The organism is Promicromonospora sp. NPDC060271 (assembly GCF_042726755.1).
In the GTDB taxonomy this organism is placed as follows: Bacteria; Actinomycetota; Actinomycetes; order Actinomycetales; family Cellulomonadaceae; genus Promicromonospora.
The window spans coordinates 1-52,388 of the sequence record NZ_JBHXBG010000013.1 but is presented as its reverse complement, the minus strand read 5'-3'; the positions used below and the strand labels follow the sequence as shown (position 1 = coordinate 52,388).

The 52,388-nt window shown below is 71.2% G+C and carries 38 protein-coding genes and 1 riboswitch; of the genes, 16 read left to right on the top strand and 22 right to left on the bottom strand.

What is annotated here, in order from left to right; all coding sequences use genetic code 11:
• Both ACFWE2_RS03840 and ACFWE2_RS03835 read left to right on the top strand, forming a co-directional pair.
• The coding region (locus ACFWE2_RS03840; protein WP_377222886.1) for an HNH endonuclease signature motif containing protein at positions 1 to 291 on the top strand (291 nt) is incomplete at its 5' end.
• 298 nt (positions 292 to 589) lie between these two features.
• Positions 590 to 1,324: a lytic transglycosylase domain-containing protein gene (locus tag ACFWE2_RS03835; RefSeq protein WP_377222885.1), complete on the top strand. Its 735-nt coding sequence runs from the start codon at positions 590 to 592 to the stop codon at positions 1,322 to 1,324.
• Here ACFWE2_RS03835 and ACFWE2_RS03830 read toward each other — a convergent pair.
• From ACFWE2_RS03830 to thiO, 6 genes are all read right to left on the bottom strand, one after another.
• On the bottom strand, positions 1,312 to 2,187 hold the full coding sequence (locus tag ACFWE2_RS03830; protein ID WP_377222884.1) for an HAD family hydrolase: 876 nt from the start codon (positions 2,185 to 2,187) through the stop codon (positions 1,312 to 1,314). The two genes, ACFWE2_RS03835 and ACFWE2_RS03830, sit on opposite strands and share 13 nt — an antisense overlap.
• Positions 2,188 to 2,270: 83 nt before the next feature.
• Complete coding sequence (locus tag ACFWE2_RS03825; protein WP_377222883.1) at positions 2,271 to 2,954, bottom strand: hypothetical protein; 684 nt, start codon at positions 2,952 to 2,954, stop codon at positions 2,271 to 2,273.
• 49 nt (positions 2,955 to 3,003) lie between these two features.
• The gene (locus tag ACFWE2_RS03820; protein WP_377222882.1) at positions 3,004 to 4,269 is read right to left on the bottom strand and encodes a ThiF family adenylyltransferase; all 1,266 of its coding nucleotides are present in this window, start codon (positions 4,267 to 4,269) and stop codon (positions 3,004 to 3,006) included.
• Complete coding sequence (locus ACFWE2_RS03815; RefSeq protein WP_377222881.1) at positions 4,266 to 5,114, bottom strand: thiazole synthase; 849 nt, start codon at positions 5,112 to 5,114, stop codon at positions 4,266 to 4,268. Before ACFWE2_RS03815 ends, ACFWE2_RS03820 begins: the two co-directional genes overlap by 4 nt.
• A gap of 2 nt (positions 5,115 to 5,116) precedes the next feature.
• The gene (gene thiS, locus ACFWE2_RS03810; protein ID WP_377222880.1) at positions 5,117 to 5,404 is read right to left on the bottom strand and encodes a sulfur carrier protein ThiS; all 288 of its coding nucleotides are present in this window, start codon (positions 5,402 to 5,404) and stop codon (positions 5,117 to 5,119) included.
• Positions 5,401 to 6,747 carry a glycine oxidase ThiO gene (gene thiO / locus ACFWE2_RS03805; protein WP_377222879.1) on the bottom strand — a complete coding sequence of 449 codons (1,347 nt, stop codon included), beginning with the start codon at positions 6,745 to 6,747 and terminating at the stop codon, positions 5,401 to 5,403. The genes thiS and thiO overlap by 4 nt, the downstream gene beginning before the upstream one ends.
• Positions 6,737 to 6,840: riboswitch (TPP riboswitch) on the bottom strand. It overlaps the preceding gene by 11 nt.
• 101 nt (positions 6,841 to 6,941) lie before the next feature.
• Between thiO and thiE the strand changes: the two genes are divergently transcribed.
• Positions 6,942 to 7,589, top strand: coding sequence for a thiamine phosphate synthase (gene thiE / locus ACFWE2_RS03800; RefSeq protein WP_377222878.1), 648 nt, complete (start codon positions 6,942 to 6,944; stop codon positions 7,587 to 7,589).
• 32 nt (positions 7,590 to 7,621) lie between these two features.
• Here thiE and ACFWE2_RS03795 read toward each other — a convergent pair whose 3' ends face one another.
• From ACFWE2_RS03795 to ACFWE2_RS03775, 5 genes are all read right to left on the bottom strand, one after another.
• Positions 7,622 to 9,862 (bottom strand): RICIN domain-containing protein, encoded by a 2,241-nt coding sequence (locus tag ACFWE2_RS03795; RefSeq protein ID WP_377222877.1) that lies wholly within the window; start codon positions 9,860 to 9,862, stop codon positions 7,622 to 7,624.
• A gap of 131 nt (positions 9,863 to 9,993) precedes the next feature.
• Positions 9,994 to 11,346, bottom strand: a complete 1,353-nt coding sequence (locus ACFWE2_RS03790; protein ID WP_377222876.1) for an ABC transporter substrate-binding protein — start codon at positions 11,344 to 11,346, stop codon at positions 9,994 to 9,996.
• Between the two features lie 82 nt (positions 11,347 to 11,428).
• A complete protein-coding gene (locus ACFWE2_RS03785; protein WP_377222875.1) occupies positions 11,429 to 12,250 on the bottom strand; it encodes a carbohydrate ABC transporter permease in 822 nt (273 codons plus the stop codon).
• A gap of 152 nt (positions 12,251 to 12,402) precedes the next feature.
• A complete protein-coding gene (locus ACFWE2_RS03780; protein WP_377222874.1) occupies positions 12,403 to 13,356 on the bottom strand; it encodes a carbohydrate ABC transporter permease in 954 nt (317 codons plus the stop codon).
• Entirely contained in the window at positions 13,353 to 15,509 is a 2,157-nt protein-coding gene (locus tag ACFWE2_RS03775) for a beta-galactosidase (RefSeq protein WP_377222873.1), read from the bottom strand. The genes ACFWE2_RS03780 and ACFWE2_RS03775 overlap by 4 nt, the downstream gene beginning before the upstream one ends.
• A 164-nt stretch (positions 15,510 to 15,673) precedes the next feature.
• On the opposite strand from ACFWE2_RS03775, the gene ACFWE2_RS03770 reads away from it, so the two are divergent.
• The gene (locus ACFWE2_RS03770; protein WP_377222872.1) at positions 15,674 to 16,855 is read left to right on the top strand and encodes a LacI family DNA-binding transcriptional regulator; all 1,182 of its coding nucleotides are present in this window, start codon (positions 15,674 to 15,676) and stop codon (positions 16,853 to 16,855) included.
• A 241-nt stretch (positions 16,856 to 17,096) separates the two neighbouring features.
• Here the strand turns inward: ACFWE2_RS03770 and ACFWE2_RS03765 are convergent, their stop codons facing one another.
• Entirely contained in the window at positions 17,097 to 17,390 is a 294-nt protein-coding gene (locus ACFWE2_RS03765) for a hypothetical protein (RefSeq protein WP_377222871.1), read from the bottom strand.
• 194 nt (positions 17,391 to 17,584) lie between these two features.
• On the opposite strand from ACFWE2_RS03765, the gene ACFWE2_RS03760 reads away from it, so the two are divergent.
• From ACFWE2_RS03760 to ACFWE2_RS03750, 3 genes are all read left to right on the top strand, one after another.
• The gene (locus ACFWE2_RS03760) at positions 17,585 to 23,635 is read left to right on the top strand and encodes an Ig-like domain-containing protein (protein ID WP_377222870.1); all 6,051 of its coding nucleotides are present in this window, start codon (positions 17,585 to 17,587) and stop codon (positions 23,633 to 23,635) included.
• 190 nt (positions 23,636 to 23,825) lie between these two features.
• Positions 23,826 to 24,047, top strand: coding sequence for a hypothetical protein (locus ACFWE2_RS03755; protein WP_377139468.1), 222 nt, complete (start codon positions 23,826 to 23,828; stop codon positions 24,045 to 24,047).
• A 130-nt stretch (positions 24,048 to 24,177) separates the two neighbouring features.
• Positions 24,178 to 24,612, top strand: coding sequence for a BlaI/MecI/CopY family transcriptional regulator (locus tag ACFWE2_RS03750; protein WP_377222869.1), 435 nt, complete (start codon positions 24,178 to 24,180; stop codon positions 24,610 to 24,612).
• A gap of 52 nt (positions 24,613 to 24,664) precedes the next feature.
• Here the strand turns inward: ACFWE2_RS03750 and ACFWE2_RS03745 are convergent, their stop codons facing one another.
• The 3 genes from ACFWE2_RS03745 to ACFWE2_RS03735 all read right to left on the bottom strand — a co-directional run bounded on the left by ACFWE2_RS03745 (position 24,665) and on the right by ACFWE2_RS03735 (position 28,711).
• Positions 24,665 to 25,351, bottom strand: a complete 687-nt coding sequence (locus ACFWE2_RS03745) for a DUF5134 domain-containing protein (protein ID WP_377222868.1) — start codon at positions 25,349 to 25,351, stop codon at positions 24,665 to 24,667.
• A 241-nt stretch (positions 25,352 to 25,592) separates the two neighbouring features.
• The gene (locus ACFWE2_RS03740; RefSeq protein ID WP_377222867.1) at positions 25,593 to 26,867 is read right to left on the bottom strand and encodes a glucuronoxylanase; all 1,275 of its coding nucleotides are present in this window, start codon (positions 26,865 to 26,867) and stop codon (positions 25,593 to 25,595) included.
• A gap of 266 nt (positions 26,868 to 27,133) precedes the next feature.
• Entirely contained in the window at positions 27,134 to 28,711 is a 1,578-nt protein-coding gene (locus tag ACFWE2_RS03735; RefSeq protein WP_377222866.1) for an alpha-N-arabinofuranosidase, read from the bottom strand.
• Positions 28,712 to 28,882: 171 nt separating this feature from the next.
• On the opposite strand from ACFWE2_RS03735, the gene ACFWE2_RS03730 reads away from it, so the two are divergent.
• Together ACFWE2_RS03730 and ACFWE2_RS03725 are read left to right on the top strand one after the other, a co-directional pair.
• Entirely contained in the window at positions 28,883 to 29,932 is a 1,050-nt protein-coding gene (locus ACFWE2_RS03730) for a LacI family DNA-binding transcriptional regulator (RefSeq protein WP_377222865.1), read from the top strand.
• Between the two features lie 172 nt (positions 29,933 to 30,104).
• Complete coding sequence (locus tag ACFWE2_RS03725; protein ID WP_377222864.1) at positions 30,105 to 30,866, top strand: glycosyltransferase family 2 protein; 762 nt, start codon at positions 30,105 to 30,107, stop codon at positions 30,864 to 30,866.
• Here ACFWE2_RS03725 and ACFWE2_RS03720 read toward each other — a convergent pair.
• Entirely contained in the window at positions 30,848 to 31,357 is a 510-nt protein-coding gene (locus tag ACFWE2_RS03720; RefSeq protein ID WP_377222863.1) for a DUF2231 domain-containing protein, read from the bottom strand. The two genes, ACFWE2_RS03725 and ACFWE2_RS03720, sit on opposite strands and share 19 nt — an antisense overlap.
• Positions 31,358 to 31,604: 247 nt before the next feature.
• Between ACFWE2_RS03720 and ACFWE2_RS03715 the strand changes: the two genes are divergently transcribed.
• Both ACFWE2_RS03715 and ACFWE2_RS03710 read left to right on the top strand, forming a co-directional pair.
• The gene (locus ACFWE2_RS03715) at positions 31,605 to 32,045 is read left to right on the top strand and encodes a ribonuclease domain-containing protein (protein WP_377222862.1); all 441 of its coding nucleotides are present in this window, start codon (positions 31,605 to 31,607) and stop codon (positions 32,043 to 32,045) included.
• Between the two features lie 86 nt (positions 32,046 to 32,131).
• Positions 32,132 to 32,542 (top strand): barstar family protein, encoded by a 411-nt coding sequence (locus ACFWE2_RS03710; RefSeq protein WP_377222861.1) that lies wholly within the window; start codon positions 32,132 to 32,134, stop codon positions 32,540 to 32,542.
• Positions 32,543 to 32,546: 4 nt separating this feature from the next.
• Here the strand turns inward: ACFWE2_RS03710 and ACFWE2_RS03705 are convergent, their stop codons facing one another.
• A complete protein-coding gene (locus tag ACFWE2_RS03705) occupies positions 32,547 to 35,456 on the bottom strand; it encodes a CBM35 domain-containing protein (protein ID WP_377222860.1) in 2,910 nt (969 codons plus the stop codon).
• 148 nt (positions 35,457 to 35,604) lie between these two features.
• On the opposite strand from ACFWE2_RS03705, the gene ACFWE2_RS03700 reads away from it, so the two are divergent.
• On the top strand, positions 35,605 to 36,618 hold the full coding sequence (locus ACFWE2_RS03700; RefSeq protein WP_377222859.1) for a LacI family DNA-binding transcriptional regulator: 1,014 nt from the start codon (positions 35,605 to 35,607) through the stop codon (positions 36,616 to 36,618).
• Positions 36,619 to 36,625: 7 nt separating this feature from the next.
• Here ACFWE2_RS03700 and ACFWE2_RS03695 read toward each other — a convergent pair whose 3' ends face one another.
• A complete protein-coding gene (locus tag ACFWE2_RS03695) occupies positions 36,626 to 37,441 on the bottom strand; it encodes a hydrolase (protein WP_377222858.1) in 816 nt (271 codons plus the stop codon).
• Between the two features lie 21 nt (positions 37,442 to 37,462).
• Positions 37,463 to 38,353, bottom strand: a complete 891-nt coding sequence (locus ACFWE2_RS03690; protein WP_377222857.1) for an SDR family oxidoreductase — start codon at positions 38,351 to 38,353, stop codon at positions 37,463 to 37,465.
• A gap of 269 nt (positions 38,354 to 38,622) precedes the next feature.
• On the opposite strand from ACFWE2_RS03690, the gene ACFWE2_RS03685 reads away from it, so the two are divergent.
• From ACFWE2_RS03685 to ACFWE2_RS03675, 3 genes are all read left to right on the top strand, one after another.
• A complete protein-coding gene (locus ACFWE2_RS03685) occupies positions 38,623 to 39,795 on the top strand; it encodes an SLC13 family permease (RefSeq protein WP_377222856.1) in 1,173 nt (390 codons plus the stop codon).
• Between the two features lie 145 nt (positions 39,796 to 39,940).
• Positions 39,941 to 42,541: a glycoside hydrolase family 9 protein gene (locus ACFWE2_RS03680; RefSeq protein WP_377222855.1), complete on the top strand. Its 2,601-nt coding sequence runs from the start codon at positions 39,941 to 39,943 to the stop codon at positions 42,539 to 42,541.
• 235 nt (positions 42,542 to 42,776) lie between these two features.
• The gene (locus ACFWE2_RS03675; RefSeq protein ID WP_377222854.1) at positions 42,777 to 45,188 is read left to right on the top strand and encodes a ricin-type beta-trefoil lectin domain protein; all 2,412 of its coding nucleotides are present in this window, start codon (positions 42,777 to 42,779) and stop codon (positions 45,186 to 45,188) included.
• A 33-nt stretch (positions 45,189 to 45,221) separates the two neighbouring features.
• Here ACFWE2_RS03675 and pflA read toward each other — a convergent pair whose 3' ends face one another.
• Genes pflA through adhP form a run of 3 tightly spaced genes read right to left on the bottom strand, consistent with a single transcriptional unit; the run spans position 45,222 to position 49,371 of the window.
• Complete coding sequence (gene pflA / locus ACFWE2_RS03670) at positions 45,222 to 46,052, bottom strand: pyruvate formate-lyase-activating protein (protein ID WP_377222853.1); 831 nt, start codon at positions 46,050 to 46,052, stop codon at positions 45,222 to 45,224.
• Complete coding sequence (gene pflB / locus ACFWE2_RS03665) at positions 46,052 to 48,334, bottom strand: formate C-acetyltransferase (RefSeq protein ID WP_377222852.1); 2,283 nt, start codon at positions 48,332 to 48,334, stop codon at positions 46,052 to 46,054. Before pflB ends, pflA begins: the two co-directional genes overlap by 1 nt.
• 26 nt (positions 48,335 to 48,360) lie before the next feature.
• On the bottom strand, positions 48,361 to 49,371 hold the full coding sequence (gene adhP / locus ACFWE2_RS03660) for an alcohol dehydrogenase AdhP (protein ID WP_377222851.1): 1,011 nt from the start codon (positions 49,369 to 49,371) through the stop codon (positions 48,361 to 48,363).
• 423 nt (positions 49,372 to 49,794) lie between these two features.
• On the opposite strand from adhP, the gene ppdK reads away from it, so the two are divergent.
• Positions 49,795 to 52,388, top strand: a 2,594-nt coding sequence (gene ppdK, locus ACFWE2_RS03655; RefSeq protein WP_377222887.1) for a pyruvate, phosphate dikinase, incomplete at its 3' end; no start/stop codon positions are given.

Here is a 52,388-nt window from a genome sequence, read left to right as displayed (position 1 = left end):
TGGCCAGGATGCGACCAACCACCCTCCCGGTGCGAAGTCCACCACGCCATCACCCACTGGGCCGACGGCGGAAACACCTCCGTCACCAACAGTGCACTGCTGTGCTGGCACCACCACCAACTCGTCGACACCAAGGGCATCACCATGCACTGGACCGGCAAAACCACCACCACCAACGCGGCCGACGCCCCGGCCGGTGCCCTGCTGGAGACCGGATGGGCGTTCACCGACGCCCGCGGACACCGCATCCGCCTACCCGAACCCATCCAAGCCCCAACCGAAGCCGCCTGACCGGCCGGCCGGACACGACAACCCGCCGAAGCCGCCTGACCCATGAGACGCCGCCGACGACCGGCACCGCCTGACCCACGGGTCACGTCGGCCGGGTCAGCACACCGCATGCGCTCAGCACCCGGCTGCCGAGTCAGGGGAAGGACGTCCCCGGCTGCGAACGAGCATGTTTGTGGGAGGTCCTGTCGGGGTATGCCGGATCGGCCTCGCCGGGCCTTAGCCTCTGGGAAGGCACGGCGAGCGCCAGGGGGCATCGCCTGCTGACCGGTTCCCCAGACGTCGGAGACGCATCATCACCGTGAGACCAAGAACCCGGACCGTCGCGCTCACGACCGCGCTGCTGCTGACCGGCTGCGGCGCGGGCGGGACGACGTGGCCGCCGGATCTCGCCTACGCGCCCGCGCCGCTCCAGCAGCTCCCCGAGGCGGCCGGCCGGGGTGACGTGGACGAGGTTCCCCTCGCGGAGCTGGCGCACGGGGGCTGGCTCGCGGACGCCGCCGAGCGCACCGAGATCCCGCCACGAGCCCTGGCGGCCTACGCCGGCGCGGCCCTGCGGCTGGCACGGACGCAGCCGGAGTGCGGCATCGGGTGGAACACGCTCGCGGGCATCGGCATGGTCGAGTCGGTGCACGGCACCTACCTCGGCGCTCGCACCGACGACGACGGCACGGTGCGCCCGGCGATCATCGGCATCCCGCTGGACGGCAGCGAGGGCGTCATGGCGATCACCGACACGGACGACGGCGCGCTCGACGAGGACGTCGAGTGGGACCGCGCCGTCGGACCCATGCAGTTCATCCCGGCCACCTGGGCGGACCACGCGGAGGACGGCAACCTCGACGGCAAGGCCGATCCGCACCAGATCGACGACGCGGCGCTGACCGCCGCCCACTACCTCTGCGAGAGCGGCGGCGACGTCACCACCGACGACGGCTGGGCCGCCGCGCTCGCGGCATACAACCGCTCGGTGTCGTACGCGAACGACGTCGCAGACCTCGCCGGGTCGTACGCGGAGCAGCCTCAGGCCTCATGACGCCGGGGCAGCGTACGGAGGACCCTGACGACGCCGTGCTCCGCCAGGGTCCCGGTGACCTCGTCCGCGGCATCGACGACGGCCGCTGGCGCGTGGCCCATCGCGACGCCGCGCGCCGCCCACGCGATCATCTCCAGGTCGTTGACGCCGTCCCCCACGGCCACGGTCCACCCGGGGTCCACGCCGATCCGCTCCCTGATCCGCTCGAGGGCCGTCGCCTTGCTCACGCCGCGCGGCGTGACGTCCAGCCAGTCGGGGCCGGCCGGGGTCGCGGTGACACCCAGCGCGCGCAGCGGCTTGATCAGGTCGAGGACGCCGTCGGCTCGGAGGATGACGCGCGACGCGGACATGTCCCACAGCTCCGTGTCGGGGACGCTGCGCTGCTCCCCGTTCACCAGGTCGGGGTCGAAGAACCGGTCGACCCGGTAGCCCCAGCCGATCTCCTCGACGCCCACCTGGACCGTGGGAAGGGCAGCGCGAGCGAGGCGGATCACCGGCTCGACATCGAAGGCGTGCACCGTCTCGAGCCGGAACCCACCGGACAGGGGCGCACCGACCCGCGCGACCACCGCGCCGTTGGACGCGACGACCCAGCCCGGGTCGATGCCCAGCCGGCGGGCGACAGGCAGCACGCCCACGAGGGACCGACCCGAGGCCAGCACCACGTGGTGCCCCGACCGCCGTACGTCCTCCACTGCTTCGACGGTCACCGCGGGGACGGCCATGCCGCCCGCCGAGAGGGTGCCGTCGATGTCGAGCGCGATCAGGGCGCCGGCCGCGGCGCCATTTCCGGGAAGCGTCTCGGGAAGGGTCCCGGGAATGGGCAGAGCTGCCCGCTGCGGGTCGGTGCTGGACGGCGTCACGGTATCTGTCGTCGGCGTCATGTCTCTCTGACGCACGGGGCGTCCGGATGTCACAGCACTTCCCGGATCGCCTTCCCCGGCGGTCAGACGAAGGTCCAGTTCGGGAGTCTCGAACCCTTCGGGAGCTCGGGTGCGCCTGGGCCGTACACCCAGTTGACGTCGGCGGGCCCGGTGAGCTCGCGCATCCGCAACGGCATCTCGGCCCCCTCCCGGAGGACGGGTTCCAGCCTGGTGATCAGCGCCCTCATGAGGTCGCTCCCGCCGCGCACGACGGCCTCGACCGGCATGGCGTCCGGCTCGACGCTCTCGCCGCCGGCGAACATCCCCGGCGGCGGGGAGACCGGCACGAACCACCCGTTCTCCAGGCCGAGCACCAGCACCCGGTAACCGTGCCGGGTCGCCGCTCTCGTCGCGGAGCCGCCGGAGGTGCGGGTGCCGAACCAGGCGTCGGTCACGTCGCGGAGGTCGACGGCCAGCTTGTCCCGTCGGCCGAGGTACAGGTGGTCGTCCGTCAGGCGAAAGTGCGCCCGGTCGATGAAGCGCACGATCTTCGGATGCCCCCAGCGGACCGCCAGGACCACGGCGGCCACCCAGAGCACGGCACCGAGGACCCCGAGCACGGGCTGTGCGGGAGACTCCCCGAGCGCGACCAGCGGCGGCACGAGCACGACGGTCGCGGCCATGGCGCCGAGATTGCCCGCGGCGGCGTACAGCAACCAGAACGTCGGCCAACCGAAGAGACCTGGCCTCACCTCCGCGTGCGTCATGCGGACAATTATGACCTAGTTTGCTCTCTATTTGCCATATAATCGCCATCTATTTGCTCGCGACATGCTCCCGTGTCCAGGCGTCCATGCCGCCCTCGACCGACCGGGCGTCGAGCCCCGAGTCGCGCAGCTGCCGGGCCACGCGGTCCGACCGGGCACCGGACTTGCACAGCACGTGCACCGAGCGGCCCGCTGCCCAAGCCGTCACGTCGTCGACCACGGCCCCCGCGCGGTCCCCGGCGAAGGCACCCGACGGGACCGGCCGGGCGCCCGGCAGGCCGGCGAGCTCGATCTCCCAGGGCTCGCGCACATCGAGCACGGCGGGCTCCGGACCGTCCGTGCGCAGCGCCGCCAGCTCCCGCACGGTGGTCCGCACAGCGGTCCGCGCCGAAGGCACCGCGCCGTCCGCCGGCACTGCACCATCCGCCGTCACCGCACCGTCCACAGGCGCCAGCCCGCAGAACACCGCGTACGGGTCCGCGTCGCCGGCACCGGTACCCGTGCCGGTGCCGGCCAGCAGCGCCGTGACGGGCTCCCGGTCCGGATCGCGCCGGACGGTCAGGTGCCGCCAGGTCAGGGCCAGGGCGTCGTACGTCGCGAGCCGCCCGAGCAGGGTCTCGCCCAGCCCGGTGAGGAGCTTGATCGCCTCGGTCGCCATGACCGAGCCGAGGGTGCCGCACAGCGCGCCGAGCACACCGCCCGTCGCGCAGTCGGGCGTGGCGCCTGCCGGCGGCGGCTCCGGGAACACGTCCCGGTAGGTCACGCCCTCCACGCCGGCCGGTGGAGCACCCCAGAACGTGGCGACCTGTCCGGTGAACCGGTAGATCGCGCCCCAGACGCACGGGATGCCCAGCACCTCCGCGGCGTCGGAGACGAGGTAGCGGGTGGCGAAGGCGTCGGTCCCGTCGAGCACCAGGTCGTAGTCGGAAAGCACGTCCAGCGCGTTGGCGGCGGTCAGCCGCTCCCGGTGCTCGACCACGCGGACGTGCGGGTTGACCTCCGCGACCGTCGCACGTGCCGACGCGGTCTTCGGCGAGCCCAGGTCCGAGACGCCGTGGATCACCTGACGCTGCAGGTTCGACGTCTCGACGAGGTCGTCGTCCACGATGCCGAGCGTGCCGACGCCCGCCGCGGCGAGGTAGAGCAGGGCGGGGCTGCCGAGGCCGCCCGCACCCACCACGAGCACCCGTGCGCTCGCCAGCCGGCGCTGCCCCTCCGGGCCCATCCCGGGCAGCACCAGGTGGCGCGCGTACCGGGCGAGCTCGTCACGGCTCAGCTCGCGGCCGGGCTCGACGAGCGGCGGCAGCGCGGTCACAGCGCCAGGTCCAGGTTGTCGCCGACCACGTTGTCGCCGACCGCGACCAGGCCGCCGACCGGGGACGACGCCAGCGCCCGCTCCCGCCGCGGCGGCCGGCCCGCACCGGCCGCCGCGTGTCCCGCCTCGACCGCGAGCCGCATCGCGTGCGCCATGCGTACCGGGTCGGCCGCGCGGGTCACCGCGGTCGCGAGCAGGACGCCGTCGCACCCGAGCTCCATCGCGAGCGCCGCGTCCGACGCCGTGCCGATCCCCGCGTCCAGGATCACCGGGACCGTGGCGGCGCCGGCGATCGCCTCGATGTTGCGCGGGTTGGCGATGCCGAGCCCGGAGCCGATCGGCGAGCCCAGCGGCATGACCGCCGCACAGCCGACGTCCTCGAGCCGGCGCGCGGTGATCGGGTCGTCGTTGGTGTACGGCAGCACGGTGAAGCCGTCGTCGACCAGGATCTTGGCTGCCTCGACCAGGCCGATGACGTCGGGCAGCAGCGTCACGTCGTCGGCGATGACCTCCAGCTTGACCCAGTCGGTCGCGCACGCCTCACGGGCGAGCTGCGCGGTGAGCACCGCCTCGCGCACCGAGAAGCAGCCGGCGGTGTTGGGCAGGGCGCGGATGCCCAGGCGTTCGAGCAGCCCCCAGACGGACGGGTCGCCGGGGGCCGCCGGGTCGGCCGACGGCCGGGGCCGGGACACGCGGCGCATCGCGACGGTCGTCAGTTCGGTGCCCGACGCCACGAGGGCATCCTCCAGCGCGAGCAGGCTCGCCGCTCCCCCGGTGCCCATGACCAGGCGAGACCCGAGCGTCGTGCCCGCGATGGTGAACGGTGTGTCGTTGGTGCTCAGCATGCTCAGCCTCCCTGCACGGCGGTGACTACCTCGACGCGGTCGCCCGGCCGGACGTACGTGGTGCTCCAGGCGCTGCGCGGTACGACGGCGTCGTCCAGGGCGACGGCGACCCCGCGCGGTGCGCCGTCGACCACGAGGCCGGGCAGGAGCCGGGCGACCAGGTCGGCGATCGGCAGCGGACCGTCGAGCGGGTACGGCTCGCCGTTGACGACGGCGCCGGGCGCGCTGTCGCCCCGCGCTCCGGCGGCGCCGGACGCCCCGGACGTTGTGGTGGGCGGCGCTGTGGTCATGCCGTGCCTCCTCGTTGGGTCGTGGGTGCGGGTTCGATCGTGGGTGCGGGCCCGGTCATGGGTGCGGGTTCGATCGTGGGTGCGGGTTCGGTCGTGGGTGTGGCGCTGTCTCGGACGGCACCGGCCACGCGGGCGAACCGGCCCGGGTCCGCGTACCGGGCGGCCGCCTCGACGGCGGCCCTGTCCCCCGGCCCGCCGGCCGGCCCGCCGAGCGCTCCGGCCGACGCCCCGCCCAGCGCCTCGTCGACGGCGGCCGCCGTCAGCGGGGTGAGCAGGATGCCGTTGCGGTAGTGCCCCGTGGCCAGGTACAGGCCGTCGGCCGCCCAGCCCAGGAGCGGCGCGTTGTCCGGGCTGCCAGGCCGGGACCGGGTGACGACCTCCAGGAGGACCGCGTCGTCGAGCTCGGGCAGCAGGGCGCGGGCGTCGCGCAGCAGCGCGAAGACGTCGCCGGCGCGGGTCAGGTGGTCGTCGTCGCGCTCGTCCGACGTCGCGCCCACGACCAGCTCACGCCGCCCGTCGGGCCGTACCCGGCGGGGCACCGCGTAGACGGGCCGTCCCTGCACGGCGCCGCGCACCACGACGGCGGGTGACCGGTCGGCGGCGGCGTCCAGGCGCAGGGTCGTTCCGGGCACCGGCCGGGTGGGCGCGCCCGCGAACAGGGCCCCGCTCGCGTGGCCGGCGGCCAGGACCACCGTCCCGGCGAAGTAGGCGGTGCCCGCGTCGTCGAGCGCGCCGATGACCGCGCCGTCCGCCCAGGTCAGCGAGACCGCGGCGCGACGCACGTGGGTCGCGCGCGCGGTGGTCACGGCGAGCGCCGCGTGCACGGCGCGCGGGTCCGCGTGGTGGTCGCCGGGAACCCACGCGGCGCCCGCGACCCGGGGTCCGACGCCGGGCTCGCGCCGCCGCGCCTCGGCGGGCGTGAGCTCCACCGAGCCGAGACCCAGCTCCCGGTGCAGGGCGAGCATGCGGCGCAGCGCGACCAGGTCGTCGCCGTCGTACGCGAGGGCGAGGGTCCCCGCGGTCTCCAGGCCGACGGCGCCCGCCGGCAGCCCCGCGGCTCGTTCGAGCGCGTCGGCGAACGCCGGCCAGAGGGCGAGCGAAGCGGTGCCGAGGCGCGCCTGCCCCTCCTCGCCGAAGCCCACCTCCATGACCGGCGCGAGCATGCCGGCGGCGGCCTGGGTGGCGCCGTCGCCGGGCGAGGGGTCCAGGACGACGACGCTCGCCCCGGCCTCCAGCGCACGCCAGGCCGCGGTCAGGCCGATGACGCCCCCGCCGACGACGAGCACGTCGCACGCGTGACTGCCCGCACGGCTGCCCGCATGACTGCCGGCACGGCTGCTCAAGTGTTCTCCCTTCGCTGGCATGACCCAGATCAGGTTCGACGGTCGGCGCCCTACGCCCTCTCAGCCCCGTGCGGGGCTCCCGTGCACGCGACAACCATAACCCCGCCCGGCAGCCGCTCGAGGACACCTGTGCACAAGGCGACACCTGTGCGCAAGGCGTCGGTCTGTCAGTGCGTCGGCCTAAACTCACGCTCGTGGATCCCCGTACCCGGCTCGCCGACGCCCGCCTGTACCTGTGCACGGACGCGCGTCAGGACACGAACGACCTCGAACCGTTCCTGCACGCGGCGCTGGAGGGTGGCGTCGACGTCGTCCAGCTCCGGGACAAGTCCCTCGAGGCGGCCCGCGAGCTCGAGCTCCAGGCGCTCGTCGCCCGGGTCGCGGCCGAGCACGGCGCCCTGTGGGCGGTCAACGACCGGGCCGACGTCGCGCGGCTCACCGGCGCGCCGGTGGTGCACATGGGCCAGGGCGACCTGCCGTCCGACGCGGTGCGGACCCTGCTCGGCGACGGCCCCGTGCTGGGCCGCTCCACCCACTCCCTCGACCAGGCCCTGGCCGCCGAGGCCGACGCCCGCGTCGACTACTTCTGCGTGGGGCCCGTGTGGGCCACACCGACCAAGCCGGGCCGTGCGGCCGTCGGCCTCGACCTGGTGCGCGACGTCGCCGCCAAGGAGCCGGCCACACCCTGGTTCGCGATCGGCGGCGTCGACGACGCCCGCCTGGACCAGGTGCTCGACGCCGGGGCGCGTCGCGTCGTCGTCGTGCGTGCCATCACGCAGGCGGACGACCCGAGGGCCGCCGCTGCCGGTCTGCGTCGCAGGATCACGGACGCGGACCGGTAGCGGCGCCCCCCTGGCCGTAGGCGGTCAGGCCGTCACGACGTGACGCGCTGCCACGCCTGGTTGGTCCCGCCGGTGCACGTCCACTGCTGCGCCTTCCCGCCGTTCGCGGTGAAGAACTCGGCCATGTCGAGGCACTTGCCGCTGTTGCGGTTGACGAGCTGGACGTGCCCGGCGGCGACCGCCTGGACGCGCCACTGCTGGTTCGCGCCGCCCGTGCACGTCCACTGCTGGACCGTCCCGCCGTCGGCGGTCGAGCTCTGGTGAACGTCGAGGCACTTGTCGCTGTTGACGTTCGTGACCTGGACGTACCCGCCCGAGACCGCCTGGACCTGCCACTGCTGGTTGGTACCGGTGCCGCAGGTCCACTGCTGGACCTTGCCGCCGTCGGCAGTCGAGGACGCGTTCACGTCGAGGCACTTGCCGCTGTTGCGGTTCACCAGACGTTCGGGGCGCTGCTCCACGAGCGTCCAGTCCTGCGAACCGTCGGAGGCGGAGGCCTGGAGCGTGAGCTGGCCGCCCGCGGTCGCCCCGGTCAGGTACAGGCCGGTGCTCGCGGCCGCCTGCAGCCGGGTGTACCCGTCGCTGGTGGTGACGAGCCGCCAGATCCCGGACTCCGTGTTGTCGACCCACTGGCCGATCTTCTGGCCGGCCGACGGCGTCCCGGTCCAGATACCGGCGGCCCGTCCGCCGGACTTGTTGAGCAGGGTCACCGCCCCGCCCGGCTTCGTGACGACGTGCCAGAACTGGGTGTCGCCGTCCGACGCCGACCCGGCCGCCTCCAGGACGACGTCGGGAACGTCGCCGTTGCCGATGTTCGCGTCGTTGCTGTGGTTGCCCGTGCCCATCACCTGGCCGGTCTTGCGGTTGACGAGCTGGTAGTACCTGCCCGCCGAGCGACCGAGATCAACCTCGCCGTACCGGATGACCGCGTTGCTGGTCGCTCCGCCCCAGGTGCCCTGCAGGATGACGACCCGGCCGGTCCGCGTGACGTACTGCAGGGTCCTGCTGTAGCCGGCGCCGACCGTGGTCTGGTACTCGGTCCACGCGCCGGTGCTCGAACCGGTGCGGTTGACCCAGACGTTGCCGCTGCCGCTCGCGTTGTAGACGATCCGGCCGTCCGGCAGCGGGATCAGCACGGGGCTGCCACCCGTGGCGAGGCGCCGCGAGCCACCGGCGACGGCGAGGGTGTCGACCCCCGTGCCGTCGGGGTCGCCGTCGGCGAAGAACCGCAGCGGGTCGGTCGCGGTCTTGAACCGGGTGTTCGTCCCGCCGCCCCAGTACTCGAAGGTGAGCAGCCACTTGCCGTCGGACGTCGGGGCGATCGTCGTCATGCCGGGGCGCCCGCCGCCGATCTGCGACTTCCCGCCGTTGTTCACCGTCGTGCCCGCGACATCGACGATCGGGCCGCTCCACGGCGCGCTCGTCCCGTCCCACGTGCGGTGGGCGAGGATCTGCCCCTCCGAGTCGGGCGCCGTGTCGTTCGCCGGGTCCAGGGTGGGCACGCCGGTGGTGGTGTTGTAGCTGAGGTAGTCGTTCTCGTCCGAGTAGAAGCAGACGAGCTTCCCGCCGCGCACGATGAGGAACGGCTCCCAGACGGGGTCCACCTGCCGGTAGGTGTTGGCCTGGGCGACGTTCGTCCCGGTCGCTCCGGCGCTACCACCCTGCCAGCCACCGGCCGCGACGATGTTGACGACGTTCCACGTCGAGCCCTCGTCGGTGCTCGTGAACAGGGCGATCGCGAGGTCCTTGCGGTCGCCGTCGTTCGTCGGCACCCAGTTCGGGTCGGCGGCCTTGTGCTCGGTGTAGTAGTAGTCCTCACCGGTCACCAGGCTCGCGAGCACCAGCGTGCCAGCGGCGAGGTTGCCGACGGCCTGCGGCAGGACGTACAGGTACGGGCTCCCCCAGTTGCTCGTGTACTTCGCGAACGCGGGGTTGCTGGAGAGCTCAGCCGGCGGCCGCACCGCCGAGAGCGGCTGCCACGAGGTGCCGTCGTCGTCGCTCTTGTAGATCGGCAGGGTGCCGCCGGTCGCGGCACCGCTGGTCGGGTTCACCGTCGCCTTCTCGAACGCGGCGACGAGACGGCCGCTGGGCAGCTCGGTGGACTTCGGGTAGACGGCGCAGTTGCCGCGGCCCTTGAGGCACTGCTCCGCGTCGGTGAGCTGGTACACGATGCCACCGGTCGGCTTGTAGGCCTGCGCGACGACGGACGGCACCAGCGCCGTCACGAGCACCGTGAGAAACGCTGCCAGGACGAGCTTGGCTCTAGACGTCATGCCCCCTCCTTGGGGATGTCATCGACCCGTGCCGGGCACGGGCACTCCGCACGTGACGCCGTCGTTGGCGCCACGGTCCTCCGGCCCGTGGGGCGACGCCGTTCCAGCCGGCGTCGCCCCGCGGACACGTCCTACTTGTTGACTGTGAAGCCCTGCGCGGTCCCGTACGCGACGATCTGCTCCTGCCAGGCCCGCAGGCCTGCGTTGAGGTCGCTGTGGTCGGTGTAGGCCGCGCCGACGGTGTCGGGGAAGACGCTGTTGGCGTAGACCTGGAACGGCAGGTACTGCCAGCCCGGCGCGACGTTCTCGGAGGCCTCGACCAGCACCTCGTTGATCTTCTGGCCGCCGAAGTACTCCGGCTCCTCCGCGAGGAACTCGGGCGAGCTGAGGTGCGCGGTGGTCGAGGGGAAGCCGCCCTGCTCGAGGAAGACGTCGACGCTCTCGTCGGAGCTGTTCAGCCACCGCAGGAACGCCGCGGCGAGCGCGGGGTCGTCGGTCTGCTTGATCACCGACTGGGCGCTGCCGCCGTTCTCCGCGGTCACCGGGGAGCCGTCGTAGCTGGGCAGGGGCGCGACGCGCCACTTGCCGGCGCCGTCGGGCACCGAACCCTCCAGGATGCCGGGCATCCAGGCACCCGTGACGATGGTCGAGATGGTGCCGTCGCCCAGCGCCTTCCACCAGTCGTCGCTCCAGGTGGGGATGTCCGCGAGCAGGCCGGGCTCGACCAGCTCGTTCCAGGTGTCCGCCCAGAGCTTGGTGCCCTCGTCCTGCAGGTTGACGGTCACATCGGTGCCGTCGGTCACGTAGGGGTGGCCGCCGGCCTGCCAGATCAGCGGCTGCGCGAAGCCGGGGTCGCCGGCGTCGTTGGTGATGTACTTCTTGGGGTCCGCGGTGTGCAGCTTCTCGGCGGCGGCGATGTAGTCGTCCCACGTGGTGGGGACGTCGATGTCGTGCTCGTCGAAGATCTCCTTGTTGTAGAGGAGGACCATCGGCCCCGAGTCCTGGGGCAGGCCGTAGAGCGCTCCGTCGGCGGCGACGGCCGACCACGTGGAGGCGGTGTACTGGTCCTCCAGGTCGCCCAGGCCGTAGGCCGACAGGTCGAGGAGGCTGTCCGAGAGCACGAACTGCTGCAGCGCGTAGTACTCGATCTGCGCGACGTCGGGGGCACCCGAGCCGGCCTTGATCGCGTTCTGCAGCTTGGTGTACTCGTCGGTCGCGGTGCCCGCGTTGACGACGTCGACCGTGACGTTCGGGTACTCCTTCATGAACGCCTCGGCCTGTACCTCGCCCGAGGGGGTCCACGTCCAGTAGGTGAGCTCGCCACCCTTCTCGAGGGCCGCGTCGAGGTCGGCGGCCGAGCCGGCCGGGGCCTCGGCGCCCGGGGTGTCGGCGGAGCCGCAGCCGACGAGGGTCACGGCGGTCAGCGCCGCGGCGGCGACCGCTGCCGCGGCCTTGGTGCGGGTGGTACGTCCTGCTCTGGTCATGATCTTTCCTTCACGTCTTTGTGGGTGTGGGTCTGTGTGGGTGCGGGACTGTGTGGGTGCGGAGATGTGCGGGCGCGGTCGGTCACTGCTTGACGCTCCCGGCGCTGAGGCCGGACTGCCAGAAGCGCTGCAGGAGCAGGAAGATCACGACGATCGGCACGATCGTGATCAGGGAGCCGGTGACCACGAGGTTGAAGATCGGCTCGGCGGCGACGCCCGCCGCCTGCGCGCTCCACTGGTTGAGCCCGACGGTCAGCGGGTACCAGTCCGGGTCGGTGAGCATGATCAGCGGCAGGAAGTAGTTGTTCCAGGTCGCGACGACGGAGAACAGCGCGACCGTGACGATGCCGGGGGCCAGCAGACGGACCGAGATGGTGAAGAAGGTCCGCAGCTCCCCCGCGCCGTCGAGCCGGGCGGCCTCCAGGATCTCCGTCGGCACCGAGTCGATCGTGTAGACCCAGATGAGGTAGAGCCCGAACGGGCTGATCAGCGACGGGACGATGATCGACCAGGGGGTGTTGGTCAGCCCGATCTGGCTGAACAGGAGGAAGGTGGGCACGGCCAGCGCGGTCCCCGGCACGGCCACGGCGCCGAGCACGACGGCGAAGTACGCGCCGCGCCCCGGGAACCGGAACTTGGCCAGGCCGTAGCCGGCCAGCGTCGCGAGGAACGTCGCGCCGCCGGCGCCGACCACCACGTAGAGCAGGGTGTTGGCGAGCCAGCGCAGGAAGATGCCGTCGTCGTGGGTGAGGGTGGCGACGATGTTGTCCCACAGGGCGAAGGAGTGCCCGAACGAGAGCCCGAACGTCGAGAACAGGTCGGGCTGGGTCTTGGTCGCGTTGACCACGAGCCAGACGATCGGCACGAGCGCGTACCCGAGGAACAGGACCATGAGCGCCGTCATGGCGACCGACTTGCGCGGGCGGGTGACCGAGTACGGCCGACGGGCCCGGCCTGAGTGTGCCCGGCTTGAATGTGTCCGGCCTGAGTGTGCCCGGCCTGAGCGTGCCCGGCCTGAGCGTGCGCTGGGGTGGATGGTACGAAGACCGGTGGACATCAGCGGTCCTCCTTTCGAGAACCGCGCACCTGCACCACGTAGGCGATCACCGCGGTGATGACGCCCATGATGATCGCGACGGTGGCCGAGTAGTTGTACTGCTGCCCGGCGAACGACAGGTTGTACGCGTACATGTTGGGCGTGAAGCTGCTGGTGATGACGTTGTTCGCCAGTGGCTGCAGCACGTTCGGCTCGTTGAAGAGCTGGAAGCTGCCGATGATCGAGAAGATCGTGGCGATCACGATCGCCCCGCGGACGGCGGGCAGCTTGACGGCCTTGACGACCTGCCAGCCCCGGGCGCCGTCGATCTCGGCGGCCTCGTACAGCTCGGTGGGGATCGTCTTGAGGGCCGAGTAGAAGATCACCATGTTGTAGCCGACGAACTCCCACGTGACGATGTTGCCGATCGACGCGGTGATCCACTGGCGCGCGAACGGCTGGAGCACGGCGGAGCCGAGCCACTCGTTGATGCTCGCCGTCAGACCGAAGTTGTCGCTGTACAGGAAGCCCCACATGAGGACCGCCACGACGGCGGGCACCGCGTAGGGCAGGAAGACCACCACGCGGAACAGCCCGGTGGCGTACAGGCGCGCGCTGTCGATCGCCAGGGCGGCGACCATGGCGAGGAGCAGCATGATCGGCACCTGGATCAGCAGGAAGGCGAAGACCCGCCCGAAGCCCTCCCAGAAGCTCGGGTCTTGGAAAGCCGTGACGTAGTTGGCAAGCCCGACGAACCGGTTGCCGCCCACGAGCTGGTTCTGGAAGAGGCTCAGCCAGAGCGCGTAGACCAGCGGCGTGATGAACACGAAGACGAACACGAAGGCGAACGGCCAGGTGAAGATCCAGCCCGTCCAGTCCGTCTTCCGGCGGCGGATCACGGTCGCGGCCTCCGCGGAGGCGCGGGTGCCCCTGTCCTCGCCGCTGCGGACGGTGCGTGGCGTGGTGGTGGTCATCGCGCGGCTCCGCTGCTCTCGAGCGCGGCGGCGAGCTCCTGCGTCCGCTCGCCGACGAGCGTCCGGCAGCCCCACGGCCCGAGGGTGAGGTGCGAGCCGGTGGCGTGCGCGGTGTCGGCCGTGGCGTCCCGGACGTCGGCGGCAAGGACGAGCCGCTGCTCGCCCCAGCCCCAGTTGAAGACGAACCAGACCCGGCGCCCGTCGGGCAGGGTGCCCGAGGAGACGGTGACGGCGGGGTCGCGGTCGTCCGCCAGCAGGTCGCCGACTCCCTGGGGAGCGGCCCACCGCACGACGGCGGTCGCGAGCGCCGGCGACGGGACCGTGCCGACGGTCGTGACGCGTCCGCTGCCGTGCGGGTGGGTGACCACCGCGGGGAAGTCGCCGAACCGCGGGTGCTCGTACGCGGCGAGGGTCTGGGCGCCGTCGGGGATCAGGCCGTCGACCCAGCGGCGTGCGGAGGCGTCCGCGTCCAGGACGAGCGGGCTGCCCTCGGTGGCCACGACCCTGAGGTCGGCGTCGAGGTTGGAGAACTCCTCGTACCAGGCGCCCGCGGCGTCGTGCAGGCCGTCGGGTGCTACCGCGACGCGGGCGCGCGCCTCGTCGTCGGCGTAGGCGGTGCGCGGCCCGAGGATCAGGTGGCCGCCCGCGGCGGCGTACCCGCGCAGCAGCTCCAGGTCGTCGTCGGTGGTGATGTACAGGCCGGCCGCGACGAGCACCGGGAAGCGGCGGGCCAGCTCCTCGGCGCCGAGCTCGTGCGCCTGGGGCACGTGCAGGATGCGCGCCTGCCTGCCGGCGTCGGTCACGCCCCGGTAGAAGGAGTCGACGATCTGTTCGTACGACTCGTCGTCGGCCTCGCCGCCGGTGGCCAGCGGGGGCATGAACTGCAGGGCGAAGCGGCTGGGGTTGGACCAGAGGATCGCGACGTCGGCGTCGGGCTCGTACCCGTCCAGCGTCGCCCCGAGGCCGGCCAGCTCGTTGCCGATCTCCGCGATCTCGGCGTAGACCCGGCCCGGGCGCAGGCTGTGCGGCAGCACGCCGCCCCAGTAGGTCTCCGCGCCGTACGGCAGCGTGTGCCAGTGCCAGTACTCGATCATCGCCGCGCCACGGGAGATGAAGGCATAGGCGGCCTGCTTGAGCTGGCCGGGGTAGGGCGGGTGGTTGGCGTGCGACGCGTCGATGGCCTGCGCGTTGGTCTCGGTGACGAGGTAGCGCGCCTGACGCGAGGAGTACAGGCGGTCGGCCTGGCGGAGCAGCCCGGCCACGCCGGTGGTGTTCCAGTAGTTCGGCTGGGCGAGCTCGGTGCCGGCCTCCAGGTGGTCCTGCATGCCGTAGTACGGGTTGCCGGACAGCACGTCCAGGTGCCGGCCGAGCTGCTCGTCGTCGAGCGCCCGACGGGGGTACTGCAGGCAGGTGGTGACGAACTGGCCGGGGCTGGCGTACTCACCGACGATGGCCGCCTGCCAGGCGATGAACTCGTTCGTGACGTCCGCCTGGTAGCGCCGCCAGGCCAGGTCGTACTGGGGGAACGAGTTGCCGTCGGGCCGCCACAGCTCGTCCCAGCCGCCCAGGCGGTGGGACCAGTAGGTCAGCCCCCATTCGCGGTTGAGCGTCTCGACGTCGCCGTAGCGGCTCTTCAGCCGCCGCACGAAACGCGTGAACGTCCCGTGGTTGTGGATCAGCTCGAGGCCTGGCTCGTTGTCGACCTGGTAGCCGATCACCGCGGGGTGCGAGGCGTACCGGCCGAGGATCGCGCGGACGACCCGCTCGGCATGGTGCCGGAACGCGGGGTGGGAGTAGTCGACCTCCTGGCGGGCGCCCCACGGGATCGGCTCGCCCGTGCGCCGTTCGGCGGCGATCTCCGGGTAAGCGGTCTGCAGCCACGGCGGCACCGCGTAGGTCGGCGTGCCGATGATGACGTCGATCCCCCGGGCTCCTGCGGCGTCGAGCACCGGGGCGAGCCATTCCAGGTCGAGCTCGCCGTCACGCGGCTCCCACGTCGACCAGACCGACTCCCCGACGCGGATGACGTTGATGCCCGCCGCCACCATCAGGTCGAGGTCCTCGTGCAGGCGGTCGGTGCGGTGGTACTCCGGGTAGTACGCCACGCCGAAGAGCAGGTGGCGGGGCAGATCGGGGTGGTTGTGCAAGTCCATGAGGCAGCTACTCCGTCGTCGTGCGCTGGAACTGAAGTGACGCTAGCGCCAAATGTGACCGGTCACAATGCTCCGAGACCAACTTGTTACCGGTCACATACATCCGATCCGGAGAGTCGCGCCCTACGGTGGGACGATCCGAGCCCGTCGACGAAGGAGACCGCATGCCGCACGGCACCGCCCCGCTGGAGACCGGCGCGGCACGGGAAGCGCCCCGGGAAGCACCCGGGGACGACCCGTCGTCCGAGGTCACGCCCGGTGCCGGCACGGTCGGCGCGTCAGCGGCCGGCGCATCAGCGGTCGGCGCGTCAGCGGTCGCCACATCAGCAGAGGAGCTGGGGCGGCCCGCGACGATCCGCGACGTCGCGGCGCTGGCCCGGGTGTCGCACCAGACGGTGCACCGGTACCTGCAGGGTTACGAGGGCATCCGGCCGGCGACGCGTGAGCGCGTGGCCGAGGCGCTCGAAGCGCTCGAGTACCGCCCGAACCTGACCGCCCGGTCACTGACCACCGGCCGGTCGATGCGCATCGGCGCGCTGACCCACGAGCTCGACCAGTTCGGCCCGAGCAAGATCATCCAGGGCGCCGCGCAGGCGGCCCGCGACGCCGGCTACGTGCTCGACATCCTGAGCCTCGACATGGGCGACCCCGAGGAGATCGACCAGGCGTTGCAGACGGTCACGCAGCACGACCTCGCCGGCGTGCTCGCCCTCGCCTCGACCGACCACATGGCGCAGGCGTTCGGCGCCGCGAACTTCCGCGTGCCCGCGTTTCTCGCGGGCGAGGAGGACGAGTTCGCGAGCCACCACCCCTCACAGCTCACCGCCGTCGGGTTCCCCGCCCTCATCGACCACCTGGCGGAGCTCGGCCACCAGCGCCTGCTGCACGTCGCCGGCCCCACCGCATGGTCGGCGGCCCGCAACCGGGCCCGCGCCTTCGAGACCGCCGTCGCCGCCCACGGCCTGGTGTCCGTCGGCGTCGTGCACGGCGACTGGACCGCACGCTCGGGATACGAGGCCATCTCGGCCCTGCCCGCACGCCTCGACTTCACGGCCGTCGTGGTGGCCAACGACCAGATGGCGCTCGGCGCGCTCCTCGCCCTGCGGGAGCGGGGCATGCGGGTACCCGAGGACGTGAGCGTCACGGGAGTCGACGACATCCCCGACGCCGCGTACTTCTCTCCCCCGCTCACGACCCTGCGGGTCGACTTCGTCGCCCAGGGACGCCGCGCCGTCGAGCACCTGCTGGCCGGTATCGCCCAGCGCGAGCCCGCGGACGACGAGGCGCTGATTTCGCAGCTCGTCGTGCGCCGGTCCACCGGCACGGCGCCGTCGTCCGGCACCTGACGGCACCACGGTGCTGACTGGGCGCCCTCGGGCCACCGAGTCAGCACACTGGTCGGACCAGCGTGCTGACTCGGAGACCCCGCGCCACCGAGTCAGCGCACTGGTCGGACCAGCGTGCTGACTCGGAGACTCCGCGCCACCGAGTCAGTTCGCCTTCGCAGGTGTGACGCGGCGAGATCGGTCGGCAGCACGCGGCCCCAGGTCGCCTCGACGCCCGAGTGCGTGGTGTCCGTCACGGGTGTCAGCGCTCGTCCGCCGCGGGGCGGCTGCGCCGTCCGACGACGAAGCCGACCGCACCGCCGATCAGGAGCGCACCGGCCCCGGACAGCAGCACCAACGTCCCGGGGGCGAAGGTGCCGCCCGGGACGTAGGTCGTGTCCGACAGGGGTGCGTACGCGAACCAGCCGCCGGGCGTCGGGCGGCTCGCGAACCAGGCGGCGGCGCCCAGCAGCACGAGGCCGAGGACGGCGAGAAGCGAGACGGCGACACGTACGCCGAGCACTCGACGGGGTCCTGAAGGCGGGTTGGCTGTCATGCCGGTGATCCTCCCGGCGCGGGCCGCGGAGGGCAACCGTCGGGAAGCCCTCGCCTCATGGACAGACAGGTCATTTTGGGTAGTTCTACCCACCCGTTTTCGACGACTTTTCACCTTTGTACTCGGTAGGGTGCTCCGGTTACGCCTGTGGGGACCGTCCGGGCGGGCAATCTTTCGTGGAATGAGGAGGACGCATGAGCCTGGTCTCACGCGCGTTGAAGAACCGTCGATCCGTGGTGTCGGCCGGTGTGGTGACCCTCTTCGGGGCGGGGCTCCTCGGCTTCGCGCTGCTGTACGAGGGCGAGTCGACGGCCGACGTCGAGCTGAACGACTCGGGCGTCTGGGTGACGCGGACCGCGCAGGGCGAGCTCGGCCGGTTCAACTACGACGCGAAGGCCTTGGACGGTGTTCTGCTGGCGGGCGCCGGAAGCTTCGACGTGGAGCAGGACGCACAGCGCGTCCTCCTGAACAGTACGAGCAAGTTCTCCGCGAGCCCGGTGAACCCGGGACAGCTCGTGCTCGACGCCACGATGAAGCTTCCTCCCGGCGCGCAGGTCGCCTCGGGCAGCGCGACCACCGCCGTCTACGACCCGGAGACGGGCAAGACCTGGGTCCTTCCGTTCACCTCGACCACCTTCGACGAGAACAAGCTCAAGCCCACGGTCAAGGCAGGCCCCGGCGGCAGGCTCGCCGTCGGCGACGACGGCACGGTCCACCTGGCCGTCCCGGGCGACGGCAAGCTCTACACGATCCCCACCACCAAGCAGGGTGTCGCCGAGCAGGTCGACGAGACCGCGCTCCCCCTCGGCGCCGACGCCGAGGTGCAGGTCTCTGCGGTCGGTGACGAACCAGTGGTGTTCGACCAGACTTCCGGGACCCTGGTGCTACCGGGCGGCGAGACGGTCAAGATCGCCGACGGCGCACAGGGCACGCTGCAGCAGCCGTCGAGCGCGACCGACGACGTGGTGGTCGCGACCCTGAACGGCCTGGTCGTCCAGCCGCTGGCCGGCGGGACCTCGACCCTGCACTCGCTGAAGGGTGGGCCCGCGAGCGTCGCGTCGGCCCCGGTGCAGCTCGGCGGATGCGTCTACGGCGCCTGGTCGGGACCTGGTCAGGTCGTCCGGGAGTGCGCGGGCGAGACCAACGACGTCCGCCAGGCGCTCGAGGGTGCCGACGCCTCCACGAACCTGGTCTACCGCGTCAATCGCGAGGTCATCGTGCTGAACGACGTCGCGAACGGTCAGCTCTGGATGGCCGCCGACGACTTCGAGATGGTCGACGACTGGGACTACATGCAGCCCAAGGACGGCGACGGCGAGAAGACCGAGTCGGAGCAGACCACCGCGATGCAGGTCGACCACTTCGTGGCCGACCGGAACAAGGCCAACAACACGCCAGTGCCGGAGGACGACTCGATCGGCGTCCGGCCCGGCCGCACCACCGTGCTGAACGTCCTGGGCAACGACATGGACAAGGACGGCGACGTGCTGACGGCCTCGGTCGTCACCCCGCCCAAGGGCCTGACGGTCAACCGCGTGCTGGGCGGAGCCGCTCTGCAGGCCGACGTGCCGGACGAAGCGACAGGTGAGACCACCTTCACGTACCAGGTCGACGACGGACGCGCGAACGGTACGGCGACCGCCGAGGCCACCGTGCGGGTCGTGCCGCTCACGGAGAACAACCCACCGGTCCAGCCCGACGGCGAACCCGTGCTGCAGGTAGGCCAGGACAGCCTGGCCAGCATGAAGGTGCTGCCCTACTTCCAGGACCCCGACGGCGACGACCTCTACCTCTCGAACGCGTCCACCGCGAACCCGCTCGACGAGGTGCGGTTCCGCCCGGACGGGACCGTCGAGTTCCGTGACGGCGGCGGCGCCACCGGCCTCAAGGTGGTCGACCTCCGGGTCTCGGACTCGGAGGGCGAGGCCTTCGAGGGCAAGATGCACGTGGACGTCGTCGCCGCCAACGTCGCGCCGGTGCCCGTCCAGGACCACGTGACCGTGCTGACCGGTGAGCCGGTCACCGTGAACCCGATGGTGAACGACCACGACGCCAACGACGACGACCTGCGGCTGACGAGCGTCGCCGGGGCGGCCGGCGCCAGCATCACGCAGAACACGCCGGCCGGGAACTTCAAGTTCCGGAGCGACCAGGCCGGCTCGTACGACGTGCCCTACTACATCTCCGACGGCGTCGAGCAGACGATGGGTCTGGTGCGGGTGGACGTCATGGACCCGCCGGCGGAGGCGGGAGCACCTGTGGCCGTCTCGGACCAGGTGCTGCTGCCGACCGGCGGCTCCGCCCTGGTCGACGTCCTGGCCAACGACACCGACCCCGCGGGCGGTGTGCTGGTGGTGCAGGGCGTCAACGTGCCCACCGGGGCTCCGGTGAGCGTGTCCGTGCTGAACCACCAGATCCTGAAGGTGTCCGAGATCAAGCGGCTCGGCGAGCCCGTCGTCGTGACCTACCGGGTCGCGAACGGCTCCGGCACGGTCACGGGTCAGGTACGTGTGGTGCCCATCCCGGCGTCCGCGCAGATGCGGCCGCCGGAGGCGGGGCCGGACAAGGCGACGGTGCACGTCGGCGACGTCGTGACAATCCCGGTGCTGAAGAACGACAGCCACCCGGACGGTCTGGCGATGAAGGTCACCGACGAGCTGCAGGAGGCACCGCCGTCCTCGCTCGGTGAGGCCTTCGTCTCCGAGAACTCCGTGCGCTTCCGGGCCGGCGACAAGGCCGAGACCGTCCACGCCGTCTACGAGGTCGAGGACGCCAACGGCCAGAAGGACTCCGCGCAGGTCACGATCACCATCAAGGACGAGCCGGAGAACGCAGCCCCGCAGCTTCCGGACATCGAGGCACGGGTGCTCAGCGGGGGCATCGTGCGGATCCCGCTGCCGCTCGACGGGATCGACCCCGACGGCGACCACGTGACGCTGAGCTCCATCTCGGCGGCACCCGGCAAGGGCACCGCCAAGATCGTCGACGGCGCCATCGACTACCAGGCCTCGGATACCACCGGCTTCGACACCTTCAGCTACCAGGTCACCGACACGCGCGGCGCCATCGGCCAGGGCGTCGTCCGGGTGGGTATCGCCGCCCCTCCGGCGAGCAACCAGGAACCGCAGGCGATCGACGACGAGACGACGGTCCGGCCGGAGCGCACGGTGGCGATCCCCGCGCTGCTCAACGACTCGGACCCCGACGGCGACCAGATCAGCCTGGTCGCCAAGGGCTTCGAGGGCACGAAGGACCTGAAGCCCAAGGCCGTCGAGGACGACGTCGTCGTCACCGCGCCCGGCGACGCCGGCCCGTACTCGTTCTACTACGGCATCCAGGACACCTACCAGGCGGGCACCAGCGGCGCGATCACGGTGAACGTCGACCCGGAGGCACCGCTGCTGCGCCCCATCGCGTACGACGACGTGGTGACGTCCGACGACGTCGAGGGCTCCGCCAGCATCACGGTCGACGTGCTCGCCAACGACACAGACCCGGACGGCGTGGGCGCCGACCTGGACGTGAGCGTCGACCCCGGCCTCCAGGGCGTGACGGTCACCGAGTCGAACGCGATCGAGGTCGAGCTCACCAAGGACGCCCGGGTCATCACCTACACCGTCACCGACATGGACGGCCTGGAGGCCAAGGCGTTCGTGCGGGTGCCGGGCAACCAGGCACGGCCGCACATCAAGCCGGGCCTGGATCCGCTCAAGGCCTTCAGCGGTGACCCGCTCACCATCGAGCTGGGCGACTACGTGGTGGTCCGAGAGGGCCACAAGCCGCGCATCACCAAGGACAGCACCGTCAAGGCCGTTGCGGGCAAGGTCGCGATGACCGACCACGACACGCTCGTGTACACCTCCGCGGAGGACTACGCGGGAGCGGCGTCGGTCAGCTTCGAGGTGACCGACGGCACCGGCCCCGACGACGCCAAGGGCCTGACCGCGGTGCTGACGCTGCTGATCGACGTCGTCCCCTCCAACAACCAGCCGCCGAAGATCACCGGCACGCCGGTGCTCGAGGTCGCGGCCGCCGAGAAGGCGACCGTCGACCTGTCGCGGTACGTCAAGGATCCGGACAAGGACCCGCTGACCTTCAAGGTCGGGAGCAAGAACGGCATAGAGATGAGCGTCTCCGGCACGAGTGTGATCGGTGAGGTCGGGGCGGTCCCCAAGGGCACGGTCGCACAGCTCCCGATGACCGTCTCCGACGGCAGGAACCCTGCCGTCCGCGCCGAGCTGACCGTCAAGGTCGTGCAGTCGACCCGGCCGGAGGTGAAGACGACCGACGACAAGGTGCCGAACGCGCACCAGGGCAAGCCGTCGACGATCCCCGTGCTGGAGAACGACTCCAACCCGTTCCCCGAGACGCCGCTGAAGGTGGTCGCGGCGGCCAGCGAGGCGGGCGGCGGCAAGGTGTCGTTCACCGACTCCGCGGTGGTCGTCACTCCCGAGGACGACTTCACGGGCGTCATGACGGTGCGGTACACGGTGCAGGACGCCACCGGGGACCCGGACCGCCAGGTCGACGGCTTCGCGAAGCTCACCGTTCTGGGCAAGCCCGCCGCACCCCGTGCGCCCCGCATCGAGGAGGTCCGCTCCCAGACCGTCGTGCTGAGCTGGGACCAGCCCAACAACAACGGCGCCGACATCACCAGCTACACGCTGCGCACCGACGGCGGCCAGGAGCACAGGTGCGACACGACCACGTGCACGTTCGACGGCCTGCGGAACAACGTGAAGTACCGGTTCACGGTCGTCGCGACCAACGAGGTGGGCGACTCGGCGCCGTCGCCGCCGTCCGCCGAGGTACGACCCGACGAGAAGCCGGAGAAGCCGGAGCCGCCGACGCTCAAGTTCGGCGACCAGAAGCTGACGGTCTCGTGGAAGAACAGGGAGTACACGGACCGCTCCCCCATCGAGTGCGTCACCCTGGAGATCAGCCCGCCGCCGGCCGACAACGTGACCCAGAAGACGTGCCAGACCAGCAGCCCGGTCGAGTGGACAGGGCTGCAGAACGGCACCTCCTACACGGTGCGGGTGCAGGCGAAGAACGACGCCGACCAGCCGTCGGACTGGAGCGACCCGTCCGCGCCGGAGACCCCCGCCGCGAAGCCCGCCCAGCCCGACGCACCGACCGCCACCAGCTCGGACACTGCCGCCGGAGGTCAGATCACGGTCAGATGGCAGGCTCCGGCCAGCAACGGTGACGCGATCTCTCGGTACTACGTGACCGAGTACCGGGACGGGGTCAGGACCAGGACCATGACGGACGGCGACCTCGAGATGGTCGTCCAGAAGCTGGACACCGAGTCGGCCTACAAGTACACGGTCCAGGCCGAGAACAAGGCGGGTAGGTCGCCGGTCAGCGCGGAGTCCGCCGAGACGGTGCCGTACGGCACCCCCGACCCGGTCGGCACCCCGACGGCCCGGCTCGGCTCGGAGACCAGCAACCAGGCCGACGTGAACTGGACCCGCATCAGCGACTTCCGCGGCACGGGCGGGTTCTACAACGTCCGGGCCAACGGCGGGGCCGCCCAGAACGCGGGCGCCAACCCGCCGTACACGCACAAGGGCCTGACCAACGGGACGTCGTACAGGTTCGAGGTACAGGCGTGCAACGCGAACGGCGCCTGCTCGGTCTGGTCGAACCCGTCGAACGCGGTGCAGCCGTACGGTCCGCCGATCCAGCCGACGATGACCGCCACCCCCGGGATCGGGAACGTGTCCTTCACCTGGGACGCGGACGGGTACAACGGCGTGCCGACCCGGGTCCAGGTGTCCGGGGCGGTCAGCAGCACGAGCAAGACCGGCACCGCGACGGCGGACGGCAGCCCCGGTCAGACCATGCAGGCCTGCGTCACGGTGACCGACGACAACGGGGAGAGCAAGCAGGCCTGCGACTCGGCGCAGGTACTGCGGCCCCGGGCGTGGGTGACGGCGGCGCCCAGCGGGCCGAGCTCCAACAGCCGCTACTGGGTGGTGAACTGGGAGGGCTTCGACGCGAACAGCGAGGTCGCGTGCTGGGCGGGCGACACGTCGGGCATCGACAACGGACCGGACTACTGGCACGACATCCACGAGGGGCACGCCACGACCTGGGCGGGCAGCACCAAGTACCCGATGAACGGTGCCTCGGGCTCGAGGCAGCTCTCCTGCTGGATGGGCTCGAGGTACAACGGGACAGAGGTCGCTGTCAGGGTCGACGACGTCCTGTACGAGATCAGGCGCTGGAACGTCGGCTGACGAACCACCGGGGCTCGCGCGGCTACCGCGCGAGCTCCGGCCTCCTCGCTACCCACACCTCGCGGGTTGTCGCGTATCACGCCGTTATCTTGACGTCTTGTAGAGATATGCGTGACCCTCGTAGAGGGCACCAGCCCGCCAGGAAGTCCGTTCCGTTACATCCGTGCACGTCCAGGCAAAGGAGACAACGATGAGCGACAACCCTCAGCTTCTTCATGTGGCCACGTTCTGCGGCAAGTGCGACTGCGGCTGCCCGGAGCTGTTCGTCGACCCGAGCGCCGAGCCCTTGAAGCAGATCGTGATCACCGACGACTTCGGTCAGCGGATCCAGATGAGCCACGACCAGCTCGCGGACCTGGTGGAGCAGGCGCGCAGCGGCGCGCTGGACGCGGCGGCGCTCCAGCCGGCCTGACACCTGACAGCCGGACGCCTGACGCCCGGCGAAGAGGCGGATCCGTCCGGGATTCCGGACGACGCGAAGGTGGCTGCCCATCAGCGAATGGGCGGCCACCTTTGCAGTATGGTCCTGCCAGGAGGGCAACATGTCAGGCAGGACCCCGGCAGGCAGGACCCCGACCGGCAGGACGCCGTCAGGCAGGACTCGCGAACGCGGACAGCTCGAGGCAGAGGTCATGCGAATCCTCTGGAGCCACGAGGACGCGATCGGAGCGAGAGTCATCCAGGAGAGCTTCGGGAACGAGCACGTCCCGGCCTACACGACGCTCCTGACGGTGCTCGACCGCCTCCAGAAGAAGGGCGAGGTCGTCCGGATCGCGACCTCCCCACGGAAGGTCCGCTTCCGTCCCACCCGGTCGGACGGCGAGCGCGCGGGCGCGGCGATGCTGTCCGTCCTGGAGAGCACGGGCGACCGCGAGGAGGCGCTCGCCCGGTTCGCGGACCACCTGACCGCACGGGACGCCGAGATGCTGGAGCGCGCGCTCCGGCCGAGGCACACCGAGCGGCAGCGCGCCGGCTGATCCGGCGTCCGCGGGGCGCCGGCTGATCGCGCATCCGCGGGGCGCCGACCGATCAGCCCGCGAGCATGAGCCAGCACATCGCGGCCATCCCGAAGCTCATCGCGGAGCTCGCCAGCAGGTCGGAACCGGCGCGGCCCCGCACCGAACCGCCGCCGCGCAGGTGCCGGAGCAGGCCGACCAGGAAGACCGTCCCGCCGACCGCGAGCGCAGCGAGCAGCAGCGCACCGCTGACCGTGGACCAGGTACCGAGCTGAGCGTGAGCCACCGCGTGGTCACCTACCTGACCGGATACCTGGCCCGCTACCTGGTCCGTGTGGTGCCCGCGCCCCGCCTCGTGTCCCGTCGCGAGCGTCCGCGACACCGTCAGGCCGGGGTGCATCACCACCACCGCCCAGACCATCGCCAGCATCATGACGGCGTGTATCGCCTGGGTCCCGGGGTTCTCGTGGTGACCGGGCCGCGGGTCCGCCGCCGTCGGGCCGCGCGACCCCGCCGTCGGGCCGCGGGTCAGGGCGTCGGCCTGGTGCCACCCGGCAGCGGCAGCGAAGAACACCGCGGCCAGCACGAAGAAGGCGAGCTGCGGCGGCGCGGGCAGCCGGACCCACCACGGCCACACCATCGCGACCATCACGAGGTTCATGCCCAGGTGGCACAGATGACCGGTCACCGCGAACGCCTGCCGGGCGGTCACGACGCGCCACAGGGAGTGCGCGCCGAGCGCGGCGAACAACACTGTCACGATCCACTGCACGGCCGGGTCGGACGACACTGGCGCCCCCGCGTTCTCGACTGGCGACAACGGCGATCAACCGCCGCGACAGTACCACGTGATGTAGAGATGACAACGACACCAGCGTGAACTGAGCCCCGGTCAAGAGGCTTGAGGCGACCACGATCCCCGGGGTTCCGGCACCCCCGCACCTACTGAACCAAAGCCAGGCCCTGACCCCCCGGGCTCAGGGGGTCAGGGTCATGACTGTCTACTCCGTGACGAAGGTCCTGATGCTCTGCGCCTGGAGCTCCGAGCCGAACGAACCGTTCGTCATGACCACCCTGTTGTACGGGGCGAGCGTCCGGTTGGCGTCCGTCACCCAGGTCGAGAACGCGCCGGAACCCGCACCCTCCACGCTGAACGGGACATAGACCCCCGCCGAGGTCTTGTTGATCGCGACGATCACGAGCTTCGAGCCGTTCGTGAACGCGGTGACGTAGACGTTCGGCTCGGGATTCGCGGTCGCCGTCACGCGCCAGTAGCCCGGGCGTACCCACTTCGAGAAGTGCGCCATGTTCGCGCCGCGCTTGCTGATCTGCCCGTCCTCGCGCATCGGCCCGTACGAACGGCGGATGTACCACCACACGTACGCCTGGAACCGGCCGTGCAGGAGGGCGTTGTGCATGTGCTCGCCGGTGGCGAGCGACTGCGGCCACAGGTCCGCCGAGTCACTGCTGTTGGGGTGGTAGACCTCCGTCATCCACAGCTCCTTGCCGCCGCCCTTCTGCACGAAGAGCGGGTAGGCCAGGTCCGCGGTCGGGGTGCCGTACAGGTGCGCACCGAGGATGTCGACGTTGGCCAGCGCAGCGGGGTCGTTCAGGATCGGGTCGGAGAGGTTCTTCCGGTACTGGAACGACTCCGGGGCGATGACCCGCGCGTCGATGGATCCGGCGTTCTCGCGGAGGAACCGGACGATCTCGGCGGGCGTCCACGCCGTCCAGTCGTGCGCGTAGTCGGGTTCGTTCTGCACGGAGATCCCGTAGAGGGGCACCCCGCGGTCGCGCATGTAGCGCACGAAGTCGTTGAGGTGCCGCGCGTAGTTGCCGTACTGGTCGTAGCGCAGCCGCTTGCCGCCGGAGAAGGTCTCCGTCATCGCCGCCGGCGGGTTCCACGGCGAAGCGAAGACCTTGGCGCCCAGCTCGGTCGCGCGCTTGGCCGTCGCCACCTCGCCGGCCCACCTGGCCGGGTCCTCGTGGACGGGGATGCGCAGGATCGTGAAGCCGAGCTGCCCCGCCCCGTTCCCGAACGCCGTCTCACGCTGGGCCGCCGTGAGGTCACTGATCCAGGCCGTGTGGTTCATGCCGCCGAAGCCCTGGATCGTCTGCTGCCGGATCGACGGCTGGACGAGCACCTGGGCGGCGGCCGCCGGCTGCGCCGACATCAGGCCGGCCGTGCCCGCCGCCGCGGTGGCGGAGAGCGTGAGGAAGGCCCGCCTGCTGACGGGGTCGAAGCGCGGCTCGTCGGTTCTCCTGGGAAGCGGCATCATTGCCCTCTCTGTCGTCGGAGCGCTGTGAAACGTTATCCACTCGACCTCACCGCTCGTCGTCGAGCAGCGGGCGCGTACCTCACGGACGACCGGGCTCCATCACCCGGTCACTTCTGTCGAACGGTGCAGCTGACGAACGGTACGGCGCGCACGATACGCCGCTGACCCGCCGGACGTCGACCATGGGGCCGGTCCGGCGGCCGAGCGATTGTGCCCGGAACTGGCGTGAATTGTGGGCACAATCGCTCGGCAAGCGGGCTGCGTCAGTCGTCGGCACCCAGCTCCAGCGCGACGGTGACGTACGAGTGCGCGGGCACGTCGAGCTCGAGGCCGCGCGGGTGCCTGCGGATCTCCTCCAGCTTGCGCGGCGCCACCGCCTCGGGCTGCTCCGGCGTGTTGTGGCCGTGCAGCTCCGGCGCCGTCAGGATCTGCGCCGAGAAGCCGACGACGTCGCGGCCGCGCAGGTCGAGCACCACCGTACGGGCCTGGGCGGCGTCGAGGTGGGACAGCGAGACGTGCGCCGTCGAGCCCTTGGTGGACGCCGAGGCCGACAGGAGCTGCAGCTCCTTGCCGTCGACGGCGCGCGTGGCGCCGGGCGCGACGACGTGCGCGGCGAGCGACGTGGCGTCGTGGTGCGGGGCGTTCATCGCGAAGACGTGGTACGTCGGGGTGAGCACGAGCGCGCCGGTGTCCGGGTCGGTGAGGATCATCGCCTGCAGCACGTTCACCGTCTGGGCGATGTTCGCCATCACCACCCGGTCCGCGTGCCGGTGGAACGCGTCGAAGTGGATGCTCGCGACGAGCGCGTCGCGCAGCGTGTTCTGCTGGTACAGGAATCCGGGGTTGGTGCCGGGCTCGACGTTCCACCAGGTGCCCCACTCGTCGACCACGAGGCCGACGCGCTTGCCCGGGTCGTAGCGGTCCATCACCGTGCTGTGGCGGGTGAGCAGCTCCTCCATGTACCCGGCACGGGACAGGGTGAGGTACCACTCGTCCTCGGTGAAGGCGGTCGCGCTGCCCTTGTCCTCCCAGGACCCGGACATCGTGTAGTAGTGCAGCGAGACCCCCTGGAACGGCCCCGCCGGACCGTCGGCCCCGTCGAGCGGCCCGAAGGACTTCATCAGGACCTCGGTCCAGTGGTAGTCGTCGTCCGAGGCGCCCGCCGCGATGCGGTACACGTCGTTGCCCGCGTGGTTGCGCACGTACGTCGCGTACTGCCGCGCCAGCGAGGCGAACTGCTCCACCCGCAGGTTGCCGCCGCAGCCCCACGCCTCGTTGCCCAGGCCGAAGAAGGGCACCTTCCAGGGCTCGTCCCGCCCGTTCTGCCGGCGCAGCGCCGCCATCGGCGAGTCGTCGGCACGCGTGAGGTACTCGATCCACTCGCTCATCTCCGCGACGGTGCCCGAGCCCACGTTGCCGCTGATGTACGCGTCCGCGCCGAGCAGCTCGCACAGTGCCATGAACTCGTGCGTCCCGAACGAGTTGTCCTCGACGACGTCGCCCCAGTGGGAGTTGACCATCCGCGGACGTTCCGCACGCGGGCCGATGCCGTCGCGCCAGTGGTAGTCGTCGGCGAAGCAGCCGCCGGGCCAGCGCAGGTTCGGGATCTGGAGCGCGCGCAGGGCCTCGACGACGTCGAGGCGGATCCCGCCGACGTTCGGGATCGGCGAGTCCTCCCCCACCCAGAACCCACCGTAGATGCAGCGCCCGAGATGTTCGGCGAAGTGCCCGTAGACGTGCCTGCTGATCGTGGGTCCCGGCAGGTCGAGATCGATCACCACGCGGGCGGACTCGGTCGACGGCTGGGTGGGCAGCAGCTCGGTGGGCAGCTCAGTGGGCATGCGAAAGGCCTTCCGGACGCAGGGGTTTCGACGAGGTATCGTTTCCTCAAGGGCGCAGAGGAGCCGCTTTCACAGCCGTATTCACTGGTCCTCGTCGCTGCGGTAACGATTCCCTCGGCGGATGCGGATGTCAAGAGGCGTCCTCCGGCCGAGACGGTGAGAAAGGTTCGTATGAGTACCGGCTCACGCGCGGTGACCATCGGCGACGTGGCGCGGGCGGCACAGGTCTCGACCACCACCGTGTCGAAGGTGATCAACGGGCTGCCCCGGGTCGCGCCGCAGACTCGCGAGCGCGTGCTGGACGTGGTCGCCGAGCTCGGCTACCGGGCGAACCCCACCGCGCGGAACCTGCGAGCGGGCCGCACGGACGCCATCGGCCTGCTGGTGCCAGAGCTCGACCGGCCGTACTTCGGTCAGCTCGCGACCCGCCTCGCCGACGCCCTGGAGCCCACCGGCAGGCACCTCGTCGTCCAGCGTTCGGGTCTGAGCCGGGCCGACGAGCTGGCAGCGGCCTCGTTCGCCCGCCTCCGCATGTACGACGGCGTGATCATCTCCGTCGTCGGGCTCAACCCGCCCGACCTGGAGCAGCTCAACTTCCGGACGCCGGTGGTGCTCGTCGGCGAGCGCCCGCTCCCCCGGACGTTCGACCACGTCATGATGGACAACGTCGAGGGCGCTGCGACCGCCACCGCGCACCTGCTCGAACGAGGGTCCCGTCGCACGGTGATGCTGGGCGGGCGACAGGGCACGACGGAGCAGGACATGCTGACGCTCCGCACGCTGGGCTACTACAAGGCGCACGCCCGCCTCGGCGTGCCGTTGGACGAGCGGCTCGTCGTACCTGTCCCGCTGCTGGACATGGCGTCCGGTTACGCGGCGGTGCGCCGCCTGGCCGACGAGGGCGTCGCGTTCGACGGCATCGTCGCCGCCACCGACGTCGTGGCCATCGGCGCCCTGCGCGCCCTCGGGGACCTGGGGATCCGCGTGCCGGCGGACGTCCAGGTCGTCGGGTTCGACAACATCGACGAGACGGAGTTCACCACGCCACGGCTCACCTCTGTCGACCCCGGCAACGAGCAGATCGCCGCCACCGTCCTCCGGTTCCTGGAGGCCCGGATGGCCGCTCACTCGAGCGATGGGGCCGAGGTGGCGGCGGAGCCGACCGCCGAGGTGACCATCCCCGCGCGGCTGGTGGTCCGGGAGTCGACACGGTCGGCGTAGCGACCGAGCGAGATCGTGCGTGCGGTAAGGCCTCGGGTGACACTGGAGGGCCACCGTCCCGAACCTCGCGGAGGCCCCGTGCGCCAGGTCACCGCCGAACGCGGTCTCGTGCCGGGCGACATCACGACCGCGGGGATCGGCGCGCTGGGCGCGATCCTGTGGGAGCTCGGTCGTGGCGCCTGATCTCGCGCCGACGGTCTCGGTGGTGATCCCGGTGCGCGACGACGCACGGGCGTTGGACACGTGCCTGTCCCTGCTCGCGCGCCAGACGGTGGCCCCGCTGGAGGTCGTCGTGGTCGACAACGGGTCGACCGACTCGTCCGCCGCGGTGGCGCACCGCTGGGGCGCCGTGGTCGTCGGCGAGCCGCGCGTCGGGATCCCCGCCGCGGCGGCGACCGGGTACGACGCCGCGAAGGGCGCGGTCATCGCGCGGCTCGACGCCGACTCGCGGCCCGGCCCGCGGTGGGTGCAGACGGTGGTGGAACGGATGTCCGCCGACGAGGGCCTCGACGCACTCACCGGGACCGGCAGCTTCTACGACGCGCCACGCGGCCTGCGGACCACTGTCTCGATCGCCTACCTGGGGTCGTACTACGCGCTCTGCCACCTCGCGCTCGGACACACGGCCCTGTGGGGTTCGTGCATGGCGGTGCGCTCCAGCGCCTGGCGCGCCGTACGCCAGGAGGTCGTGCGCGACGACTCGGAGGTGCACGACGACCTCGACCTGGCGTTCCGCCTCGGACCCCGCCGACGGATCCGGCTCGACCGTTCGTGGCGGGTGGGGGTGTCCGCGCGCAGCCTGCACGGGCGGAAGCAGCGCCGTCGGCGGCTCGACCGCGCCTGGCACACCCTGCGCGTCAACTGGCAGGTCCTGCCTCCGTGGGAGCGGTGGCGGCGCCGCCGGCCGCCGTCCGGTCACGGCGCCGCGCTGTGAGGGCGGTGCATCGAGATCCCGGTGGTGAGCTTGGTCGGGGCGTCCAGGCCCGCGTCGTCGTCGACACCCACGCCGAGCCGGTCAACGAGCTCCCCGCCCAGCCACGCGGTGCCGGCCGCGACCGCGAGCGCCAGCAGCGCGACGACGAGGGCCGCGACGTCCGGGACGTTGTCCCGGGTCCCGGCACGCACCAGCCAGCTCACGAAGAACAGGACGAGCACGACGACGTTGCCGACGCCGTGCAAGGTCCCGATGCGCCTGGCCCGGGTGCCGCGAGGGATCGCGAGGTAGTCGATCAGGCCGAACACCGCCGCGACGACCCCCATCAGGACGCCCGCCGCGATCATGAGATACGACGCGGAGGCGAACCGGACGTCGTCCGCCACGAGGCCGATCACGTCGAAGACGACCGCCGTCGCGAGCAGCCCGAGCGGGAAGACGATCAGTTGCTGGTGGACGGCGTGTCCAGCGGCCTTGGCTCTGCTCTCCATCTCGCACCCTTCCGACGCGACGAGCCCGCCGGTCGACGGCGGGAGTCTCCTTCTGCTGAGCTGGCGCCTCCACGCTAAGCACGTCTACGGCCACTCGCTCGGTACCTGGGCCGACGGGCGGGCTCGTGCATCTTTCCCGGACAATACGGACAGGTTAAATTCACCCGCAGGTGGGTGTGTCGTCGGGTCCGCGTCGGGTAGGCGGGCCAGGATTCCCCTCGGTAGTCCCAACCGAGAGGGGAACAGCGTGTCCGAGAACCACAGCACCGCGTCCGTCCAGAAGCACAGCGCCCTGTCCACGATGCTCAGGATGCTCGTCGTCCTGACCGCGATGGTCGGCTTCGTCGCCGGCGGCGTCACCGTCGCGCAGCCCGCCGACGCGAGCGTCTTCAACTCCTGCACGCACAGCGGCTGCGCGGAGGCGTACTCCTCGAACTCGATCTGGAGCTCCAAGGGCTACCCGAGCACGCGCGGCTGGGTCAGCTGGCCGAACGGCCAGTGCAACTTCGCGGGCGGCGTGCACCGCAACTCCGAGGGTCAGCTCCCCGCCGGCCACTCCTACCTCGAGTTCGACGTCACGCCCCGGGCCTGCGGTGCCGCGCGGCAGTCGTACCGGCTCGTGCTCGACCGCACCACCGGCGACGTCTACTTCTCGCCCAACCACTACGGCGACTTCTACCGGATGTGACCCTGTCCCGTGCGCTGCGCCCTGCCCTGCCAGGGGCTGGGCGCAGTGCACGGCCCCGGCCCTGGACGGACGGATAGCCTCGGACCATGACTCGTGACCTCCCCGTGCTCGTCGTCGACGGGACGCGGTTCAGCGACCTCGACGGTTTCGCCCGCGAGTTCTCCCGGCTGCTGGACGGGTACACGTGGCGAGGAAACCTCGATGCCCTGAACGACGTGCTCCGCGGCGGGTACGGGACACCCGACGGCGGCTGGATCCTGCGGTGGGTCGCCTCGGAGGCGTCGCGGGTGGCGCTCGGCCACGCGGAGACGGCCCGACGGCTGGAGCGGCTGCTGCCCTCCGTCGACCCGTCCAACCGCGCGACCTTCGAGGCGCGCCTGGCCGCGGCGCGACGCGGTGAGGGCCCGACGCTGTTCGACGAGATAGTCGCCGTCCTCCGCGAGCACGGGCCCGGTGGCCCGGAGGCAGAGGACGGGATCCTCCTCGAGCTGACCTGAGCTCCTAGAATCCCGAGTTGCCGCCCAGTCGCTCGAGCACGAATCCCATGTCGTTGAGCAACCCACCCGTCCCCGAACCGGAGACCGCGGTGTTCGCGAACGTGGCGCTGCCCGTGGCGTGGGCCTCGATGCCGTAGGTACCCGAGCCGGTCACGGTGACCCGGTCGAAGCTCACCTGCCAGATCGACTTCTGCCACGACATCAGGATGCCCGCGTAGGTGCTGTCCCGGATGGTCATGTCACGCACCACGATCGGAGCGTCGATCGCGTGCACGTCGGCGTAGATCCACAGCGCGCCGAGCTCGGCCGGCCAGTTGGGCTCACGGCTGCCGGTCCGCGTGAGCGTGTTGCGCTGCACCGTCGTGGTGCCGGTGAACGGCACCCCGAACCGGGTGCTGATCGCGATGCCCGCCGCCGCGTTGACCGTGTCGGCCACCAGGTTGTCCTCGACCCGGTTGCCGCCCCCGCCACCGTAGACCGCAAGGCCGTTGGCCAGCGCGGGCGCCTGTACCGTGTTGAACGAGAAGACGCTGTCGCTGACTGCGGCGCCGTCGGACCACATCGCGAGCGAGTCGTCGCCCGTGTTGCGGAACGTCGACTGGGTCACCTGCGTGTTGAGCACGCCCGAGCGCAGGTTCACGCCGTCGGCGTAGGTGTCGCGGACGCGCAGCCCGACGGCAAGCACGTCCCGCGAGCCGGGACGCACCCACAGGCCCACCTTGGTGTGCTGCATCCAGATGTTCTGCAGCAGCGTCTCGCCGGTGAAGTCGCCCTCGATCGCGGCCTGCCCGTTCGCGTCGTCGCGCACGGTCGCCGAGCCGAGGATCGCGACGTCCGCGATGGTGACGCCGCCGCCGGTCCCGTAGAACCCGCCCGCCCGGCCGGTGCCCACCACCACCGAGTGCCACGGGCCGGCACCCAGCACCGACACCCCCGCGACGCGGATCGCGTCGTTGACGTGGAAGGTTCCCGCGGGGATCCAGACCGGCACGCCCGCCGCCTTCGCGGCGGCCACCGCCGCCGTGATGGCCGCCGTGTCGTCGCCCCCGCCCGAAGTCGCCCCGTGCGCCGTGATCGAGACCGCGCCCGCGGGCGCGGTGAGCGCTGCCGCGACCCGCTCCGCCTCGACCAGGTCGACGTCGATGTGCGCCACGGCGCCCGAGTCCTTCCGCAGCGACAGCACCGTCCCGGCCGGCTGCTCCGGGATCTCGAACCGCAGCTCGTCGTAGAACCGGTGGGCGGCGCCGAGCGCCGGGTCGTTGTGGAACGGGTACTCGCCGTACTGCCAGGCGTGCGCCGACGTCAGTGTCACGTCCTTCAGCTTGGTCCCGTTCGCGTACACCGCCAGGGGCGACGTCTGCCCGGTCCCGGCCGCGTCGTCCGGAATCGAGTAGCGCACCACGACCCCGCTCGCCGGGGCGGTGAGGGTCAGGTCCACCTTCTCGCCGACGGCGTCCAGCCGCACCGCGCGGCGGCCGCTCGACTCGGCCTGCACGGTCCCGTAGGTGCGCGAAGGCGCCAGCGTGGTGCCGTTCGTCGTCCCCGCCTCGGCCTCGTACTGCGTGTACGACGTGGTCGCACCGCGCGTCGCCAGGTCGGTCTCGCCCGAGACGACGAGGCTGTCGACCAGCACGTCGTTACCGGCGTTCGCGGCCCGCAGGCCCACGGTGTTGACGCCGGCGCGTACCGGCACGCTCGCCGTGACGGTGCGCCAGCCGTTCCCCGCACCGAAGGCGACCTGACCCGCGACCCGGCCGTTGACCAGCAGGTCGAGGGTGCGGGCACCGTCCGGCGTCGCGAAGGTGAACGTCGCGGTAGCCGTGCCCGTCGTGCCTGCCTGGACGGTACGGAGCACACGCGCGCCCGTGCTCGTGAAGCCGCCGACGTAGCCGGTGCCGGCGAAGCCGCCGGTCGAGGAGGCCACGACGGCGCTGCCCGAGCGGTAGGCGTTCTCGGCCTCCCCGGACCCGGCGGGCTGCCCGGGCACGTTCGCCGTGACGTCGAGCCTGTCGAGGTTCACGTTGCCGTTGTCGCCGGAGCCATAGGCGAGCCGGAGGTCGTGGTTCCCCGTGGACAGGGTGGTGGTGAACGTCGTCGAGCCCCACTGGTCCCAGCTCGCGGTCGCGGGCAGGGTGAGCTGCGTCAGCCTGGTGGCGCCGTCGTACAGTGAGAGCGTCCGCGGTGAGCCGGTGCCGTTCGCGTAGCGGACGGTGAGGTCCTTCGCCCCACCAGCCGTGACCCGCACCTTGAAGGTGGCCGACGCCGATCCGGCGTTGCCGTCGGTGTAGCCACCCACGAACCCGGAGCCGGAGTAGCCGGTGTGGTCGGTGGCGACCACCGCGCCGCCCGCGAGCGTGGCGGACTCGGCCTCGAACACCGGCCCGATTGCGTAGTCGTCACCGCTCGAGCCGCCCGTTTCGGTGACGTCGAGGCTGTCGAGGTTCACGTTGCCCGAGTCCGCGGTACCGAAGCGGTAGGCGATCGTGTGGGTGCCCGCGGACAGCGTGACGGGGGCGCTCTGCGTCGACCACGCGCTCCAGCCCGCCGTCGGCTGAAGAGTGACCTGCTGGGCGGCGCCATCCACCAGGAGCGTCAGCGTCCTGGCCGAGCCGGTGCCGTTCGCGTACCGCAGGGCGAGCGCATGCTGGCCTGCCGTCGACGCCGTCACGGTGAACGTGGTGGTCGCGGTTCCCTTGTTGCCGTCGGTGTAGCCGCCGACGAACCCGGAACCGCTGTAGCCGGCGTGCTCCGTCGCGACGACAGCGCCGCCGGAGCGTGCCGCCTGCTCGGCCTCGTAGCGGGTGGTGGCGGCGCTCGCCGCCGGGCCGCCGGCGGTCGCGAGGGTGGTGGCGACGAGGGCCGCCGTCGCCACGCGGGCGAGATGGTGGCGCCAGGCCGTGAACGCGCGTGTCATGAGATCTCCTTTGACCGGGATTCGCACGGTTACCGCTGTGCCAGGAGGTTTAGCGGTAAACTTCACACGAAGGTACGGGGAAGCCGCCCGCCCAGTCAAGGAGCCGACCTAGGATGACGCCTGACGGATGCCGGCGGGAGAGGATCGAGTGACCGCACGACTCAGCGACATCGCTGCCGAGGCCGGCGTGAGCAGGATGACCGTCTCCAACGTCATGAACGGCAAGAGCGCCAGGGTGTCGCCCGCGACGGTCGAGCGCGTGCTCGCCATCGCCGCGCGCCTGGGCTACGTCCCCAACATCCCGGCGCGCAGCCTGGCGGCGAACAGCTCGCACATCGTCGCCGCGCTCGTGCCGGTGGGAGCGAACAACAGCCTGCTGGTCAGCCCGCACACGGTAGCCGTGGTCGGCGGCATGGAGACCCACCTGCGCCACCGCGGCTACCACGTCCTGCTGCGCGGGATCGAGCACGAGGACCAGGTGGCGCAGACCATCAGCGGATGGTCGCTCGACGGCGTCGTCCTGGTCGAGTTCGGCGACGCGCAGATCGACCGGCTGCGGGTCCCGAGCATCCCGCTCGTGGCTATCGACAGCTACTCGTCGAACCCGCGCGCGATCGGTGTACGCAGCGACGACCACCACGGCGGCCGGCTCGCCGGCGCGCGTCTGGCCGAGGCCGGGCACCGGCACGTGCTGTTCGCCGGCCCGCCGTTCCAGGGCATGGGCGTGGTCGGGCAGCGTTGGGACGGTTTCCGTGCCGCCTGCCTGGACGCGGGGATCGACGCACGTGACGTGCGAGCCGAGGAGGTGTTCACGACGTTCGAGGACGGCCGGCGTCTGGGCCTGCGGCTGCGCCGCGACCACCCGGAGGTGACCGCCGTGTTCGCGACCGCCGACCACCTCGCGGTCGGCATCATGGCGGGCATCGCCGAGGCCGGCGGCTCGGTGCCCGGCGACGTGTCCGTCATCGGCTTCGACGACCTCGACTTCGCTGCCTACACCACCCCGGGTCTGACCACCGTCGCCCAGGACATGGCCGCGAAGGTCGCCGAGGCGTCGCGCATCATCCTCGAGGAGATCGAGCACGGCCGTGGCCCGGGCGCCCCGGTCTCGCTCGACGTCCACCTCGTCGAACGCGGTTCGGTGGCCCCGCCCCGCGGCTGACGAGGAATCACGTCAGGTGGTCGAAGTCGCCCCGAGCCCACGCCGCGTGGCGTTCCGCCGAACGCAGCACGACGTCGCGGGCGTCGGCGGGGATCGTGCCCCGGAAGTTGTTGTACAGCCTGTCGAACTCGAACCGCCGCACGTGGTGCGCGATGCGCAGCACGACCGCACCCGAGAGCGGGATCCGGTTCGGGTAGCTGCGCATGAACGACACCGACGTCCGGTCCGGGTTGGCGAAGATCGTGTCACCACCCAGCAGCACGCCCCGGCCGGAAGCCCCGGCCGCCCAGTGCGCGACCGTGGAGCCGGGGAAGTGCCCGCCCGGCTGGGTCAGCGTCACCCCGGGCAGGATCTCCCGGTCCTCCTTCCAGAGCTCGACGGCGTCGTCGGACCGGGCGAGCCAGCCGGCGTCGGCCTCGCTGACCAGGACCGGGACACCGCCGAGCCGGCGGCTCCACTCGACCTGCACCCCGTACATGTGCGGGTGGCTGGCCACGATGTACGCCAGCCCGCCAAGGTCGCGGACGGCGGCGAGGGCCGCGTCGTCGAGGTAGGCCGGGACGTCGAACATCAGGTTGCCGCCCGCGGTGCGGACGACCTTCGCGGTGGGCCCGATACCGACGTCGGGCATGGTGGTGAGGCCGAACAGGTCGGGCTCGAGCTCCTCCACCGCGACGCTCCGCCCCGCGGCGGCGAGATCGTCGAGGGTGGTCCACTGCTGCCCGTCCTCGGGCACGAGCTCGCGCTCGTCGGCGCAGATGGCGCACACCGCGGGCCGGTCCTCGTGCTCGACGCCGCACCTGGCGCAGATCCAGAACGTCACGCGACAGCTCCCCTTCGCCTGCTACAGCGGGCGCCCGCCGGTCACACCGATGCGGTCGCCGGTGATGTAGCTGGACTCCTGGGACGCGAAGAACACGTACGCGGGCGCCAGCTCGGCGGGCTGGCCGGGGCGGCCCAGTGGCGTGTCGGCGCCGAACTGCTCCACCTTCTCCTCCGGCATCGTGGCGGGGATCAGGGGTGTCCAGATCGGTCCCGGGGCCACCGCGTTGACGCGGATGCCTTCCGGCGCGAGCTGCTGCGCCAGCCCCTTCGTGAAGTTGAGGATCGCCGCCTTGGTCGTGGCGTAGTCGAGCAGCTGCGGGCTGGGCTCGTACGCCTGGACCGAGGTCGTGTTGATGATCGAGCCGCCCTTCGGCAGATGGTCCAGCGCGGCCCTGGTGATCCAGAACAGCGCGTACACGTTGGTCTTCAGCACCCGGTCGAGCTGATCCGTCGTGATGCCGCGCAGCCCCTCGTCCTGGGACATCTGGTAGGCGGCGTTGTTCACGAGGATGTCCAGGCCCCCGAGCCCGTCCACCGCGTCGGCGACGAGCCGGCGGCAGAACTCCTCGTCCCGGATGTCGCCCGGCAGCAGCACCGCCTTGCGGCCCGCTTCCTCGACCCAGTGGGCGGTCGTCCGGGCGTCCGGCTCCTCCTCCGGCAGGTAGGAGATGGCGACGTCGGCTCCCTCGCGCGCGAACGCGATCGCCACCGCTCGCCCGATGCCGGAGTCGCCGCCCGTGATCAGCGCCCGCTTGCCGTCCAGCCGGCCGGATCCCCGGTAGGTGGACTCCCCGTGGTCCGGCTCCTGCGACATGTCCCCCGTGCGGCCCGGCGGCCGCAGGTCGTCCGCCGGCTGCTCCGGTCGCGGGTACTGGGTGGTCGGGTCCTGCGGCGTGGTCTGGTCCGACATGTGTCACTCCCCTGTCGACTTGGCGCCCTGTCGACCTGGCGCGGAGCGTCCAGCATGCAGGGAGCCGCGCTCACTCGCACCAGAACCGGCTTCCGACCTCACGCTCGGCTCGGCCTCGAACCGCAAGTTACTGGTCACACCGTGGGCGAACCGCAGGTCGTGTGTCGATCTGGGCACCGATCGACGTGTTTCTTGCGGCTCGGCGGCCGGGGCCACGGCCTGACACGAGCCCAGCGTCGGTCGGCCTCTCGTGAACCTACACTCGGCCAGTGATCGCACCCGCCGCACGCCTGGTCCCCGCAATCGCCACCGGGCTCCTGCTCCTCGGCGCGGCGGTCGTCATCACGACCGGCGCGCTGCCCTGGGGTGACGTCCGGTCGTTGACCGAGCGGGTCGCACCCGTGCTCGCCTTCGTCGTCGGCATCACGATCGTGGCCGAGCTCGCGAGCGACGCGGGAGTCTTCACGGCGCTCGCCGAACGGCTCGCCGGCTGGGGGCGCGGACGGGTCTGGGTGCTCTGGGTCCTCGTCATCGCGCTCGCCGTGGTGTGTACGGCGTTCCTCTCGCTCGACACGACAGCGGTCCTCGTGACGCCGGTCGTCGTGGTGCTGGCCGTCCACGTCGGCGTCTCACCCATCCCGTTCGCCCTCGCGACGGTGTGGCTGGCGAACACGGCCTCCCTGTTCCTCCCCGTGTCGAACCTGACCAACCTGCTCGCGGCGCGCTCCTTCGAGGGCGGCCCGGTCCAGTTCCTCGGCGCGGTCTGGGCGCCCGCGCTCGTCGGCGTCGTCGTCAGCGTCGTCATCCTGTCGTTCGTCTACCGAAGGCTGCTCGCCGGCCGTTACCACGCCCCCGAACCGACGCCAGTCCAGGACCGGCCGCTGCTCGTGTACTGCGCGATCGTCGTGGTCCTGCTGCTGCCCATGCTCGTGTCGGGCATCGAGGTGGCGTGGATCGCCGGCGTCGCGGCCGTGCTGTTGCTCGGGGCCTTCGCCGTGCGCCGGCGCGCGTCGATCAAGGTGTCGCTCGTGCCGTGGCAGGCGCTCGGCATCGCACTGGCGCTGTTCGTGCTGGTCGAGGCCGCCCACGCGAACGGCATCGAGGGCGTGCTCGCGGCGGTCTCGGGCTCGGGGGACGACCCGCTCAGCCTGCTCCACCTCGCGGCGGTCGCGGCGCTGGGCGCGAACGGCCTCAACAACCTGCCCGCGTACCTGGTGCTGGAACCTCAGGCGGGCAGCCCGCTACGGCTGGTCGCGCTGCTCATCGGGGTGAACCTCGGCCCTCTCGTGTCGCCATGGGCCTCGCTCGCGACACTGCTCTGGCACCAACGGCTCACGGCCCTCGGCGTCACCATCTCCTGGCTCCGCTTCGCGGCGCTCGGGCTCGTGGCGGTCACGGTGACGGTCCCGCTCGCCACGCTGGCGCTCAGCCTCGCGCGCTGACGTCGCCGCACGCCGTGTGAATCGTTTAGGTCGTTGACGGAGAAATCCGCCCCTCGCGACGATGTCCGGGCGCGTCGCACCGGGCGAGGGGGTGCCACGGCCCGACGTCGTCTCCCCGACCGTCTCCAGCGTTGAAGAGGTCCTCATGGCACACTCGTCCGGCACTCCCGACGCGCCGGCCCGCCGCTGGCGCGCCACCGCGCTCGCCTCGGGCACGGCTCTCTCGCTCGCCGCCACCCTCCTCGTCGCGTCGCCCGCCACGGGCGCACCGGCCGAGCCGGCCTTCAACTACGCAGAGGCCCTGCAGAAGTCGATGTTCTTCTACCAGGCCCAGCGCTCCGGCGACCTGCCGGACGACTACCCGGTGAGCTGGCGCGGCGACTCCGCCCTGCAGGACGGGGACGACGTCGGCAAGGACCTCACCGGCGGCTGGTACGACGCGGGCGACCACGTGAAGTTCGGCTTCCCGATGGCGTTCAGCACGACGATGCTCGCGTGGGGCGCGATCGAGTCGCCCGAGGGGTACACCCGGGCTGGCCAGCTCGACGAGCTCAAGGACAACCTGCGCTCGGTCAACGACTACCTCGTCAAGGCCCACACCGCGCCGAACGAGCTGTACGTGCAGGTGGGCGACGGCGAGGACGACCACAAGTGGTGGGGCCCTGCCGAGGTCATGACCATGGACCGCCCGTCGCACAAGATCACGGCGTCCTGCCCCGGCTCCGACGTCGCCGCCGAGACGGCGGCCGCGATGGCGTCCTCGGCGATCGTCCTGAGGGACGACCCCGGGTACGCGAGCGAGCTCATCACGCACGCCAAGCAGCTCTACTCGTTCGCGGACACCTACCGCGGCAGCTACTCGGACTGCGTCACCGAGGTCGCCCCCTACTACAAGTCGTGGTCCGGCTACCAGGACGAGCTCGTCTGGGGCGCCTACTGGCTCTACAAGGCGACCGGGGACGCGGCGTACCTGGCCAAGGCCGAGACCGAGTACGACAAGCTGGGCACGGAGAACCAGTCCAGCACCCGCAAGTACAAGTGGACGATCGCGTGGGACGACAAGTCGTTCGGCGCGTACGCGCTGCTGGCGATGGAGACCGGCAAGCAGAAGTACGTCGACGACACCAACCGCTGGCTCGACTACTGGACGGTCGGCGTGAACGGGCAGCGGGTGCCCTACTCCCCCGGCGGTCAGGCGGTGCTCGACTCGTGGGGCTCGCTGCGGTACGCGGCCAACACGTCGTTCGTCGCGCTGGTCTACTCGGACTGGCTCACGGACGCGACGCGCAAGGCGCGCTATCACGACTTCGGCGTCCGCCAGATCGACTACGCGCTCGGCGACAACCCGCGCGACTCGTCGTACGTGGTGGGCTTCGGCACCAACCCGCCGACCAAGCCGCACCACCGCACCGCGCACGGGTCGTGGCTGGACAGCATCGCCGAACCGGTCGAGACCCGGCACGTCCTCTACGGGGCGCTCGTCGGCGGGCCGCCGTCCGCCAACGACGCCTACACCGACTCGCGCCAGGACTACACGGCCAACGAGGTCGCGACCGACTACAACGCGGGCTTCTCCAGCGCCCTCGCGCGGCTGGCCGAGGAGTACGGCGGCACGCCCCTGGCGGGCTTCCCGCAGGCCGAGTCCCCCGACCAGGACGAGGTCTTCGTCGAGGCGCAGCTCAACCAGCCGCCGAGCGGTACGTTCGTCGAGATCAAGGCCCTGATCCGCAACCGGTCGGCCTTCCCGGCCCGCTCGCTCGAGAACGCGCGGCTGCGGTACTGGTTCAACCTCGACGCCGGCGACACCGCGGCCAACCTCACCCTGTCGTCGAACTACAGCGAGTGCGGCCCGCAGACCGCCAAGCCCGTTCAGGCGTCCGGCAGCCTCTACTACGCCGAGCTGAGCTGCGCGGGGCAGAACATCCACCCCGGCGGGCAGTCGCAGCACCGCCGCGAGCTCCAGTTCCGGGTCAGCGGCGGCACCGGCTGGAACAACGCGAACGACCCGTCCTTCGCCGGCCTCACCACCACCGCGCTGGTGAAGACGAGGGCGATCACGCTGTACGACGGCGGCCGGCTGGTCTGGGGCACCGAGCCCACCGGCACCGGCACCCCCACCGACACCACCGCGCCGGGCACCCCCGCCCGGCCGACGGCGAGCGCCGTCACCTCCTCCGGCGCCCGGCTCACCTGGCCGGCGGTGACGGACGGCGGCGACCCGCCCAGCGGCGTCGCCGGGTACGACGTCTACCGCCTCCAGGGCAGCACCGAGGTCCTCGCCGGTTCGTCCACCACTACCGCCTACACGGTGAGCGGCCTGGCCCCTGACACGTCGTACTCGTTCGTGGTGCGTGCCCGGGACAACGCGGGCAACCCGTCCGGCGCGAGCCCGGCCGTGACCTTCACGACGACGGCCGGCCCGGCCGGCGGGTGCCGGGTCAGCTACTCGGCGAACAGCTGGAGCGACGGGTTCACGGGCTCGGTACGGATCACGAACGACACCACGGCGCCGGTCACGTGGACGCTCCGGTTCGCCTTCCCGTCCGGCCAGCGGGTGACCCAGGGGTGGGGGGCCACGTGGACGCAGTCCGGCACGGCCGTTGCCGCGACGGGGTTGGCCTGGAACGCCACGCTCGCGCCAGGGGCCAGCACCGACGTGGGGTTCAACGGCTCGCACACCGGCGTCAACACGAGCCCGAGCGAGTTCACGGTGAACGGCGTGACCTGCGATCAGGCGGCCCCGTAGGCGAGCCGATCCACCACCGATCACGTCTGGCGGCCGACGCCGGAGGGCCGATCCACGGGCCCTCGGCGTCGGCCGCTGAGCACTGCCGCGGCCCGCGCCATTCGGGCGATCGACGGATAGAGAACATATATCACATGTGCTATTGAGTTCGGCCCAGACATCGGATGTACTACGCATAACGGCTGAAGCGAGTAGCCGAGGGCACCCCCAAACAACGATGTTCGGAGGAACTCAGATGAATCGCACGCCTCGGCGTCTCGTGACCACGCTCGCGGTCATGCTGCTGATGGGGGGATCGGCGCTCGTGGGCCCGACTTCCGCGTCCGCCGCGACCACCACCTACTACGCCTCGCCCAGTGGCAGCGGAACCGGCTGCACCTCGAGCGCGCCGTGCTCGATCTCGCAGGTCAAGACCACGGTCAGGCAGAACCAGAGCTCCGCGTCCCCGACCGACGTGGTGGTCGTGCTCGCCGGGGGCCGCTACGAGCTCTCCTCGCCCTTGAGCTTCACGGCCGCGGACGGCGGGCGCACCACGACGACCGTGCGCTGGACGGCAGCCCCGGGCGCGACCCCCGTCCTGACGGGGTCGACGCCCGTCACCGGGTGGAGCTCGCACGACTCGGCGAAGAACATCTGGGTCGCCTCGACGCCCGTCGGGCAAGACACCCGTGACCTCTTCGTCAACGGCGTCGCGTCGCCCCGCGCCTCGGTCAACATCGCTCGCAGCGACATCCGGATGACCGCCACCGGATTCAACATCACGAACCCGGCGCTCAACTACCTCTCGAACCTGCCGCAGAAGAACCGGCTCGAGCTGCGCTCCATCGGGCACTTCACCGATCGTTACTCGCCGGTCTCGACCATCAACGGCACCACGGCGACGATGACCCAACCCGCGTGGAACAACAACCTCTGGGGGTACGACACCATCCAGGCCCCGATCTTCGGCGGACACGGGCTGAGCATCGAGAACTCTCTCTCGTTCATCTCCCAGCCGGGTCACTGGTACATCGACCCCGCAGCCGGACGCCTGTACCTGAAGCCCGCGAACGGCGTGCACCCGTCGTCGCTGGACGTGCAGCTCCCGCGGCTCGAGAGGCTCGTCGAGATCAGCGGCAGCTACTCCAGCCCGGTACGAAACCTCAGCTTCGAGGGCCTCCAGTTCTCGGGGACAAGCTGGCTGGCGCCCTCGGGACCGAACGGCTACGCCGTGCAGCAGACCGGGACCTACCTCGCCGGGTCCTACTCGTACTACCCGGCCGACGCCATCACGAGCTGCTCCCAGGGCTGCGCCGCGTTCGAGCGGGCCCGTACGACGTGGAACCAGTCGCCGGCGGCCGTCCAGGTCTCAGCGGCGACGGGCGTCTCGTTCATCGGCAACAGGTTCGTGAACCTCGGCCAGACCGCGCTCGGCATCGGCAACGACGCCAACGCTCACGCGAGCGGCGTGGGTCTGGGCGCGTCGAACATCGACATCGTCGGGAACGTCTTCACCCAGCTCGGCGGAGGGGCCGTCGTCGCGGGAGGGGTCCGGGCCGATGCCCACCACCCCAGCGACCCGGCCATGACCAACTCGGACATCCTCGTCCAGGCCAACACCGTCACGAAGACGTCCTTCACCTACCGGGAGAACTCCGGCATCCTCTCGACCTACGTCGACAACGCGCGCATCCTGCAGAACGAGGTGTTCGACCTCCCCTACGACGCGATCGACATCGGGTTCGGCTGGGGCACGAACGACGCGGGCGGATCCCAGGACTACGTCGACCGCGGGTACTACCAGTACAACCCCAGGTACTCGACCCCGACGACGTTCCGGAACAACGTCGTGGCGAACAACATGGTGCACGACACGAAGAAGATCTTCAGCGACGGTGGCGGCATCTACTCGCTCTCCGCGTCGCCGGGCACGGTGATCCGCGAGAACTACATGTACAACCTGCGGAACACGGTCGGGCTGTACCTGGACGAAGGATCGCGGTACATCACCGCGACGAACAACGTGATCCGCGACTCCAGCCCCTGGGTCTTCGCCAACACGGGCGGGACACGCAACACGAAGGACAACACCGTCGACCACACCTGGCACATGGGTGGGGCCGTGCAGGGCGACTTCTCCGCGGCGACGAACAACCGCATCACGAACGACCACCCCGTGACCGGTTCGACCTGGCCCGCGGCGGCGCAGGCGATCATCTGCAACGCCGGTGTGCCCGCCCAGTACCGCACGCCGCTCAACGCACCCGGCTGCGGCACCCAGGGCGGCACGCAGATCGTCGGAGTGCCGTCCGGGCGCTGCCTGGAGGTCCCGGGTTCGAGCACCGGCAACGGCGCACAGACGCAGCTCTGGGACTGCACCGGCGGGACCAACCAGAGCTGGACCTACACCGCGAGCAAGCAGCTCGTGGTGTACGGCAACAAGTGTCTGGACGCGAGCGGTCAGGGCACCAGCAACGGCACGACCGCGGTGATCTGGGACTGCAACGGCCAGGCCAACCAGCAATGGAACCTCAACACGAACGGCACGATCACCGGCGTCCAGTCCGGGCTGTGCCTCGACGCCAGCGGACAAGGCACCGCCAACGGCACCAAGATCCACCTGTGGGCCTGCCACGGCGGAACCAACCAGCAGTGGACCCGCAGGTGAGGCACGCCAGGTCGAGGGAGTCCACCGCGACTTTCAGTACGTCCGCAGGCCGTGCGCCCGAAACTGGTTCCGAACGCGCTCGGTCAGCTCGGCCGACGGCGGCTGGGTCGCCTCGAGCTCGTAGGTGCGCCCGAGCGCGGCCCACTTGTAGCGCCCCATCTGATGGAAGGGCAGCACCTCGACCCGGGTGACGGTGCCGGGCCTGATCTCGTTCAGCTCGGCCACATAGGCAGCGACCCGCTCTACGTTGTCCGCGTCGTCGGTCAGGTCAGGGACCAGGACGAACCTGGCCCAGACCTCCGGAGCGTGGGCTCCGGCCAGCCCGGCTCGGGCGAGGCGCCGTCCGAACGCGAGCGTCGGCGCCAGCTCACCACCGGTGACCCGGCGGTACGTGTCCGGGTCACCGGACTTGACGTCGAGCAGGACCAGATCCGTGTCGGCGAGCATCCGGTCGGTCACGTTGGCACCGAGGAACCCGGAGGTGTCCAGCGCCGTGTGCACGCCGAGCTCCTTGGCTCCGCGCAGCAGGCGCGCCGCGAAAGCCGGCTGCATCAGCACCTCGCCGCCGGACAGGGTCAGCCCGCCGCCGGTGGCTCGGAACACGGGTAGGTAGCGGCGCACACGCGCGAGGATCTGCTCGGCGGTGACCGGCTCGCCGTCCTTCATCTCGAGCATGTCCGGGTTGTGGCAGTAGAGGCAGCGCAACGGGCAGCCCGCCAGGAAGACGGTGAGCCGGGTGCCCGGCCCGTCCACGGCCGTGACCAGCTCCCACGAGTGCACGGATCCGAGCTCGCCGGACCGCACCCCGGCCAGCCGCTGGGACCGCCGGGAGGAGGTGGCGGGTGCCGAGGCCTCGAGGGTCATCACAGCGACCCGTGGAAGGTCCTGCTGAGCACGTCGAGCTGCTGCTCGCGCGTCAGCCGGACGAAGTTCACGGCGTACCCGGAGACCCGGATCGTCAGCTGCGGGTAGTTCTCGGGGTGCGCCATGGCGTCCTCGAGCGTCTCCCGGTTCAGCACGTTGACGTTCATGTGGTAGCCGTCCAGGCCCACCGAGGCGTCCAGCAGGCCCGCCAGGTTGGTCACCTGCTCGTCCCGCGTCCGTCCCAGCCCGGACGGCACCACCGTGCTGGTCAGCGAGATGCCGTCCTGCGCCTGGTCGTACGGCAGCTTGGCCACCGACAGCGCCGAGGCGAGCATGCCGTGCGTGTCGCGCCCGTTCATCGGGTTGGCGCCCGGTGAGAACGGCTCGCCGGCGCGTCGTCCGTCAGGCGTGTTGCCCGTTGCCTTGCCGTAGACGACGTTCGACGTGATCGTCAGGACCGACTGGGTGGGCAGCGCGTCCCGGTACGTGTTCTGGCGGCGGATCTTGTCCATGAAGGACCGGGTGAGCTCGACGGCGATGGCGTCCGCCCGGTCGTCGTCGTTCCCGTAGGTCGGGTACGGTCCCTCGACCTCGTAGTCGACCACGACGCCGCGCTCGTCGAACACCGGCATGACGCGGGCGTACCGGATCGCGCTCAGCGAGTCAGCAGTCACCGCGAGCCCGGCGATGCCGCAGGCCATGGTGCGCAGCACGGCGCGGTCGTGCAGCGCCATCTCCAGGCGCTCGTACGCGTACTTGTCGTGCATGTAGTGGATGACGTTCAGCGCCTCGACGTAGGTCGCGGCGAGCCAGTCCATCGTCGTGTCGAGACGGCGGCGGACGTCGTCGTACTCCAGCGGGCGGCCGGCGGCGACGGCGGGGAAGGCCGGCGAGACCTGTTCGCCGCTGACCTCGTCGCGCCCGCCGTTGATCGCGTACAGCAGGGTCTTGGCCAGGTTCACGCGAGCGCCGAAGAACTGCATCTGCTTGCCGACCGCCATCGGGGACACGCAGCAGGCGATGGCCGCGTCGTCTCCCCAGGCGGTCCGGATCTGCCGGTCGGACTCGTACTGCAGCGCGCTGGTGTCGATCGAGACACGGGCGCAGAAGTCCTTGAACCCGCGCGGCAGGTCCTGGCTCCAGAACACGGTGAGGTTGGGCTCGGGTGCGGGGCCCAGGTCGTACAGGGTCTGCAGGTAGCGGAACGAGGTCCTCGTCACCAGGGTGCGCCCGTCGTCGCCCATGCCGCCGACGGTCTCGGTGACCCAGGTGGGGTCGCCCGAGAACAGGGTGTCGTACTCGGGTGTGCGCAGGAAGCGCACGATCCGCAGCTTGATGACGAGGTCGTCGACGAGCTCCTGCGCCTGTTCCTCTGTGATCCGGCCCGCGCCCAGGTCACGCTGGAAGTAGATGTCCAGGAAGGTCGAGGTGCGGCCCAGCGACATCGCGGCACCGTTCTGCTCCTTGACCGCGCCCAGGTACGCGAAGTAGAGCCACTGCACGGCCTCCCGGGCGGTTTTGGCCGGTCCGGAGATGTCGTAGCCGTAGGACGCCGCCATCTCCTTGAGCTCGCCCAGCGCGCGGAGCTGCTCGGCGTGCTCCTCCCGCTCGCGGACCACCTTCTCGCTGAACGGCTGTGTGTCCAGGCTCAGCTTGTCCGCCCGCTTGGCTGCGATCAGGGCGTCGACGCCGTACAGGGCCACCCGGCGGTAGTCGCCGATGATCCGCCCGCGGCCGTAGGCGTCCGGCAGTCCCGTGATGACGTGGCTCCTGCGGGCGGCGCGGACGTCCGGCGGGTACGCGTCGAAGACACCCTCGTTGTGGGTCTTGCGGTACTTGGTGAACGTCTCCTTGACGGACTCGTCCACGTCGTAGCCGTACGTGGCCAGCGACGTCTCGACCAGACGCCAGCCGCCGTTCGGCATGATCGCGCGCCGCAGCGGCGCGTCGGTCTGCAGGCCGACGATCAGCTCGGCGGAGCGGTCGATGTAGCCCGGCGCGTGGGCGGTGATGGCCGCCGGGGTGTGCGGGTCGACGTCGTACACGCCCTTGGCGCGCTCCTCCGGGAACAGCGCGCTCACCGTGTCCCACACGTGGGTGGTGCGGGCGGTCGGCCCGGCCAGGAAGCTCGCGTCGCCCTCGTACGGCGTGTAGTTGCGCTGGATGAAGTCGCGCACGTCCACCTGGTCCTGCCAGGGTCCGCCGACGAACCCCGCCCACGCGGAGCCGTTCGGTTCGGTACCCGGCCCGGGGACGGCCGGTGCGTCATGGACGGTGGTCATGGTTGGCTCCCGCGTGGTGGTCGGGCTCAGAAGCCGAAGACGATGCGTGCGGGCACCCGGCCGGCCAGCACGTCCGCGAAGGACTCGTTGACCTCGTCGAGCTTGCGTTCAACGGCCACGACCTCGGTGCGGCCTGCCGCGTGCAGCGCGAACACGTCGGCGAGGTCGTTGCGGGTGCCGACGATCGAGCCGATCACCGAGATGCCCCCGAGCACCGTGTCGAAGATCGGCAGCTGGATCCTGCCCTCGGCGGGCAGCGCCACGCAGACCAGCCGGCCACCCCGGCGCAGCGAGCGGAACGCCTGGTCGAAGGATGCCGACGACGCGGCCAGCGCCACCGCGACGTCCGCGCCACCGAGGCGCTTGATGGCCTCTACCGGGTCCTCGCGGGCGGCATTGACCACGTGGTCAGCACCGAGGCGGGTGGCCAGCTCCAGCTTGTGGTCCTCGACGTCGACCGCGATCACGAACGCGCCGGCGATCCGCGCGTACTGCAGCGCGAGGTGGCCCAGCCCGCCGATGCCGAACACGACCACCGTCTCAGCGGGCGACACCCGGGCGACCTTGATGGCCTTGTAGGTGGTCACGCCCGCGCAGCTCAGCGGCGCGGCGTCCGCGGACGACACACCGTCGGGGACGGGAACGGCGAACCCTGCCCGGACCACCGCGTACTCGGCGAACGCGCCGTTGACGGAGTAGCCGGAGTTCTGCTGCTGCTCGCACAGGGTCTCCCAGCCGGCGACGCAGTAGCGGCACTCGCCGCACGCGCTGCCGAGCCAGGCGATCGCCACACGCTCGCCGACGGCGCGGCTCGTCACGCCGGGGCCGAGCTTCTCGATGCGACCGACGCCCTCGTGACCCGGGACGAAAGGCGGGGTCGGCTTGACCGGCCAGTCGCCGTGGGCGGCGTGGATGTCGGTGTGGCACAGCCCGCTCACCTCGATCCGGACGAGGACCTCGTCCGGGCCGGGCTCCGGGACCGGGATGTCCTGGATCTCCAGCGGGGCGGTGAAGTCGGTGACGACTGCGGCTCTCATGACAGCTCCGTTCGGACGGTGGTGCTGGACGGGTGACCGCCAGGTGCGGCGGTAGCTCCAACATCTCGCCGCGCGGTCCGCGCGGGTCAGGGACGAAGGTCCCCCGTGCCGCAGAGAAGGTCCTCAGAGCCTCGTGACCCGGGTCCCTGCACAAGCCTTCCCGGGACTTCGTCCTGAGATTCCGGGCCGTTCGTCCCTGGTACGGCCATGCGAAGGCGCGAAAGGCTGGCCGCACGGTTGCGCCTGGCGTGCCGCCGGTGACGACCGTGAAGTCATGGCACGAGCACGCGATCGCGCGCGCAGACCGATGGAGGCGCAATGACCACGCATGCGGAAAGCCGGACCAGTGCCCTCACCGCGACCCCACCGACAGAGGCGGCGGGCGAGCGGTACGTCTACGACCTGTCGGAGGGCAACGCGGGCATGAGAGCGCTGCTCGGCGGCAAGGGGGCCGGCGTCGCCGAGATGACGCGCATCGGCGTGCCCGTACCGGACGGCTTCACGGTGACCACCTCGGCGTGCGTCGCCACGATGAGGAACGGAGGCACCTGGCCCGAGCGGCTGTGGGACGAGATCCAGGCCCACCTGGACGCCCTGGAGCGGCGCACGGGCCGCACGCTGGGCGCGGCCGAGCGGCCGCTGCTGGTGTCGGTGCGGTCGGGCGCCGTGCGCTCGATGCCGGGGATGATGGACACGATCCTCAACCTCGGCATCTCGGACGAGACGGTCGACGGCCTGGCGGCCGAGTCGGGCGACCCCCGGTTCGCCTGGGACTGCTACCGCCGGTTCGTGCAGATGTACGGCGAGGTCGTCGAGGGCGTACCGGGGCAGGTCTTCGAGGACGAGCTGACGGCGATCAAGGAGCGCCGGGGAGCCGCGCAGGACACCGACCTGACGGCGGACGACCTGAGGGAGCTGGTGGCGACCTTCCGGAGCGTGGCCCGCCGGAGCACGGGCCACGACCTGCCGACCGATCCGCGCGAGCAACTCCGCCGTTCGGTGGACGCCGTGTTCGGGTCATGGGACAGCCCGCGCGCGCAGGTGTACCGCAGGCTGAACGACATCCCGGACGACCTGGGCACCGCCGTGAACGTCATGCAGATGGTGTTCGGCAACAAGGGCGACACGTCCGCGACCGGCGTGTGCTTCACGCGCAACCCGGCCACGGGCGCGAAGGAACGGTACGGGGAGTTCCTCCTCGACGCGCAGGGCGAGGACGTGGTCGCTGGCATCCGCACGCCGCGGCCCCTGCCGGAGCTGGAGTCCGTGCTGCCCGACGCTTACGCGCGGCTCATGGCCGCGATGGACCGGCTGGAACACCACTACAAGGACATGCAGGACATCGAGTTCACGATCGAGGAGGGCACGCTGTACCTGCTGCAGGTACGCACCGGAAAACGCACCGCCGCCGCGGCCCTGAAGGTGGCGCGCGACCTCGTCGCCGAGGGCGAGATCGACAGGGAGACCGCGCTGCGGCGGATCGATCCGGCCCAGCTCGACCAGCTCTTGCACCCCACGCTCGACGCCGCCCGAGCCCCTGCCCCGCTCACACACGGCCTCAACGCGTCCCTTGGCGCGGCGGTGGGCACCATCGTGTTCGACGCCGACACCGCGGCCGAACGGGGCGGGGCCGGTGAGCACGTGGTGCTCGTGCGCTGGGAGACCACACCGGACGACATCCACGGCGTAGCGGCCGCACAGGGCGTGCTCACCGCGCACGGCGGCATGACGTCGCACGCCGCGGTGGTCGCGCGCGGCATGGGCAAGCCGTGCGTCGCCGGCGTGGGCGACCTGCGCATCGACGCCGATGGCCGCACGCTGACGGTCGGCGGCACCGTCCTGACCGACGCCGACACGATCACGGTGGACGGCACCACTGGCCTCGTCTACGCCGGTGCGCTCCCGCTCGTGCCGCCCCGGATCACCGACGACTTCCAGGCCGTGCTGGACTGGGCCGACAACGTGCGCCGCCTTGGCGTGCGCGCCAACGCCGACACCGGCGAGGACGCCGCGAAGGCCCGCGAGCTGGGCGCCGAGGGGGTCGGCCTGTGCCGCACCGAGCACATGTTCATGGCCACGGACCGCCTGCCCGTGGTGCGGCGCATGATCATGGCGGACTCCACCGCGTCCCGGCAGGCCGCCCTGGACGAGCTGCTGCCCATGCAGCAGGCCGACTTCGAGAGCATCTTCACCGCGATGACCGGCCTGCCGGTCGCCGTCCGGCTCATCGACCCGCCGCTGCACGAGTTCCTCCCCGACCTGGTCGAGCAGTCCCTGCTGGTCCAGCGGCTGGAGGCCGACGGGACGCCCGAGGAGCTGGAGCGCGCACGAACGCTCCTGGCTCGCATCACCCGCCTGTCCGAGACGAATCCCATGCTGGGCACCCGCGGCGTGCGCCTGTCGCTGCTGTACCCCGAGATCGCCGTCATGCAGACCCGCGCGATCATCCGCGCGGCGCTCGCCGTGCGCGGGCGCGGCCTCGACCCCCGGGTGGAGATCATGGTGCCGCTGGTCGGGTTCGCCGAGGAGCTGCGCAGCGCGCGCGAGATCGTCGTGGCCACCGCCGACGACGAGCTGGACCGCGCAGGGCTGCCGGAGCTCGGCTACCGGGTCGGCACGATGATCGAGCTGCCGCGAGCTGCCCTCACCGCGGACCGGATCGCCGAGCACGCCGACTTCTTCTCGTTCGGTACCAACGACCTGACCCAGACGGCGATCGGCATCTCTCGCGACGACGCCGAGGAATCCTTCCTCGCCGCGTACCTGGAGGCAGGCATCGTGCCGGCCGACCCGTTCGCGTCCCTCGATGTCGACGGGGTCGGCGAGCTCGTCCGGATCGGCGTCGAACGCGGGCTGCGGACCAGGCCAGACCTCGAGACCGGCGTCTGCGGCGAGCACGGCGGCGACCCCGCGTCGATCGCCGCGTTCGACGGCCTCGGTCTCGACTACGTGTCCTGCTCGCCCTACCGTGTCCCGATCGCGCGGCTGGCCGCCGCGCTCGTCAGGCTCGACGACGC

Bases quoted from the DNA above. Each gene is read 5' to 3' on its own strand.
- ACFWE2_RS03690 (WP_377222857.1), bottom strand. From the start codon at position 38,353: ATGTCGGACCAGACCACGCCGCAGGACCCGACCACCCAGTACCCGCGA.
- ACFWE2_RS03750 (WP_377222869.1), top strand. From the start codon at position 24,178: ATGTCAGGCAGGACCCCGGCAGGCAGGACCCCGACCGGCAGGACGCCG.
- adhP (WP_377222851.1), bottom strand. From the start codon at position 49,371: ATGAGAGCCGCAGTCGTCACCGACTTCACCGCCCCGCTGGAGATCCAG.
- ACFWE2_RS03760 (WP_377222870.1), top strand. From the start codon at position 17,585: ATGAGCCTGGTCTCACGCGCGTTGAAGAACCGTCGATCCGTGGTGTCG.
- thiS (WP_377222880.1), bottom strand. From the start codon at position 5,404: ATGACCACAGCGCCGCCCACCACAACGTCCGGGGCGTCCGGCGCCGCC.
- ACFWE2_RS03675 (WP_377222854.1), top strand. From the start codon at position 42,777: ATGAATCGCACGCCTCGGCGTCTCGTGACCACGCTCGCGGTCATGCTG.
- ACFWE2_RS03790 (WP_377222876.1), bottom strand. From the start codon at position 11,346: ATGACCAGAGCAGGACGTACCACCCGCACCAAGGCCGCGGCAGCGGTC.
- ACFWE2_RS03755 (WP_377139468.1), top strand. From the start codon at position 23,826: ATGAGCGACAACCCTCAGCTTCTTCATGTGGCCACGTTCTGCGGCAAG.
- ACFWE2_RS03735 (WP_377222866.1), bottom strand. From the start codon at position 28,711: ATGCCCACTGAGCTGCCCACCGAGCTGCTGCCCACCCAGCCGTCGACC.
- pflA (WP_377222853.1), bottom strand. From the start codon at position 46,052: ATGACCCTCGAGGCCTCGGCACCCGCCACCTCCTCCCGGCGGTCCCAG.
- pflB (WP_377222852.1), bottom strand. From the start codon at position 48,334: ATGACCACCGTCCATGACGCACCGGCCGTCCCCGGGCCGGGTACCGAA.
- ACFWE2_RS03740 (WP_377222867.1), bottom strand. From the start codon at position 26,867: ATGCCGCTTCCCAGGAGAACCGACGAGCCGCGCTTCGACCCCGTCAGC.
- ACFWE2_RS03720 (WP_377222863.1), bottom strand. From the start codon at position 31,357: ATGGAGAGCAGAGCCAAGGCCGCTGGACACGCCGTCCACCAGCAACTG.
- ACFWE2_RS03825 (WP_377222883.1), bottom strand. From the start codon at position 2,954: ATGACGCACGCGGAGGTGAGGCCAGGTCTCTTCGGTTGGCCGACGTTC.
- ACFWE2_RS03705 (WP_377222860.1), bottom strand. From the start codon at position 35,456: ATGACACGCGCGTTCACGGCCTGGCGCCACCATCTCGCCCGCGTGGCG.
- ACFWE2_RS03765 (WP_377222871.1), bottom strand. From the start codon at position 17,390: ATGACAGCCAACCCGCCTTCAGGACCCCGTCGAGTGCTCGGCGTACGT.
- ACFWE2_RS03785 (WP_377222875.1), bottom strand. From the start codon at position 12,250: ATGACGGCGCTCATGGTCCTGTTCCTCGGGTACGCGCTCGTGCCGATC.
- ACFWE2_RS03795 (WP_377222877.1), bottom strand. From the start codon at position 9,862: ATGACGTCTAGAGCCAAGCTCGTCCTGGCAGCGTTTCTCACGGTGCTC.
- ACFWE2_RS03770 (WP_377222872.1), top strand. From the start codon at position 15,674: ATGCCGCACGGCACCGCCCCGCTGGAGACCGGCGCGGCACGGGAAGCG.
- ACFWE2_RS03710 (WP_377222861.1), top strand. From the start codon at position 32,132: ATGACTCGTGACCTCCCCGTGCTCGTCGTCGACGGGACGCGGTTCAGC.
- ACFWE2_RS03775 (WP_377222873.1), bottom strand. From the start codon at position 15,509: ATGGACTTGCACAACCACCCCGATCTGCCCCGCCACCTGCTCTTCGGC.
- ACFWE2_RS03815 (WP_377222881.1), bottom strand. From the start codon at position 5,114: ATGCTGAGCACCAACGACACACCGTTCACCATCGCGGGCACGACGCTC.
- ACFWE2_RS03780 (WP_377222874.1), bottom strand. From the start codon at position 13,356: ATGACCACCACCACGCCACGCACCGTCCGCAGCGGCGAGGACAGGGGC.
- ACFWE2_RS03680 (WP_377222855.1), top strand. From the start codon at position 39,941: ATGGCACACTCGTCCGGCACTCCCGACGCGCCGGCCCGCCGCTGGCGC.
- ACFWE2_RS03730 (WP_377222865.1), top strand. From the start codon at position 28,883: ATGAGTACCGGCTCACGCGCGGTGACCATCGGCGACGTGGCGCGGGCG.